We start from the raw sequence: 57,671 nt of genomic DNA on the forward strand, positions 1-57,671 counted from the left end.
TGGTGGATGCGTTGCATCCGGCACTGGAAGCGCTGGAAGACAATCTGCAACAGGCGGCCAAGGCGGCGCGTGCCGGCGCGGATCACACCGCAACCTTGACCAAGGCCAATGCAGGCCGGGCTTCCTACATCAATGCCCAGCAGCTTGAAGGTCATACCGACCCGGGCGCCGAAGCCGTGGCGCGCCTGTTCGAGCACCTGCAAGGTTAGTGGTATGGCCATCGGGCGACCACCGGCTGGAAGGTGAGGCCTCGTCCTGTCAGAAATGCCGGGAATCGCGCTGTTTCGTCCATGAGCGACATGGGAACCAGACCAGTTCTTCCCATCTCGCGCCCGCGCAGTAATGCTGTCATCAAAGCTGTCCCGCTGTAAGCAACGCGGGTGCTGGAACGCGGCCTGTTGCATGCCATGAAGTGATTCGTTGCCCCTTGCAGGCAACGGAAATCACAACCAAAAAGCGAATTCTCCGGTCAGCCGGAAAGCGGCCACCCTCAATTCTCTCCGAAAACAACCTATTATCGGTGCATTTTCACCGTGGCTTATATGCAACAAAACCACGCTGGCCGCGCGTTTTCGGGTGCTGTCGTGATTATTGAGCTCTGAGGGGATTCCCATTCGAACAATATTTTTCTAAACCTGTCAGCAATATTAGCCTTGATTTGGCGTGTATTGTTGCGGGGCGCAACTATTTGGCGATTTAATGTAAGAGCGCATTGCCTTCTAGCAATGGACTTTTTGCGGGGAAATAAATGAAATTTCTATATTGTGCATTTGCTGACGTGTTGAATTTTCATTCAATAAATAAGGCGTCCCGGACGTTGAAGTATTCCATGATGCGCGGCTTGTATACATTTCTCACAATTTTCTCAATTTTCATTGCTTTGTCGGTCGGTCTCGGTGTCCGCGCGGCAGATGCCGCCTGGAACAGTTGTTCCGGTCTGACTGTAACAACCGGCGGGGATCTTACCCTAGATGTCACGGCTGACACTTGTTCGTTGTCCAACACGTTCCCCGGCAGCCAGAACTATATCAATTTCAATGCCGGGTCTGGATCCAGTGTCACAATTGATTTGATCGGAATTGATGATAACACCGGTGAGTTCACTAGTGTTTCGATTGCGCATGATGGCGGCACGCAATTCATTTCAGACGGGTCGTCCTTCGGACAGGCGAACGATTTTAGCAGCACCTATAATTGTTCTTCCGGCTGTGTCGTCTCCGGAAACTATAGTGGGGCGTCCATCGGCGGGCCTTTTTCTGTGACCTACACGCAAAATGGCGGGTCAGGGTCCATCGGTGCGCCATCGGCTCCCGAGATTGCAGTTTCCTCCTCTGTTAGCGGCGCGGTCAGCGACGGTGGCACGGACGCACAGGGCACCCGGACGGCCGGATCGCCGGTCATGGTGACCTATACCGTGACCAATTCCGGCACGAGTGATCTCACTCTGGCCACAGCAACCTCCTCCAGCGCCAACAATGTGACGGTAAATTCCATCGGCGCTCCAGGCAGCACCACAGTCACCAGCGGTGGCGGCACCACCACGTTCCAGGTTCAATACACGCCGACGCTCGCCGGCGCCTTCTCGTTCGGCCTGTCCTTCGTCAATGATGATGGCGACGAAAACCCGTTCAACTTCACTGTTTCAGGCACGGCGACCGGCACCCCCGAAATCGCGGTTTCGTCTTCGATCAGCGGCACTGTCGCCGACGCCGGCACGGACGCACAGGGCACGCAGGTGGCGGGATCACAGGTGACGGTGACCTATACGGTCACCAATTCCGGAACGGATGCCTTGACGCTGGCCACGGCGACGTCCTCCGGCGCCAGCAACGTGACCGTTGATTCCATTGCTGCGCCGGCCTCGACTACAGTTGCGGGTGGCGATGCCACCACCAGCTTTGTGGTGAAATACACGCCGACTCTCGCCGGCGCCTTCTCCTTTGGCCTCTCCTTCGTCAATGACGATGGCGACGAAAACCCGTTCAACTACACGGTATCGGGAACCGCCACCGGCACGCCCGAAATCGCGGTTTCGTCTTCCGAGGGCGGCGCAGTGACTGACGGCGGCACGGACGCACAAGGCACGAAAGTCGCCGGCTCGCCGGTCACCGTGACCTATACGGTGACCAATTCCGGCACGGATGACCTGACCCTGGCGACCGCGACCGCTTCGGGCGCCAGCAATGTCACGGTTGATTCAGTCGCCGCACCGCTCAGCACCACGGTGACCAGCGGTGGCGGCACCACCACGTTCCAGGTGCAGTATACGCCGACGACGGCGGGCGCCTTCTCCTTCGGCCTGTCCTTCGTCAATGACGATGGCGACGAGAACCCGTTCAACTTCACTGTTTCGGGCACGGCATCAGGCGCGCCCGAAATCGCGGTTTCGTCTTCCATCAGCGGCACTGTCGCCGACGCCGGCACGGACGCACAGGGCACGCAGGTGGCGGGATCACAGGTGACGGTGACCTATACGGTGACCAATTCCGGCACCGGTAGCCTGACTCTGGCCACAGCAATCTCTTCCAGCCCCAGCAATGTGACCGTTGATTCCATCGGCGCGCCGGCCTCGACAACAGTTGCGGGCGGCGGTGCCACGACCACCTTTGTGGTGAAATACACGCCCACGCTTGCCGGCGCCTTCTCCTTTGGCCTCTCCTTCGTCAATGACGATGGCGACGAGAACCCGTTCAACTACACGGTATCGGGAACCGCCACCGGCACGCCCGAAATCGCGGTTTCGTCTTCCGTGGGCGGCGCAATGAGTGACGCCGGCACGGATGCGCAAGGCACGCGAGTTGCCGGCTCGCACGTCACCGTGACCTATACGGTGACCAATTCCGGCACGGATGACCTGACCCTGGCGACCGCGACCGCTTCGGGCGCCAGCAATGTGACAGTTGATTCAGTCGCCGCACCGCTCAGCACCACGGTGACCGGTGGCAGCAGCACCACCTTCCAGGTGCGCTACACGCCGACGCTTGCCGGCGCTTTCTCCTTCAGCCTGTCTTTCGTCAATGATGATGGCGACGAGAATCCGTTCAACTTCACTGTTTCGGGCACGGCCACCGGCGCGCCGGAAATTGCGGTTTCGTCCTCCATCGGCGGTGCTGTCAGCGACGGCGGCACCGATGCGCAGGGTGCCCAGACGGCAGGGATACCGGTGACGGTTACCTATACCGTGACCAACAGCGGTACCGATGATCTCACGCTTGCCACCGCGACAGCCTTGAGCCCCAGCAATGTCGTTGTCGGTTCGATCGGCGCGCCGGCCAGCACCACGGTGACCGGCGGCGGCGCCACCACCACCTTCCAGGTGCAATACACGCCGACGCTTGCCGGTGCCTACTCCTTCAATCTGTCCTTTGTGAATGATGATGGCGACGAGAATCCGTTCAATTTCACTGTCTCGGGCACGGCCGGAGGGACGCCTGAAATCGCGGTTTCCTCATCGGTCAGTGGCGCAATTGCGGACAGCGGCAGCGATGCGCAGGGCACGCGGGTGGCCGGCACTCCTGTGACCGTGACCTACACGGTGACCAATTCCGGCACCGGTGACCTGACGCTTGCCACGGCGACTTCGTCGAGCCTGAGCAATGTCACCGTGGGATCGATCGGCGCGCCTGTCAGCACGACAGTAGCAGGCGGCGGTGGAACCACAACCTTCCAGGTGCAGTATACGCCGACCCTCGCCGGGGCTTTTTCCTTCGGCCTGTCGTTTGTCAACAATGACGGCGACGAAAATCCCTTTGACATGACGGTGTCCGGCACGGCTACCGGTACACCTGAAATCGCGGTTTCGTCTTCCATCGGCGGTGTTGTCAGCGATGGCGGCGCCAATGCGCAGGGTGCCCAGATGGCGGGCACACCGGTGACGGTTACCTATACCGTGACCAACAGCGGCACCGACGACCTGACGCTTGCCACGGCGACATCGTCGAGCCTGAGCAATGTCACCGTCAATGCGATTGGCGCGCCGGGAGCTGCAACAGTGACCGGTGGCGGCGGCTCGACCACGTTCCAGGTGCAATACACACCGATCCTGGATGGAGCCTTCTCCTTCGACCTGGCCTTCACCAACAATGATGGCGACGAGAACCCGTTCAATATGACCGTTTCGGGCACTGCCGCCGGCGCACCGGAAATCGCGGTCTCGTCATCGGTCAGCGGCGCTGTTGCAGATGGCGGCACCGATGCCGCCGGATCCGCCTCAGCCGGTGTCCAGAAGACCATCACCTATACCGTGACCAATACAGGCACCAAGCCACTGAACCTGACCGGCACGGCTACGGCAAGTGCTGCCACCAATGTCAATGTGGATGCGATTTCGGCTTATGGAAGCTCGTCCATTGCCGTCTCCGGTTCCACGACTTTCACCGTTGCCTACACGCCGGCGGCAGCGGCGGCGTTTTCCTTCGAGCTGGACATCATCAGCGATGATGCCGATGAAGCCAATTACGACCTTTCCGTCAGCGGCACTGGCGTCTCCCTGCCGGCAGCCATAACGGTGTCCGCCGGCAATGGACAGACGACGGAGGTCAACACCGGCTTCGCAACCGCCCTGTCAGCCAAGGTTGTCGATCATGGCGACAATCCGGTTTCCGGCGTAACGGTCACGTTCACCGCACCGGCCACCGGCGCCGGCCTAGACACCGCATCGCAGACAGCCACGACAAATGCATCCGGCGTCGCGTCTCTCTCGGCAACGGCCAATGCAACAGCCGGCGCCTTCATCGTCAATGCCAGCGCTGCAGGCATCTCCACCACGGCGGATTTCAGCCTGACGCTGGTCAACAATGCGCCGCCGAAGGTTGTCGTGGCGGCGAGCAGTGGTGACGAAATCAAGAACGGCTCCGGCAATACCCTGCTCGGAAACCGGCCGTCCCGCGAGGCTTCCAGCACCAGCTACACCATCCGCAACAACGGCATCGGCCCGCTGGTTGTTGCCAGTCCGACCCTGAATTCCGCGTCCAATATTGGCGGCATGACCCTGGCTTTTTCGAATGTCAGCGCCGTGCTGCGGCAAAACCGGTTCCAGTTTGGCGATCCGGTCCGCTACGCGGCAACCGGCGTCACCGCCTCGGTCACCGGGCCGACATCGGTGACCATTCCAGCCGGCGGATCGGTCGATCTGCTGGTAACCTACACCCCCGCAAGCTCCGGCACATTTTCCTACACGCTGGGCTTCATCACCAATGACAGCGACGAGGTGTCGTTCGAACTGACATCCAGCGGAACGGCCAGCGTCGCTTCGGGCATTCTGGCGGTGTCGGGTTCAGCCCAGTCGGCCGAGGTCAACACCCGGTTCGATGCACCGCTGGTTGCCAAGGTCACGGACACGGCCGGCAATGCCGTTGCCGGGGTGAACGTCACCTTTGCTGCCCCGGCGAGCGGCCCCTCGCTGACCTTCGCGGCGACCGGCAGCAACACCGAGACGGTGACCACCGACACCGACGGCATTGCGACAAGCTCGGTGATGACCGCCAACAGCATCACGCCGGCCTTTGTCAGCACCGGCGTCTACGACACCTATCTGGTATCTGCCAGCGCGACCGGACTGACCGGCACGTCGTTTGAGCTCTTCAACAAGCGCGATTCCGTGGCCGACATCCAGAAGACCCAGGAAGTGATCGCATCCTTTGTCACCAACCGGGCCGACCGGATCGTCGCCGAGCAGCCCGACATCGTCAAACGCCTGATGGGCGGCGCCTTTGCCCAGCAGCGCAACTTCAATGGCTTCTCCGTCGAGGTGACGCCTTACGGCAGCACCGGCCAGTTCGACTTCAGCCTCGGCGCCTTCCGCCACAGGCTGGAGCAGGGCCCGGCCGCGGCCGCAGAAGCCGCCACCGCACTCGGCTATGCCACGGACACCTCCGCCGGCGGCGCCAGCGACACGCTGTTTCCGCTGGCCACAGATGGTGCGCAGGCCAATCAGCCGCAGGGCGCACCCCGTTCCGGCTTCGACGTCTGGGCCTCGGGCACCTATGCGCAGGTTGAAAACAGCGGCAGCGATAGCCTCAATGCCCTGATCTTTGCCGGCGTGGACTACCGCTTCGGCAACCAGGCCCTGGTCGGGGTGATGGGCTCGCTCGATATCACCGAAGAAACCAATGCAACGGCCAACAGCAGCGCCGATGGCGTCGGCTGGATGATCGGCCCCTATGCGGCAATGCGGGTTCACCAGAACCTGTTTGCCGACATGCGCCTGACCTATGGCCAGTCCGCCAACAAGGTCAATGCGCTGGGTCTGTTCGAGGACGACTTCGACACCGAGCGTCTGCTGATGCAGGCCGGTCTGACCGGAGATTTCGATCTCGGCAGGGTGCGGGTCAATCCGTTCGCGCGGCTGACCTATTTCTGGGAAGAGCAGAAGAGCTATGTCGACACGCTCGGCAACACCATCCCGGGCCAGGAATTCGATCTTGGCCGGCTGGAGTTCGGACCGAAGCTGACCATCGCGCTCGAACCGATGGAGGACACCGACATGGCCTTTTCGCTCGGACTGTCGGGCCTCTACGACTTCGACCTTCTGACCGAACAGACAGCCACCAACCCGTCGCTGGTCTCTGCCGACCGCAGGTTCCGCGGACGCGTCGAAGGCGGTGTGGAAGTGCGCACCGGCCAACGCGGTGTCCGTTTTGCCGGCGACCTCTTCTATGACGGCATCGGCGTCCAGAATTACCACGCCTATGGCGGAACCCTGTCCTTCAGTGTTCCCTTCTGATCAGGACGACCTCTCCTGCAACTGGAGAGGCCTTCCACCCGACTGATCACTGATGGCTGCGGACCCCGTCCGGCTTTGTGCCGGCGCCGGTTTTGCAGCCATCGTCATTTATGGGACGTGTAGGAACATTGCGGGCGCCATACGGGCCTGAGGGCAGATGCAACGGGCTCGATCAGGCTTGACGCGTCATCAAAATTGCTTATCCAATCCCGGCTCATGATAAAAAGCCAGATCACGCTCAAGCAGCTCGAAGCCTTTGTCTGTGTCGTGGACATGGGATCTTTCCGCAAGGCCGCCGCGGTCCTTGGAACGACGCAACCCAATATCTCCAACCGCATTTCGACACTTGAAGACAGCATCGGCATCGTCCTGATGCACCGCGATGCCGGTTCGGTGCGCCTGTCGGAGAAAGGCGAGGCGCTGCTGGCTACCGCGCGGCAGGTGTTGTGGAATGCCGAGGCGTTCCTCGAAGTGGCGGAGCGGCAGGATCTGATCGCCGACCGGATGCGGCTCGGTGTCACCGAACTGATCGCCAGCACATGGCTGCATGTCTTCCTGCGCCGGTTTCGCGAGGCCTATCCTTCGGTAGCGGTCGAGCTGGAGGTGGAGCTGTCGACCGGCATCGAGCAGAAGCTGGCGGCAGGCCAGATCGACCTCGCTCTGCAGACCGGCCCTTTCCTGCATGAAAGCACCGATTCCCTGGCGCTCGGCACCTGTCCCTATATCTGGATCGCCCCGCCGGAGCTGATAGCGCGGACCGGACCGAAAACCAGGCTTGCCGAATTGTTGCTGACGCCAGTGCTCATCCACGCCCGGCACACGCTGGCATCGAAAGAACTGCTCAAATTCGCCGAGACGCGCAAGCTTGCCACCGACCGCATCGTGTTCTCGAGCAGTCTTGCCTCCTGCGTCCAGATGGCGGTTGACGGCATGGGAGCCGCGCTTCTGCCGGCAGCCCTGGTGCGCGAACAGATCGAATCCGGGACATTGGTGGTTCTCGATTGTGACTGGCACCCCAAGCCGCTGGAGTTCTTCGCCCGTTTCAACGGCGCCAAGGTCTCCCGTTTCGTCGAAGCGGCGGCGAGGCTGGCTGTGGAAGTGGCGACAGGATCCGGTGGCAGGATCAATTCCATTGATCACCCCTCATAATTTTTCGAATTTGAACCCATCCTGACGGCCTGCGACAGTGGCGCCAAGATGGCCGCTACCCCTGCCGGGCCGGCTGCCGCCAGTCCCTGTTCAGGCTCAGGTGATGTCTGGGACCGCGCGGAGTTTGTGTGCAACCACCAGGTGGAGACAATCCGGATGAAGACAGCTGCAATTCGCCTCGGCGTGGACATCGGTGGCACCTTCACCGATGTGGTTCTTGAAAAAGATGGCGCGCAATATTCGTCCAAGGTTCTCACCACCTATGCCGCGCCCGAAACCGCGATCATCGACGGCATGCATCAGGTCTGCGCCAAGGCCGGCATTGCCCCGGGCGACATCGGCCAGATCATCCACGGCACAACGCTTGCCACCAATGCGCTGATCGAACGGCGCGGCGCCAAAACCGCATTGATCACCACACAAGGCTTTCGCGACGTCATCGAGATGCGCACCGAAAGCCGTTTCGAGCAATATGACCTCAACCTGACCCTGCCCGAGCCGCTGCTGCCGCGGCAGATGCGCTTCACCGTCCATGAACGCGTCAACGCCAGGGGCGAGGTGATGATCCCGCTTGATCGCGCCGAGGTCGAGGCGGTGGTCGACCGCATTGCCGAAGCCGGTTTTGAAAGCGTCGCCATCGGGCTTATCCATTCCTACCTCAACCCCGCCCATGAGCGGATGATCCGCGACGTGGTCAGCGCAAGGCTTCCCGATGTGGCGGTGTCGATTTCCGCCGAAGTCAGCCCGCAGATGCGCGAATATGAGCGCTTCAACACGGTGGTGGCCAACGCCTATATCAAGCCGCTGATGGCATCCTATCTGGGCCGCCTGGAAGAACGGTTGCGCGGCGAAGGCGTCGATTGCCGCATCTTCCTGATGCATTCGGGCGGCGGCATTATCTCGATCCGCAATGCTGCCGAATTCCCGGTGCGGCTGGTTGAAAGCGGCCCTGCGGGCGGCGCCGTCTTTGCCGCCCATATTGCGGCCCGCTATGGGCTCGACAAGGTACTCAGCTTTGACATGGGCGGCACCACGGCCAAGATCTGCCTGATCAAGAACCAGACGCCCAAGACCTCCCGCGTGTTCGAAGTGGCGCGGACCTACCGGTTCAAGAAGGGCTCGGGCATGCCGATTTCGATTCCGGTGATCGACATGGTCGAGATCGGCGCCGGCGGCGGTTCGCTCGCCCATGTCGACAGCATGCACCAGATCCGGGTGGGTCCGGAAAGCGCCGGCTCCGAGCCCGGCCCGGCCTGCTATGGCCGCGACGGCACACGACCGGCGGTCACCGACGCCGATCTGGTTCTGGGCAAGCTCGACCCCGACAATTTCGCTGGCGGCTCGATCACGCTGTTCCCCGACAGCTCGCAATCCGCGCTCGCCAGCCATATCGGCGCGAAGCTGGAAATGGACGCGGTCGAGGCAGCCTTCGGTGTGGCCGAAGTGGTGGACGAGAACATGGCCAATGCGGCGCGGGTGCATGCGGTTGAAAATGGCGAGGACCTGTCCGAATACACCATGATCGCCTTTGGAGGTGCAGCTCCGCTGCATGCCGGGCGGCTGTGCGAGAAATTGGGCGTCGGCCGGCTGATCGTGCCGCCGGGCGCCGGCGTCGGGTCGGCCATCGGATTTCTGCGCGCGCCGTTCAGCTTCGAGGCCAACCGGTCGGTCTACATGAAGCTGTCCGATTTCGATCCGGACCGGATCCGCTCCCTGCTGAGCGAGCTGCGTGACGAGGCCACCGGCTTTGTCCGTACCTGTGACGAGGTCAGCCCGATCCTGGCCGAGTTCAAGGTCTATATGCGCTATTCCGGCCAGGGTTGGGAAATTCCGATCAGCCTGACCGAGGATCAGGCCATGGCGCCGGACGCTGCAACTTTCCTGACGCGGTTCGAGGAGGATTACACCAAATTGTTCGGCCGCACCGTGGCCGGCATGGACGTGGAAATCACCGTCTGGTCGGTCAATGCCACGACGCCGGCCGAACAGGTCGCGCGCGTCGAGATCACCTCCGGCACCATGGCCGCAAGGCTGGGGACCACGCGGCAGGTGTTTGACGCAGCAACAGGCGGCTTTGCCAGCGCGCATGTGGTGGAGAGGAGCGGTCTGGAGGCTGACCATCGCGTGCCGGGACCTGCGGTGATGACCGAGGACGAGACCACCATCATCATTCCGGCAAGCCGGGATGCGATCCGCCAGCCCGATGGCTGCATCGACATCGTCGTGAAAGGCTGAGACTATGGCAAAGCAACATTCCAAGGTTTCCTACCAGGTGATGTGGAACCGGCTGATCTCGGTTGTCGAGGAGCAGGCGCAGGCGCTGGTGCGCACCGCCTTCTCCACCTCGGTGCGTGAGGCGGGAGACTTGTCGGCCGGCGTCTATGACACCGATGGCCGGATGCTGGCGCAGGCGGTCACCGGCACACCGGGCCATGTCAATGCGATGGCCGATGCCGTGGCGCATTTCATCCGCCGCATCGGCCGTGACAACATGTTTGACGGCGATGTCTACATCACCAACGATCCCCGGGAAGGCACCGGCCACCTGCACGACATCACCATGGTCACGCCGTCCTTTCATGGTGGCGCGCTGGTTGGCTTCTTCGCCTGCACCGCCCATATCGTCGATATCGGCGGACGAGGGTTCGGGGCCGATGCGGCCAGCGTCTATGAAGAGGGGCTCTATATCCCGATCATGAAATTTGCCGAACGCGGCGACGTCGACCAGACGCTGGTCCGCATCGTGCGTGGCAATGTGCGCGAGCCCGACCAGCTGATCGGCGACATGTTCGCGCTTGCCACCTGCAACGAGATCGGCCATCGCCGGCTGATCGAGATGATGCAGGAATTCGATCTCGCTGACTTGAGCGGCATCGCCGATTTCATCCTCGAAAACTCGCGCCGCGCTACGCTGAAACGCATTGCTGCCTTGACGCGTACATCGGCCACTGGTGAGATGACGGTGGACGGCTTTGACGTGCCGATCACGCTGAAGGTCAAGGTCACCGTGCACGAGGACCGGATCGTGTCCGATTTCACCGGCTCCTCCGGGCTCGACAAGAAGGGCATCAACTGCCCGCTGGTCTATGCCAAGGCCTATGCCTGCTATGCGCTGAAAGTGGCCATCGCACCGGAGATCCCGAACAACCACGCTTCCCTGGCGCCGTTCGAGATCGAGGCGCCGGAAAACACCATCGTCAACGCGCTGCATCCCGCACCGGTGGCGCTGCGCCATATCGTCGGCCATTTCGTGCCCGACACGGTCTTCAACGCGTTCGACAAGATCGTGCCCGGCCTGGTGCCGGCCGAAGGGGCAGGGTGTCTGTGCAATTTCCAGGTGTCGTTGCGGCCCCGCACCGATGCGCCGGCGCCGTCCCATGCGCGGCGGTCCGAGGTGCTGACCTTTAACTCCGGCGGTTCGGGCGCGCGGCCCGGTTTCGACGGACTCAACGCCACGGCCTTCCCCTCCGGCGTGATGACCATGCCGATCGAGGCCACCGAGCATGCCGGTCCCGTCATCATCTGGCGCAAGGAGTTGCGACCCGACAGCGGTGGCGCGGGCAAGACCCGCGGCGGACTGGGCCAATATATGGAAGTCGGCGCGATGGAAGGCCATGAGTTCGACATTCAGGCCATGTTCGACCGCGGCCAGCACCCGGCGCGCGGCCGCCGCGGCGGCGGCAATGGCGGCGCCACGACCATTGCCCAGGACGATGGCACACCGATGCGGGTCAAGGGCAAGCAATTTGTGCCGCACGGGCGCAAGGTGGTGATGGCATTCCCCGGCGGCGCAGGTTATGGCGATCCTGCAGATCGCGACAAGGCGCTGGTCAGGCGTGACCTTGCCCGTGGTTACATCTCGGCCGAAACCGCTGCGCGCGATTACGGTCTGAGCCAACAGGATATCGAAGCCGTTGCGGCGGCTGTCAGCAAAGGGGAGGCATTGTAATGGCCGGCAAGACGGAAACGCCAAAACACACATCCTATGATGTTATCATCGTCGGCGGCGCCATCATGGGCGCCTCGACTGCCTGGTTCCTCACTGACAACAAGGATTTTGACGGCAAGGTTCTCGTCGTCGAACGCGACACCAGCTATCAGTCCTGCTCCACCGCCCACACCAACAGCTGCATGCGCCAGCAGTTCTCGGCTGAACTCAATGTCCGCATCAGCCAGTTTGCCGCTGATTTCGTCAAGAATCTGCGCGGATATATGGGCGGTGACGAGCGCGTTCCGGAGCTTTCGATCCACTCTTTCGGCTACATGTATCTGGCCGACAATGATGCCTTTGCCAATGTGCTGCGCGAAAACCAGAAGATCCAGCTTGCGGCCGGCGCCGCGACTCAACTGATGACGGCCGAGCAGATCGCGGCTGCCTATCCCTTCTACAATGTCGAGGACATCATTCTCGGCTCGATCAATCTGGTCGACGAAGGCTACTGGGACGGCAGTGCAGTGTTTGACTGGTGGCGCAGGCAGTCGCGGGAGCGCGGCGTGGAATACATCGAGAATGAGGTAGTGGCGATCAACCGCAACGCCGCAGGCACAAGGGTCGAAAGCGTCACGCTGAAATCGGGCGAGGTCATCGCCTGCGAGCAACTGGTCAATGCCTCGGGCCCCCGCGCCGCACGCACGGCGAAGATGGCGGGCATTGAAATGCCGGTCGAGCCGCGCAAGCGTTACACCTGGATTTTCAAGGCCGACAAGCCGCTTGACCGCGACCTGCCGCTGACCATCGATCCTTCAGGCGTGCATGTGCGCGAAAACGGCGGCGGCACCTACCAGTGCGGCGCCCATTCCGAGATTGACCCGGCCGTCGATTATGACGACTTCGCAATGGATTTTGACCTGTGGGAATCCCATGTCTGGCCTATAGTGGCGACGCGCATTCCGCAGTTCGAGGCGATCAAGGTGCAGTCGGAATGGACCGGTCATTATGCCTACAACACCTTCGACCACAACGCGATCACCGGGCCGCATCCGGAACTGCAGAATTTCATTTTCCTCAACGGCTTTTCCGGTCACGGCTTGCAGCAATCGCCGGCCATGGGGCGCGGCACGGCGGAATGGCTTACCTATGGTGAGTATCGCACGCTGGATCTGACACCGTTCAGCTTTGATCGGATCGCGGCGGGCCGCCCTGTCGAGGAAAAGGCGATCATCTGATGCTGCCTGCCTCCAATCCCTTCACCGCGGCCCTGCCGTGGTAATGCAATTGACACTTCCTGAAACTTGCGGAGACTAACCATGAAAAAACTTGTCCTGACCGGTGCCGCCGGCCGCCTCGGCTCCTACCTGCGCGAGCCGCTTTCCAGGCTTTGCGATGAACTCGTCTCCACCGATCTGGCCGAGGATCTCGGCAAGTTGTATCCCGGCGAAAGCTATGTGAAGGCCGATCTGCAGGATCTCGATGCCATGGTTGCGCTGCTTGAAGGCGCCGACATGGTGGTTCACTTCGGTGCTGTCTGCGACGAGGCCCCGTTCGAAACGCTGCTCGGCCCCAACTTCATCGGCGCCTACAATATCTGGGAAGCAGCGCATCGCAACGGTTTGCGCCGGGTGGTCTACGCCTCCTCCATCCATGCTGTCGGCATGCACAAGAAGACCGATTTCATCGGCATCGATGCGCCGCATCGGCCCGACACCTTCTATGGCCTGGCCAAGTGCTTCGCCGAGGATTTGGCGAGCCTGTATTGGGACAAGCGCGGGCTGGAATCGGTCTGCATGCGGATTCTCTCCTGCGCCCAGGTCTCCAACCCCCGCGCGGTCGGAAGCTGGCTCAGCTATGACGATCTCATCCACATGGTCGAACGCGCCATCGACACGCCGATCACCGGCTTTTCCGTCGTCTATGGCGTCTCCAACAATGACCGCGCGCCGGTGGACAACTCCAAGGCGCAGCATCTGGGTTATCGTCCCAAGGACAATGCCGAGCAATTCGCCAAGGAAATCTATGCCGAGGCCGGTCCGCTCGACCCGCAGGATCCGGGCAACACGCATCACGGCGGCCCGTTCGCAGCCGTTGAACTGGGCAACAGCGGCGTCGCCCTGTTGAACCTGAAGGAAGAGGGCAACGCCAAGAGCTGACCCGAAACCCAGCGCCACCGATATGGCTGGCGCTGTCGCAGGGGAGGTCTTGCGGCAACAGGATCGCATCCATGCGCACGAACAGATCGGGGCCCGAAGGCCCCGATCGTCATTCAGTCGTTTCGGCGTTGGCCGAACCTACTGCCAGCTCTTGACCAGTTCGTCGTAGTTGACGGTCATCGGCTGTTCTTTTTCGTTTTCGATCTTCAGCTGTGGCGCGAGATTGCCCTTCGAGACGGCATCCGCATTCCAGTATTCCAGATCGTGCTCTTCAGCCATTTTCGGGCCGATATCGCCCTGCACACCGGCGCGTTCGAGGCGTTCCATCACCTTTTCCTGCTCGGCACACAGCGAGTCCATGGCTTCCTGGGCAGTCTTGGCGCCCGACGATGCGTCACCGATGGCCTGCCACCAGAGCTGTGCCAGCTTCGGATAGTCAGGCACGTTGGTGCCGGTTGGCGACCACTGGACGCGGGCCGGCGAACGGTAGAACTCGACCAGTCCACCGAGTTTCGGTGCGCGTTCGGTGAAGGAGTCGTGGCTGAGCGTCGACTCGCGGATGAAGGTGAGACCGACATGGCTCTTCTTCACATCGACCGTCTTGGAGGTGACGAACTGCGCATAGAGCCATGCGGCCTTGGCGCGATCCTCAGGCGTGGACTTCATCAGCGTCCACGAACCGGCGTCCTGGTAGCCGAGCTTCATGCCTTCCTTCCAGTACACACCGTGCGGTGACGGTGCGAACCGCCATTTTGGCGTGCCGTCCTCATTGACGACCGGCAGGCCTTCCTTGACAAAGTCAGCGGTGAAGGCCGTGTAGGTGAACATCTGCTGGGCAATTTCACCCTGCGACGGGACAGGTCCCGATTCACCAAAGGTCATGCCCTGGGCTGCCGCAGGCGCATATTTTTCCATCCACTCGAGATATTTCTCGATCGAATAGACTGCTGCAGGTCCGTTGGTGTCGCCGCCGCGGGCAACGCAGGAGCCGACTGGTCGCGAGTTCTCGTCGACCTTGATGCCCCATTCATCGACCGGAAGGCCGTTCGGGATGCCCTTGTCGCCATTGCCGGCCATCGACAGCCAGGCGTCGGTGAAGCGCCAGCCGAGGGAAGGGTCCTTCTTGCCGTAGTCCATGTGGCCATAGACCTTCTTGCCGTCGATTTCGCGACCGGTGAAGAATTCGGCGATGTCCTCATAGGCTGACCAGTTCACCGGTACGCCGAGATCATAGCCATATTTTTCCTTGAAGTCGGCCTTGTTCTTCTCGTCGTTGAACCAGTCGTAACGGAAGAAGTACAGGTTGGCGAACTGCTGGGTGGGAAGCTGGTAGAGCTTGCCGTCGGGCGCGGTCGTGAATGAGCGGCCGATAAAGTCCTCCACATCCAGCGTCGGGCTTGTCACCTCGGAGCCCTCATTTGCCATCCAGTCAGTCAGGTTGCGAACCTGCTGGTAGCGCCAGTGGGTGCCGATCAGGTCGGAATCGTTGACATAGGCGTCATAGATGTTCTCGCCCGACTGCATCTGCGTCTGCAGCTTTTCAACCACATCGCCTTCGCCGATCAGGTCGTGGGTAACCTTGATGCCGGTGATTGCGGTAAAGGCCGGCGCCAGCACCTTGGATTCATATTCATGCGTGGTGATGGTTTCCGAAACCACCTTGATGTCCATGCCGGCGAATGGCTGGGCTGCGTCGACGAACCATTGCATCTCGGCTTCCTGGGCAGCCCGGTCGAGCGTCGACATGTCGCCGATTTCCGCATCGAGGAAGCTCGTGGCTTCTTCCATCCCGGCATAGGCGACTCCGGCGCTGAACATGAGCGCCATTGCTGCTGTTGATAACAGTAGATGTTTCCGCATTACAGTTTCCTCCCGACTTGCGAAAACGGAGGCGGCGGTATTGCCGCATCCGGTAGTCAAACCCTAGACAAAGCGGAACACGCCGATGGCGTAGACCACGGACAGGGCAAGAGCCCACCACAGGTTCGGACCGACTAGTCCGAGCCAGGCGAGATTGATGAAGGCCGAACCCAAGAGCGAGACGAACAGACGGTCGCCGCGCGTGGTTTCAAAGCGCAGGATTCCGACCCGCGGCGATCCGCCGGGGACAAAATACTCCCACACCCCCATGCCGATGAGCAGCATGAGAATGACGAGAAAGAAGATCGCCGTCGGTCCGGTCCAGGCCATCCATGACAGATCCATAGCTTGGCCTCCTCAGACCCGGCCCAGGGCAAAGCCCTTGGCGATGTAGTTGCGGACAAACCAGATCACCAGCGCGCCCGGGATGATGGTCAGCACGCCGGCTGCTGCCAGCACGCCCCAGTCGAGCCCCGACGCCGAGACCGTGCGGGTCATGGTGGCGGCAATCGGCTTGGCGTCGGTGACGGTCAGCGTGCGCGCGATCAGCAGTTCGACCCATGAGAACATGAAGCAGAAGAACGCCGCCACGCCGATGCCGCTCGCAATCAGCGGCATGAAGATCTTGACGAAGAATTTCGGGAACGAGTAGCCGTCGATATAGGCGGTCTCGTCGATCTCCTTGGGCACGCCGGACATGAAGCCCTCAAGGATCCACACGGCCAGCGGCACGTTGAACAGGCAATGCGCGATCGCCACCGCGATATGGGTGTCGATCAGGCCGAAGGCGGAATAGAGCTGGAAGAACGGCAGCGCGAACACGGCAGGCGGCGCCATGCGGTTGGTGAGCAGCCAGAAGAACAGGTGCTTGTCGCCCAGGAACCGGTAGCGCGAGAACGCGTAAGCGGCGGGCAGCGCCACCGCCACCGCAATCACCATGTTCATCACCACATAGATGATCGAATTGATGTAGCCGCTATACCAGGACGGGTCGGTGAAGATGACCTTGTAATTGGCAATCGTCGGATCGCGCGGCCAAAGCGAGAAGGCCCCGAGGATTTCGGCATTGGTCTTGAAGCTCATATTGATGAGCCAGTAGATCGGCAACATCAGCAAGAAGATGTAGATCACCGGGACCAGGAAGGAAAAGCGCGCTATCGCATTGGACCGCCGCGTCCGCCGTGCCATGGCGGCGGTGGCGTCGAGACTGGTCTGCGAGGCGGCATTGTCGGACATCGTCATGGTGCGCGCTCCCTCAGCCCTTGGCGTCGTTGGTGATCATCACGGTGTAGAACACCCATGACAGCAGCAGGATGATCAGGAAGTAGATCAGGCTCATCGCCGCGGCCGGGCCGACATCGAACTGACCGATGGCTGTCTTGACCAGGTCGATCGACAGGAAGGTGGTGGCGTTGCCCGGTCCACCGCCGGTGACCACGAAGGGCTCGGTGTAGATCATGAAGGAGTCCATGAATCTCAGCAGCACCGCGATCAGCAGCACCCGGTTCATCTTCGGCAGCTGAATATAGCGGAACACCGACCAGCGCGAGGCGCCGTCGATCTTGGCCGCCTGGTAATAGGCGTCGGGGATCGAGACGAGGCCAGCATAGCACAACAGCACCACCAGGCTGGTCCAGTGCCAGACATCCATGATGATCACCGTTACCCAGGCGTCGAACGGATCGCTGACATAATTATAGTCAAAGCCCATCGCGTTGAGCGTGTAGCCGAGCAGGCCGATATCGACCCGGCCGAACACCTGCCAAATGGTGCCGACCACGTTCCACGGGATCAGCAGCGGCAGCGACATGAACACCAGGCAGAACGGCACGCCGAGTCCTTTTTTCGGCATATTGAGCGCGATGAAGATGCCAAGCGGAACCTCGATCAGCAAGATGATGCCTGAAAACGCCAGGTTGCGCAAAAGCGCGTCATGGAAGCGGGCAGACGCAAGCACATCGGAAAACCAGTCGGTGCCGGCCCAGAAGAACTGGTTGTTGCCGAAAGTGTCCTGCACGGAATAGTTCACAACCGTCATCAGCGGGATCACGGCCGAGAATGCCACCAGGAGCAGCATCGGCAACACCATGAACCAGGCCTTGTTGTTCCAGGTCTTGTCCATCTCAGCCTCCCAGCTTTACGCGCCAGTCGTCGGCGTAAATGTTGATTCCGGCGGGGTCGAAGGTGACATGCGGATCTGCGGGCACGGATAAATCCTCATCCAGCACGATCGCCAGCTCATGTCCCTCGATCATGGCGCGGACGATCTTGTGCCGCCCGATGTCCTCGACCATGCGCACGCTGACGGGCATGCCCTCGGTTCCCAGATGCACGAATTCGGGGCGGATGCCCAGCTCGGTGCGCTTGCCATCGGTCAGGTTAGCTGCACCGGGCAGGGTGATAGACTGCTGGCCCAGTTGCGCCCGGGCGCCATCAAGCGCCACCGGCAGCACATTCATGCCCGGCGAGCCGATGAAATAGCCGACGAAGGTGTGGCTCGGGCGTTCGAACAGTTCCTGCGGCGTGCCGATCTGGACGATCTCGCCGCCATACATCACCACCACCTTGTCGGCAAAGGTCAGCGCCTCCGTCTGGTCATGGGTGACATAGACCATGGTGTGGCCGAAGCGGCGGTGCAAAAGCTTGAGCTGCGAGCGCAGCTGCCATTTCATGTGCGGATCGATCACCGTCAGCGGCTCGTCGAACAGGATGGCGTTGACATCGGCGCGGACAAGGCCGCGGCCTAGCGAGATCTTCTGCTTGAGATCCGCCGTCAGACCGCGCGCCTTGCGGCCCGCGATGTCGACGAGGTCGATCATCTCCAGCACTTCGGCAACGCGGGCCTGAACCTGGGCTTCGGCCATACCGCGATTGCGCAACGGGAAGGCGAGATTGTCGGCGACCGTCATGGTGTCGTAGACGACCGGGAACTGGAACACCTGGGCGATGTTGCGTTCTTCCGGCTGCAGTCCGGTGACGTCCTTGCCGTCAAACAGGATCTTGCCTTCCGACGGTGTCAGCAGGCCTGAAATGATGTTGAGCAGCGTGGTCTTGCCGCAGCCCGAAGGCCCGAGCAGCGCATAGGCGCCGCCATCGTCCCAGGAATGATGCACCTCGCGCAGCGCGTAATCCTCGTCGCTGGACGGGTTGGCCATGTAGGCGTGGCGGATATGGTCGAGATCAATGCGGGCCATGGTCTGTCCTCATGCTCCCGATGTCTGGGCGCGAACGGTGCGCCCGTCGCGGTCGAACACCAGCAGGTGCGCCGTATCGAGATGCACCTCCATCATCTCGCCCGCGTCGATGTCGTGAATGCCCTTGGTCAGCATCACCCAGCGCTGGTCTTCGTGAATGAGATGGACATAGCTTTCCGAGCCGGTGATTTCGGTGACCATCACCTCGGCAGACAGCGGCGTGGTGCCGGCACCGGCTACGGGGGACAGGTTGTGCGACCGGAAACCGAGCGTGCAGGGCCCGTCGGCGAGATGCGAAAGGCCAGGGGGAACCGGGATGTCCTTCACGCCCTGCTTGACGAATCTGTCCTGCGTCTTCTGCATCGGCAGCAGGTTCATTGGCGGATCGGAAAATGTCTGGGCGGTTACCAGGTTGACCGGGTCGCGGAACACATCGACCGTCGGGCCGAACTGGGTGATGCGGCCTTCGCTCAGCGTCGCCGTATCACCGCCCAAAAGCAGCGCTTCGGAGGGTTCGGTGGTGGCGTAAACGAAAATGGCGCCGGATTCGGAGAAGATCTTTGGCAGTTCGGCGCGCAGTTCCTCGCGCAATTTGTAGTCGAGATTGGCGAGCGGCTCGTCGAGCAAAACAAGTCCGGCCTTCTTGACGATGGCGCGCGCCAGTGCGGTGCGCTGCTGCTGGCCGCCCGACAGGTTGAGCGGCGTGCGCTGCAGATAGGGCCCGAGCCTGAGCAGTTCGGCAGCGCGTGCAACCTCGCGCTCGATCGTCGCCTTGTCGGCGCCGGAGATGCGAAGCGGCGAGGCAATGTTTTCATAGACCGTCATCGCCGGGTAATTGATGAACTGCTGGTAGACCATGGCAACATTGCGCTTCTGCACCGCCAGTCCGGTCACATCTTCACCGTCGCTGAGCACGCGTCCGCGGGTCGGGCGGTCGAGGCCGGCCATGATCCGCATCAGGCTGGTCTTGCCCGACAGGGTCGGCCCCAGCAGCACGTTCAGCGAACCGCTTTCCAGCCGCAGCGACACGTCACTGATGTGCGCTTCCCCGTTGGAGATCTTGGAGACATTGTCCAGTTCCAGCATGTAGAAGAAGCCCTCCCAAGCCTCGCCTCCAGAGTGCGGATCGGTCGCGTCAGAACAGCCGCTGCCAATGCTCGCCGCAGATGAAAATCTTCCCTGCGCATCCGATAACGGTGAAGATAAAAGGAACCTTAACCGAATGTCAAACGAAAACAAGTGAAACCAAAACAGGGGATGTATACCGCCTGACGCCCTGGTTCCAGCCGCCGTGCAACAGCACCGCAACCTGCAACTTTAGCATGCGGCATCCGTTGCCCGGGTGCAAGAGCGGCTCGACATCCAAGCTGTGACAGGGCTGGCTGGGCGAAGGCGGAAAGGCGCCCGTGGTTACACCTTGCCTGCCGGTTTGCTGGCGCAGATCGCATAGCGGTGCTGGGTGGCGCGCTCGATGCGCTTGAGAAACGGAAAATTGTTTTTCTGCGCCCTGTGAATGGCGCGCATATCGGTGTCGATGACAATGTTCTCGAAGCCGGCCCGAGCCAGCAGCGCCACCACGGCTTCGGCGCGGGCGCCGCCGGAGAAATAGACCCGTGACAGGATGGAGTTGTGGGTTTCCATCATCGTTGCCGGTTGCGCGTTTCCGCTTGCGCCGGGACGCAAGCGGGCGATGGCGCGGGCAACTGCGTTGGCGAGCCGGGCCGGAAGCCCCGAATTGACGAAATCCCCGTCGACGATCAGCAATTGACCACCTGGCTTGAGCACCCGCAGCCATTCGGCAAACGCCGCCTCGGGATCGACAAGCGTCCAGACCAGATGCCGGTTGGTGATCACATCATAGCTGTTGTCAGGTTCCATGGTCTTTTCGGCGTCGCCCATCAGGAAGCGCAGCGGGCGTTCGCGCAGCCTCGCCTTGGCGCGGGCCCGTGCCAGCATCGGCTCGGCCCAGTCCATGCCGGTCACCTCGAAGCCGAGATCGTCGAGAAGATGCGCCACCACGCCGGTTCCCGAGGCGAGATCGAGCACGCGCCGCTGTTCGCCGGGGCCGAGATGGCGGATGATCAGCTGGTGCCAGGCGGCCCGTTCTGGTTCCGAAAAGATCTCGTGGCCGGGCTGGCTGTCAAAGCTTTCGGCACGCAACGACCAATAGGCCTTGATCTCGTCTCTCAGCCCGTAATTTTGCGACATGCCCGACATATCCACGTTCCGGTCTCCGATTGTGCTTGGAACGCTTCTAAAAGATAAAACTTGACTGGGAAAGTCATAATATCATAATCCACATCCGAGACAAGATTGCTGGAGACAACATGTTTATTTTCAAGAAGGTGGCATTCGCCGCCACGATTTCGCTTGCGCTTTTTTCCGCCGATGTCATGGCCGGCGAGACCGTCACGATCACCGATATCACCGGTCGCGAGGTCGAAGTCAGCGTGCCGGTGGAGCGTGTCATTCTCGGTGAAGGCCGCCAGATCTACTTTGTTGCAGCCCTGGATACCGAGGCGCCATTCAAGCGCGTTGTCGGCTGGCGCGACGATTTCAGAAAGGCCGATCTCGACGGCTACAACGAATATCTCGAGACATTCCCGCAGATGGACGACATTCCGACCTTTGGCGGCATGAAGGACGGCACGTTCAATCTCGAGCAGGCCATCGAGCTCAATCCCGACGTCATCATCATGAACACCGAAGCCAAATCCGCCACCCAGGAAAGCGGCTATATCGAAAAGCTCGCCAAGGTCGGCATCCCGCTGGTCTATATCGATTTCCGTGAAAAGCCGATCGCCCACACCGACCAGTCGATGCGCATCATCGGCAAGCTGCTCGGCAAGGAAGCCCGCGCCGAGGACTTCGTCGAATTCCGCCAGCAGCAGATGGCCAGGGTGACGGATGTGCTCGACAAGGTCGAGAATCTTGAAAAACCGCTGGTCTTCGTCGAACGCGCCGGTGGGTACAGCGATGATTGCTGCATGTCGTTCGGCAACGAGAATTTCGGCAAGATGGTGGAGATGGCCGGCGGCGAAAACATGGCCGGGGACATTATTCCGGGCACCTTCGGCACGGTCAATCCCGAGCAGATCATCGCATCTGATCCGGACCAGATCGTCATCACCGGCGCCAACTGGGAAAACTATGTCCCGAGCGGCAACTGGGTCGGCCTGGGCGCCGGCGCGGACAATGCTGAATCCGAGCGCAAGCTCAAGGTGCTTATGCAGCGCCCGGCCTTCACCGGCGTCAAGGCGGTCAAGGACGGCAATGTGCACGGTATCTGGCACCAGTTCTACAACAGCCCCTACCAGTTCATCGCTGTCCAGCAGCTCGCCAAGTGGCTGCATCCGGACCTGTTCCAGGAACTTGATCCGAGCCAGACATTTGCCGATCTGCACGAGAAGTTTCTGCCGGTCGAATACCGTCCGGGCTATTTCGCCTCGCTCAACCCGGCACAGTGATGCCGATTGTTTCTCCGGCGGTTCTGCCGCCGTAGATTTCTGTTTGAACCGGATTTTCCCATGACCCTGGCCAGCCAGACCCTCCCCGAGATCCGTGGCGGACACCGGTACCGCGCGCTGGCCGCACGGCGGATCCTGCTGATCGCCGGTCTCGTGGCGGCACTTGTCGTCAGTGTGGCCACCGACATGGCGCTCGGCCCGGCCAATTACAGCCTTGGCGAAGTCGTCACCGCCGTGTTGTGGCCTTCCAGCGTCGATATCCAGCTGCAGGTGGTGATCTGGGATATCCGCATGCCGATCGCGATGATGGCGGTCACCGTCGGCGCCTGCCTGTCGCTCGCCGGCGCGCAGATGCAGACCATTCTCGCCAACCCGCTGGCCAGTCCGTTCACCCTGGGAATATCGGCTGCCGCCGGCTTCGGCGCAGCCCTCGGGCTGGTGGCGGGGGTCGCCATTTTCCCGGCCGCGGTTCAGTACATGGTGCCGCTCAATGCCTTTTTCATGGCGATGCTGGCGTCGTTGTTCATCTATGGCGTGTCCACCATGCGCGGCGTCAATGTCGAAACCATCGTGCTGCTTGGCATCGCACTAGTCTTCACCTTCAATGCGCTGTTGGCGCTGCTGCAATATCTGGCCTCAGAACAGGCTCTGGCCGCCGTCATCTTCTGGACCATGGGAAGTCTCACCAAGGCCACCTGGGCCAAGGTCTGGATCACCGGCGGCGTGCTTGTTTTCTGCGCTCCGCTGTTTGCGCGCAATGCCTGGGCGCTGACCGCCTTGCGGCTCGGCGACGACAAGGCGGCCAGCATGGGGGTCAATATTCGCCGGTTGCGGCTCGAAACCTTGCTGCTGGTCAGCCTTCTCGCCGCCATTCCCGTTGCCTTTGTCGGCACGATCGGTTTCATCGGCCTCGTCGGGCCGCATATCGCCCGCATGCTGGTCGGCGAAGACCAGCGCTTCTACCTGCCGGCCTCGGTGATCTGCGGTGCGCTGATGCTCTCGGTCACCTCAGTGGTCAGCAAGATGATCATTCCCGGCGCCATCCTGCCCATCGGTGTGATCACCGCACTGGTTGGCGTGCCGTTCTTCTTCTCGCTGATCTTCACCAATCGGCGGCGGTCATGGTGAACCTGACGCTCAACGGCATTGGCGCCCGCTATGGCAAGCGCGTGGTGCTCTCCGATGTCAATTCCGGCCTGCTTGTCAGCGGAGAGCTGACGGCGGTCATCGGGCCCAATGCGGCCGGCAAGTCGACCCTGTTCAAGCGCGTCGCCGATCTGATCGGAGGCGCCGGTGTGGTCGAGGTCAGCGGCGCGGAGGCCGCCAGCGGCCGTATCTGCTACATGCCGCAGGACACCGGCGTCAACGCGGTGCTGACAGTCTATGAATCGGTGCTGCTGGCCGCCAAGCAGGGCGGCAACTGGCGCGTCTCGGACGAACAGTTGGCCGATATCGACGAGACGCTGGATGCGCTGCGGATCACCGAGCTTGCCTTCCGCCACCTGTCGGAATTATCCGGCGGCCAGCGCCAGCTGGTGTCGATCGCCCAGGCGCTGGTGCGCAAGCCCGGCGTGCTGCTGATGGACGAGCCGACCTCGGCGCTGGACCTGTCGCGGCAGATCGAGGTGCTGGCCCTGATCCGCGACCTCGCGGTGCGCATGGACATGACCGTGCTGATCGCCCTGCATGATCTCAACCATGCGCTGCGCTATTGCGACAACGTCATCGTCATCGCCGATGGAGCCATGGTGGCCAGCGGGCCGGTGGCATCGGTGATCACCGAAGATCTTCTGCGCGAGGTCTATCACGTCGATGCCCGCATCGAGAACTGCTCACGCGGGCTGGCCTATGTCATCGTCGACGGCACCATAGGCATCTGAGCGGCTGCACTCAGAAAGCCTACTTGAACTTCCTGGCGAGCGCACGCATGGCGCCGGCAAACAGCGTGACATCGATACCGACACCGAGGAAATTGGCGCCGGCATCGCGGCAATCGGCGATATAGTCGGGGTCCAGGGTCAACACGCCGGCGATCTTGCCGGCGGCGCGAATGCGTCCGAGCGCATCGAGCACCGCAGCCTTGACGACAGGTTCGGACGGATTGCCGATATATCCCATGTCAGCGGCCAGGTCGGCGGGTCCGATGAACACGCCGTCGACACCGTCGATCTTGAGAATGCCGTCCAGCGCTGCAAGTCCGGCGCGGCTTTCGACCTGCGTGATCAGGCAGATCTGATCGTCGGCGGTGGTCAGATAATCCGGGATGGCGGAAAATTTCGAGGCGCGGGCGAGAGCGGAGCCGACCCCGCGGAAGCCAAGCGGAGGGTAACGGGTGGCGCGGAAGATCTGCTCGGCTTGCGCGGCACTTTCAACCATCGGAATCAGCAGCGTCTGCGCACCGATATCCAGCGCCTGCTTGATCTTTGCCGGATTGTCATCGGGCAGGCGGACCACCGCCGCCGAGCCGCCGGCTTCAAGCACTGCCAGTTGGGTGGCCATCGAGCGGATGTCATTGGGCGCGTGCTCGCCGTCGATCAGCAACCAGTCGAAGCCCGCCGTTGCCGAGATTTCCGCCAGATAGGGCTCCGCCATGCCGAGCCAGCACCCGATCAGGGTTTCACCGGCCTGGAGGCGGCGCTTGAGAGTGTTTTCAGGAGCTGGCATGGGAAATCCTTAGCTGAATGAGACGGAAACCGACCCGAATGCACCGAAATCGGCTTCAAAGGTCGAGCCTGATGGTGCCTCGATCGGGCGGATAAATGAACCGGACAGGACTATGTCACCGGCGGACAGGCCGCCGCCATATTGCGCGAGACGATGAACCAGCCACAGGATACCCGTCACCGGATCATTGAGGACCCCGGCGCCGAGGCCGGTTTCTTCGACAATGCCGTCGCGCTTGACGATGGCGCCGACCCAGCGCAGATCGAACGCGTCAATGGCGTGACGTTCCTTACCCAGGACTATACCCGCATTGGCGGCGTTGTCGGAAATGGTATCGGTGATGATCCGCGCCTTTCCGGTCTCGGGATCTGCTCGCAGGATTCGCGTGTCGAGAATTTCGAGCGACGGGGCGACGTGAACCGTGGCTGCCAGAACATCCTCGCGGGTGACATGTTTGCCGGCAAGGTCGCTCTTCATGATGAAGGCAATCTCGGCCTCGACGCGCGGCTGGATGAAGCGGCCTGCAGGGATCGTTGCACCATCGGCAAACAGCATGTCCTCAAGCAGCACGCCGCTGTCGGGCGTGGTAATGTTGAGTGCCTGCTGCATGGCGCGGCTGGTGAGACCGATCTTCCAGCCGATGACGCCGAGACCGGCAGCGCGCTTCCTGGCTACAAGAGCCGATTGAACCGCATAGGCATCGTCCAGAGTCATGCCGGGATAGGCAAGGCTCAGCAGGCCGCATTGGATGCCGGTCTTCTCGGCCTCGAACAGGCGGCTCGCTGCTTCTGCAATCTGCTCGGGCGTCATTCGTCCACCACTCCGTTGCGCAAGATGCCGATACCGTCGGCCTCGATCTCGATCTCATCGCCGGGAACCAGCCAGACGGGCGGATCGAAGCGGGCGCCGGCGCCGGTCGGCGTTCCGGTGACAATGATGTCGCCCGGAACCAGCGTGGTGAAAGTCGAGATATAGGCGATCTGCCGCGCCACCGGAAACAGCATCCGCCCGGTGCGGTCGTCCTGGCGGGTGTCACCGTTGACGCGGGTCTGCAGATGCACATCGGCAATCTGGCTCGGATCGGTAAATGGCACCAGCCAAGGGCCCATGGCGCCGGAGCCGTCCCAGTTCTTGCCCTGGGTGACGTTGAATTTTGCATGCCGCACCCAGTCACGCAGCGTGCCCTCGTTGCAAAGCGTCAGCCCGGCAATGTGGGACAGGGCCTCTGCTTCCGGAATCCGGCGGCCGCCCTTGCCGATGACGATGGCGATTTCGCCTTCATAATCGAGCTGCGGGGTTTCGGGCGGCCGGGTCAGCGGCGTCTCATGGCCGACAAAGGAGCGCGGGAAACGGATGAACAGGCTCATGTTCGGCGGCGCGTCCTGGCCGTCCTTGTATTCGGCATTGCGGTCGGGGAAATTGACGCCGACGCAGATGATCTTTTCAGGATCGGGCACCGGGATATCCCAGCGGAATGTCCCCTCGGCATGGGTGACGGGCCGGCCGATGGCGGCATCCAGCACGGTTTGAACCGCACCGGCTTCGATGACATTGCGTAAGCTTTTCCACTTCGGAAAATCCGGTGACAACGCGATCATGCCGTTTGACGCGACGACGCCCCAGAATTGCTGATCGGCGGCGGTGAATGTGGCCAGTTTCATCGGCTTCTCCCATAAAGGTCCGGGTTGATCCGGAGGAATTCAGGCGGTCAAGCCAAGTTCACGGCGCAATGATCGGCTGCGCTTTCATATCGCTTTCCACCAGCTCGGCGCCTTCGAATTCGGAGCCCAACTCGAACCAGCTGCGTGGCGCCGGCGCGCCCCAGAGCGTCTGCCGCTGGGGATCCTTGAGGTCCCATTTGATCGGCTCGTGATCGGGGTCGATGGTCTGGTAATCCGAGCAATAGATCTCGGTGCGATGGCCGTCCTTGTCGCGGATATAAAGGAAGAAGGCATTCGAGATCCCGTGACGGCCAGGGCCGCGCTCGACATTGCTGACATAGCCCGTGGTCGACATCAGATCGAGCAGATCGATGATGTTGAGCGGGGTCGGTACCCAGAACGCCGTGTGGTGCAGCCGGGGACCGGTGCCATTGGTAAAGGCGATATCATGAACGCCGCCCTTGCGGTGCATCCATGCAGCCCAGCTGCGGCCGGTTTCTGCGTCTTCGGTATATTCGGTGACGCGAAAACCGATGTCGCCATAGAACTTGATGCTTTCATCGACATTGGAGGAAAACAGGTTGAAGTGGTCGATCCTGAGCGGTTTGACGCCGCGGTAGAGCTTGTATTTCTGGTGCACCGGTTCGAGCCGGTCCATCTTTGCGTAGAACTCAAGTGGAACGCCAAAGGGATCACGGGTGGCCAGCACCCGTCCCATGAACGGTCGTTCGATCCAGGAGGTGGGAAGGCTGCGTGACTTGAACCAGCTTTCAGCCTTGTCGAGATCTTCCTCGCTCCAGACCTTGAAGCCGAGCACACCGACAGACGGCTGTGCCGCCTTTTTCAGGATCATGCAATGGTGGCCGCGTTCTTCCATCGCGCGCAGATAGATCGTCTCGGCATCTTCGTGGGTGACCTGCAGGCCCAGCGTATCGACGTAAAATCCGCGCGACCAGGCGAGATCGGTGACACGCAGCTCGGTATGGCTGAGCCGGACGATGTTGAAGGGCGGGGTCAGATTGTGTGCGGGAATCGGCATGATCTCTCCTCCTCAGGCGCCCAGACGGGCGATCTTGTGCTGGCCCAGGGCAAAGGCCACGTTTTTCTGTTCCATGTAGAATTCGAACGACCATTGACCACCGTCACGGCCGATGCCGCTGGACTTCACACCACCGAACGGTGTGGGCAGGTGGCGGACATTTTCCGAATTCACCCAGATCATGCCGGCCTCGAGCGCATCGGAGAAGCGCAGCGCGCGGGTGACATCATTGGTCCATATGTAGCCGGTCAGGCCATACTGAACGTCATTGGCAATCGCCAGCGCCTCGTCCTCGTCCTTGAACCGGATCGAAGTCAGGAACGGACCAAAGACTTCCTCCTGCGCGATGCGCATCGAGGTATCGGCATGGGTGAACAGCGTTGGCTGAATGAACCAGCCCGCGTCACCGATCCGTTCGCCGCCGGCGGCAAGTGTGGCGCCATCGGTTTTGCCGATGCCGACATATTCGGTGACCTTGTCAAAATGCACCTTGTGGATCAACGGGCCGATTTCGGTGGCAGGATCGAGCGGATGCCCGACCTTGATGTTGTTGACCCGCGCGGCGAGCTTGGCCTCGAATTCGTCGGCGATGGTGTCCTGTACCAGCAACCGGCTTGAGGATGTGCAGCGTTCGCCGTTGAGCGAGTAGATCATGAAGATCGCTGCATCGAGTGCGCGATCGAGATCGGCGTCATCGAAGACGATGACCGGGTTCTTGCCGCCCAGTTCGAAATGAACCCGCTTGAGCGTGTCGGCGCCCTGTTTCATGATCATCGAGCCGGTGCGGCTTTCGCCGACAAAGGCGATGGCCTTGATGTCGGGATGCTCGGTCAATGCCTTGCCGGCGTCTTCGCCAAAGCCGTTGACCAGGTTCCAGACACCGGCGGGCAGGCCTGCCTCATGGGCGATTTCGGCCAGGATGCGCGCGGTCAGCGGGCTGAATTCGGCCGGCTTGTGCACCACCGTGCAGCCTGCGGCGAGCGCCGGTGCGATCTTCCAGGTGGACAGCATGAAAGGCGTGTTCCACGGCGTAATGACACCCACCGGGCCAATGGCGCTGCGGCTGGAGACATTGAGATGGGTCTTGGTCGGCAGAGACTGTCCGTCCCGGGCGCTGGGTGCCAGATCGGCGTAATAGCGGAAATTTTCCGCCCCGCGCAGGGCTGCCTTGGACATGAAACGATAGGCCTGGCCGGTGTCCCAGCATTCGCACAGCGCAATTTCCTCGGCGCGCTCGACGATCAGGTCGGCGATCTTGTGCAGGATCTTTTTGTGGGCTTCACCGCTGAGCGCATTCCATGCCGGGAAGGCGGCTTTTGCGGCCTTTGCCGCGGCGTCGATATCGGTAGCAGAGCCGCGGGCGACGGTGCAGATCAGGCTTTCATCGACCGGAGAACGGGTCTCGAAGGTCTCGGAGACTGCGACGTCTTCACCATTGATCAGATTCAAAATACCCTTGTCGCGATAACGGGCCAGGTGGCTGTCGAGTTTGGCCAGATGCGTGGTTAGATCGCTCATGTGTTGTCTCCGGGAAGATATTTGCGGATCGAGCTGGCCTTGGGGCTCAGTTCGGGGTCGATGTCACGCATCTCGAGTGACAGCATGAAGGAAGATGTGGCCATGACGTCGGCGCAGAACGCTTCCGCCGCGGCGAAGATATGCTTCGTGGCCTGTTTCTTGACCTCGTCCGGCCGTCCGGCACGCAGCCGTACGGAGATGTCGAGGAATGCGTGATCCGGATTGCCGTCGGCGATGACCCAGTGGTCGCAGGCGGTCGCGCGGACCCGGATGCCTGCCTGGACAAAAACACCGGTTTCCATCGCAGCGTCACGAATGACCACCAGAAGATCGGCAATGTTCAGCCTGTCCTCGAGATTGGCGGAATAGTCGACGTGGAAATGCGGCATGCTTCACTCCTCCCAGAATAATTGCTTTGTTAAGTAATAATAGTTGCCTTGTCAACTATTATGTTGCAAGCTCTCCTGGGCCGTCGCGGAGGAAACATGGACAGACCAGATCAGAGGCCGGCAAACGGCTCAAATTTCGGACCGACTTCGCGCTCCCTGCCGATCGCGCTGTTGCGCACCCGCGAGCGGATCATGGTGCCGATCCGGGAAATGCTGCAACAGAGCGGGATCTCTGAACAGCAATGGCGGATTCTCCGCGTTGTCGACGAGGCCGGTGAAATGGAGCAGACCGCGATCGCGCAGGCAGCCTGCCTGCAGCTTCCGAGCCTGACCAGGATCTTGCGCACGATGGATGGCGACGGGCTTGTGGCCCGCAAGACCGATGCGGCCGACCGGCGCCGGACGCTGGTCAGCGTCACTGCGACGGGAAAGGTGCTGATCGCCAGGCATCGCGCACGCAATGCCCAAATCTTTTCGACCATAGAGGCCGAGTTTGGTCGCCAGAAACTCGACCTGCTTCTGGATCTGCTGGACGAGCTTCAGCGCATCGACGTGTGAACGTCGCTCACGCGGCCCCTTTGGTGATCTCGTCAAAAAGCGATGTTTCCTGCAGGGCGGTGCGATAGGCTTCGCCGAGATGGGCGGCGTGGACGTCGATCATCCGTTCCGCTTCCTCGACATTCTTCACACGGCATATCTCCAGCAGCGCAAGGTGCTCCTTCATCGAGCGTTCCAGGTTCTCGTTCATGATCGTGAAGAGATGGGTCCGCAATGCCATCAGCGGGCCGATGGTCCGCTTGTAGGACGAGGCGATGGAATGGTTGCCGCCGCTCATGATGATCGAATTGTGAAAGTCGATGTCACCCCTGGTGTAGCTCAGTGCATCGCCGCGATCGGCGGCTTCGGCCATTTTCTTGCAGGCTGCCGACATGCTCTTGAGCAGCGCCGCGTGGTTGCAGGCGATCGCCTTGCGGACCGAGGCTTTTTCCAGAATGCAGCGATGCTCGCAGATCTCGTCCACGGCCTTGAGATCAGGGGTGAAGACAAAGGAGCCGCGCTTGGGAGAAATCGTCACCAGGCCCTCCATCTGCAGGGCAGCCAGTGCATCGCGGACCGGGGAGCGGCTGATACCGAGCATGTCGGCCAGCCGTTGCTCGGACAGCTTGCAGCCCAGCGGTAACTCGCCGGCGATGATCGCGTCCCGGATCCGGTCCACGGTGACTTCCATCAGGGAGATCGGCTGCTCGATTCGCTTCAAGGGGCTGTTCATGCGGCGAAACTAACATGGTACATGGTGCTTGACAATCTCATCTACCATGTACCATGTTAGTTTGACACAGTGACAGCGCACCACCTGGGAGGGTGGCATTGGTGGGGAGAAAAATGTGAGCGAGGCCAGAAAGATCGCGGAGACAGCCATTGCTGATGTCGTGAATGATCTTCGCGGCATCGTTGGCGCCGCTCATGTTTTCACCGGTGCCAGCGACATGTCCGCCTATCTGACTGACTGGACGAAGCACTATTTCGGTATGGCAATCGCCGTTGTACGGCCTGCCGATGTGCAGCAGGTCTCGGCAATCGTGAAACTGTGCGGCGCGGCCGGCATCGCCATTGTTCCGCAAGGCGGCAACACCGGCCTGGCCGGAGGCGGGGTGCCGTCCGCGGCCCGTCCTTCCATCGTCCTGTCGCTTTCCCGCATGACAACCATCCGCGAACTCCATGAAGCAGGCCGTACTGTCGTGGCTGAGGCCGGTGTGGTGCTCGAAATTCTGAAGGACCATGCGTCCGCCCACGGGCTTCTGTTTCCCCTGAGCTTCGGCGCAAAGGGCAGTTGCACCATTGGCGGCAATCTTGCGACAAATGCCGGCGGATCCAACGTCGTGCGCTACGGCAATACCGGGGAACTCTGCCTCGGCATCGAGGCGGTGTTGCCGGACGGGTCGATCTTCAACGGGCTGACCGGCCTGCGCAAGGACAACACCGGCTATGATCTGAAGGATTTGCTGATAGGTGCAGAGGGTACCCTCGGCATCATCACCGCAGCCGTGTTCAAGCTCTCTCCCCAGCCGCTGACCCAAGTGACGGCCTTTCTCTCGATGGCCTCCGTCGATGCCGCCCTTCATGCCCTCAACCTGATCCAGGACCGGACCGGCCAGTCCGTCGAGGCCTTCGAATATCTGCCGCAACCGGTCTTGAGTGCGATCGGAAAGGCTTTTCCGGCCCTGAAATCGCCGCTGCAAGGCCCGGTGGAAACCGGGGTGCTCCTGGAGGTCGGATCAAGCCGTGTGTCGGACGCGCGAACTGACGAGGCCGGGGCCAACCATCTGACCTCGGAGCTTCTCATCCTGTTTGAAGAACTGATGGAGTCCGGCGACATGATCGATGCCGTGGTCGCCCAGTCGGAACAGCAGCGCGCCGATCTGTGGCACATGCGCGAATCGGTGCTGGAATCGATCATGGCCTATGGGCCGTCCTACCATTTCGACATCTCGCTGCCGCTGGCGCGGATTTCCGGCTTTCTCGAGGCGATGGACGCGTCCGCCGCAGCCCTGGGTTTCGAAACGCTCACCATCGGCCATCTCGGCGACGGCAATCTGCACTATGCGCTGGTGAGCCAGGACCAGGACACCTGGAACGCACTGCCGCTCGAAGAAGCCAAGGCGAGGGCGTTCGACCTGCTCAAGCAGCTCAACGGCTCCTTCAGCGCCGAACACGGAATCGGGCAGAGCAAGCTCGATGTCATGCGCGCGCTGAAAGAACCGGCGCAGCTAGATGCCATGCGCGCAATCAAGCGGGCGCTTGACCCGCAGGACATCATGAATCCGGGCAGGCTCATTCCGACAGCGGAATGACCGCCAGGGCCGCTTCGGCGGCGCAGCGAAACGGGAGGTTGATCATGCACAACTCATATGCCCAGTCCCCTGGGGCAGCGATGACCGGAGTGTTCAGGACAATGCCGGGCCTCGCCCTGGCCGCAGCCATGATGGTGACGGCGGCGCCGTTCCAGGCCTCGGCGCAACCGCTGTTCGATGGCTGTCCGTCAGGCCCGATCCTGGAGCGCTTCACCGATTTCGGACGCAGCGGCAAGATGCCGCCGGATCTGGGCAAATGGCTCAACGATGCTGATGCACAGAAGGTCGAGCCATGGAAACCTTTCGACAATGTCGATTACGTCGGTGTCTGCTGGGTCTCTGCCTGGCTGGTCCACACCGATGAGGGTAGCGTGCTGATCGATACGCTCTATGGCCCTTTCATCGGCCAGTTGATCGACAATCTCAAAGCCACCGGCACGGATTTCGCCGACATCAAATATGTGCTGATGACGCATGGACATTTCGACCATGTCGGGGGCGCGGCTGCGCTCAAGCCGCTGCTGCCCAATGCCAAATTCGTCATGACGCAGGGCGGTTGGGACGAGGCCATCGAATCGGCCAAGAAGTCGGAAGCCACGCCCCGCGCCTGGGAGATGATCGAGCAGGATGTGGTGGTCGAAGATGGCGACACCATCGAGCTTGGCGGCAACAGCTTCAAGGTGATCGAGACGCCGGGCCACACCTGGGGAACGGCATCCTATCTCTATGACGTCACGGATGGCGACCAGACCTATCGCGCCATCACCATCGGCGGCCTCGGCCTCAACGCAATCGACGGTCCGCCCCAGGTGGAAGCCTATATCGAAAGCGTCGACCGGGTGCGCAACATCGTCGAAAGTGGCGATGACCGCGTCGAAGTCCATCTCACCACCCACGGATTTTCCAACGATCTCGATGAAAACCGCCAGAAGCATCTGGCCCGGAAGGCCGGAGAGCCGAACATTTTCGTCGACCCGCAGGCGCTGCTCAATCAGGTCGCGACGCTGCGCGCGGGCGCGGTCGAGCGGCTGGAAATCGAGAAGGCAAAATAGCGCAGGGCCATGGGGGCATTGTGTATGGGCTCAACAATAATTGTTCATTGACATAACAATTATTGTTGGTCACAGTTTGGGATGAGGAGTGCCGCCCGGACGGCCGCCACTTGCGAAAGCGGGGAGGCCTGAATGAGGAATTCGCATCGCGGTTTGCAGCCTGCGGCACCAGCATCGGGGCCGGTTTTTTAGAGGAACAGGTGCTCCCGCCAAAGCTTTCGGCAGGTGCCAGGAAACCGCTTCGGATCGAAACGCCAGGCACTGCACGACAGATCGGGAACGGGGAATCGACCCCGTTCCTTTACGAAAGGGTCCGCGGACCCGAAGGAGGAGTAAGACAATGAGCATGTTGAAAATGTCACGTCGTCGGGTTCTGGGCGGGATGGCTGCGGTCCTTGCTGCCCCGGCTTTCGTCAGGAATGCCAAGGCCGCCGAAGTCACCCTGCGCCTGCACCATTTTCTGCCGCCGGTTGCACCGATGCATTCCAAGTTCTTCGTGCCATGGGCACAGGAAATCATGGATGCGTCCAACGGCGCCATCGAAGTGCAGATATTCCCGGCAATGCAGCTGGGTGGCAAGCCGCCGCAGCTGGCTGACCAGGTCAAGAACGGCATCGTCGATATCGCCTGGGCGCTGCCGACCTATACGCCCGGCCGCTACCCGGTTGCCGAAACCATGGGCTTGCCCTTCATGGTCACCAATGCCGAAAAGACTTCCGTTGCGCTGCACACGCTGATGGATGAGTTCGGCGGCGATGAATATGCCGGCATGAAGAACCTTGCCTATTGGAGCCATGACGGCGGTAAGCTGCACATGCGCGACAAGGCTATCCGCACCGCGGCCGACCTTGAAGGCATGAAGATCCGCAGCCCCAACTCGGCAATGGGCGAACTGCTCGAATCAATGGGCGCCGAGCCGGTGTTCTTCCCGGTCACCGAAATGGTTGTCGGTCTGAGCAACGGCGTCATCGACGGCTGCTGCCTGCCCTATGAAGTGGTGCCGCCGTTCAAGCTGCAGGAACTGACCAAGGTCTCCTGCGAAGCGGCTGCCGGCGCGCGCGGCCTGTATGCCAACACCAACACGTTGCTGATGAATCAGGCCTCATACGAAGGACTGTCAGACGATCTGCGTGGCGTCATCGATGCCAACAGCGGAATCGCCCTGTCCCAGCGCATCGGCAAGACCTTCGACGAGTTCGAAGCGGTCGGCCGCGGAATCGTCGAGAAGAACGGCAACGAGATTGTCGAAATTTCCACCGACGAGATCGCCAAGTGGCAGGAAGCCTCCAAGCCGGTCTATGCCAACTGGCAGAAGACGCTCGATGATGCCGGCCATGATGGTGCGGCGATCATTGCACGCGCCAACGAACTGCTGGACAGCTGAACATGTCCGGTTGGTCCAGTCTCTGGCCGGCGCAGCAGGGGGGATATTCCCCCTGCACACCTGGCTGCTGCGACTCGCGACGCTATCGGGCGCGCTGGGTGGCGCCGTCATCCTCACGGTTGCGCTGATTGTCACGGTGTCGGTTCTCATGCGCAATATCGGCCTGCGCGGTATTTCAGGCGATTTCGAGCTTGTGCAGATGTCTTGCGTCTATGCTGCCGGATTGTTCCTGCCGCTGTGTCAGCTCAACAAGGGCCACGTCATGGTCGACCTCTTCACCAACTGGTTGCCCGGACCGGTTGTCGCGCGGATCGACCAGTTCTGGACGTTTGTCTTCGCCATCGCCTGGGCCTTTCTGTTTGTCTACATGTTTCGCGGCATGGAAGAAATCCGGGCCTATGACGACCGGTCGATGCTTTTGAAAATTCCGATGTGGTGGGGATTCATCCCGTCCATCATCGGGGCAGGATTATCGAGCTTCATTGCTCTGGCTCAAACTTTTTTCTGGCGTGATGTGGTCGCCGGGCCGACTGGACACTGAGCATGGATCCCACACTTCTTTCCGTCATCATGGTCGTGGTTCTGCTCGGCGCCATCGTGCTTCGGGCGCCGATCGGCCTGGCCATGGGCCTCGTCGGCGCGGCCGGCTATGCGGCCCTTTCCAGCACGGCCGGTCTTCAGGCCTATATAGCCTCGGCCTGGCCGGACCGGTTCCTGTCCTATGAACTGGCCATTGTGCCGCTGTTCATTCTGATGGGCAATCTCGCCACCCGCACCGGCATTTCGGCAGCCCTGTTTTCTGCGTCCAATGCCTGGATCGGCCATTTCCGCGGCGGACTGGCCATGGCCTCCGTGGCCGGTTGCGCCATGTTCGGCGCGATTTCCGGATCTTCCATCGCCACCGCCTCGACCATGGCGCGCGTGGCGCTGCCGGAAATGCGCAAGCACAAATATTCGGATGCTTTGGCGTCCGGATGCCTGGCTGCCGGCGGCACGCTGGGGATTCTCATTCCTCCCTCGATCGTGCTGATCATCTATGCGCTGCTGACCGAGCAGAACATCGTGAAACTGTTTCTGGCCGCCACCTTGCCGGGCCTGCTGGCGATCGTCGGCTTCCTGATCACCATCGCCATCTATGTCCGGCTCTATCCCGAGGAAGGCCCGTCGCAAGAGCCGGCCAGCATGCGCACCCGGATCAGGAGTCTGGGCGATGTCTGGCACATTGTCGGCATTTTTGTCGTCGTGCTCGGCGGTATCTATGGCGGATTTTTCACGCCTGCGGAGGGCGCCTCCGTCGGCGTTGTGCTGACGGCACTTGCCGGCTTTGTCGCCCGGCAACTGACGCTCGAGGCGGTGATCACCAGCCTGATCGACACCGCGGCCGCAAGTGCGATGATCTTCGTCATCATCTTCGGCGCCGACCTGTTCAATGTCGCCATGGCGCTGTCGCGGATGCCGACGGCGCTGGCCGACTGGTTCATTGCCGCCGACATCGCACCGATGGTGGTGCTTTTGTGCATCGTTGTCTTCTATCTGGTGATGGGCTGCGTCATGGACAGCCTTTCGATGATTCTGCTGACGGTGCCGGTGTTCTTCCCGACTGTGATGAGCCTTGATTTCGGGTTGATGCCGGAACAGCAGGCAATCTGGTTCGGCATCCTGACGCTGGTGGTCGTCGAGGTCGGCATGATCACGCCGCCGGTCGGCATGAACCTGTTCATCATCTCGGCCATCGCCAAGGATATCCCCACACGCCAAATCTTCCGGGGCACCATTCCCTTTGTCATCGCGGAACTCGTCAGGATCGTGTTGCTGATCTCGTTCCCGTGGCTGAGCTACTGGCTGGTGTCGGTGTGGAATTGAGACTTCGGGCGAAAACGCTGTAAAACCGCGCATGTGTCTGGCGCAAGGAGGAGAAGTGTTGATGACCTATTCACTGACAATCGACGGCAAGGCGGTCGACACGCAAGAGACGTTCGACGTGATCAATCCGGCGACCGGCGACGTTGTCGCGGCCTGCCCGCAGGGCTCGGTCGCGGATATGGACAATGCGGTGGCTGCAGCCAGGCGATCCTTTCCGGCCTGGGCAGCGACGCCGGCTTCGGAGCGTCAGGAGGCGCTGGGCAAGATTGCCGACCTTATTGAAGCCAACCAGCAGGAACTGGCGGCACTGATCACCGCCGAACAGGGCAAGCCGCAGGCTGGCCCCGGCGCGCCTTTCGAGGTTGGCGGCTGCATCGCCTGGACCCGCGTGACGCAAGGGCTTTCGACCGGACCCGAGGTTCTGATCGACAGTGACGAGGAACGGGTGGAGCTGATCCGCGAGCCGGTCGGTGTTGTGGCCTCTATCACGCCCTGGAACTGGCCACTGATGATCGCGGTCTGGCACATCATGCCGGCGCTGAGAGCTGGCTGCACGGTGGTGATGAAACCATCGCCCTATACGCCATTGTCTACCTTGAAGTTGGTGCAATTGATCAACGAGGCGGGTATCCTGCCGGCCGGTGTCCTCAACGTGGTGACCGGTGATGCCGAGGTTGGTGACCGCATCTCCAGCCATCCCGATATCGACAAGATCGCCTTCACCGGCTCGATCGCCACCGGACGCCGGATCATGGAACGGGCAGGCTCGACGCTCAAGCGGCTGACGCTGGAGCTTGGCGGCAATGACGCCGGCATCGTGCTGCCCGGCACCGACATGAGCGGCCGCATGGAAGACCTGTTCTGGGGTTCGTTCATCAATGCCGGCCAGACCTGCTCCTGCCTGAAGCGACTTTATGTGCATGACGAAGACTATGACGCCGTCTGCGAGGGGCTTGCGGAATTCGTAGGCGGGATCAAGGTCGGCAATGGCGCCGAGCCCGATACGCTGATCGGGCCGCTGTCGAACAAGATGCAGTTCGACAAGATTGTCGAGCTGGTCGAAGATGCCCGCGCCAAGGGCGCGCGCATCCTGACCGGTGGCGAGACGCCGAACGGCAAGGGCTATATCTACCCGTTGACCATTATTGCGGACGCGACTGAAGACATGCGCGTCGTTGCCGAAGAGCAATTCGGTCCGATCCTGCCGGTGATCCGCTATACCAATCTCGGTGACGCAATCGCTCAGGCCAATGCGCTGGAAGTAGGCCTCGGAGCATCGGCTTGGGGCAATGACCCGGAAGAAGCAGCCAAGGTTGCGCGCAAGCTGGTTGCGGGCACACGCTGGGTCAACCGGCACGGGGTTCTCAACCCGACGGTTCCCATGGGCGGGGTGAAGCAATCGGGCATCGGCGTCGAATTCGGCGAAGAAGGCTTGCGCGAATACACCACCGTCCAGATTCTCAGCATGGCAAAGTAGGATGATCCAATGACCCGCATGACCACCGGCGAAGTAATGGCCAAGTCGCTCATTGCCAATGGCGTGGATACCGTCTTCGGCATTCCCGGCGCGCATATGTATGATTTCAACGATGCGATCGCGCGCGAAGCCGAAAGCATCCGCTTCATTCATACCCGCCATGAGCAGGGCGCGGGCTACATGGCCTATGGCTACGCGAAATCCACCGGACGGGTGGGCGCCTATACGGTGGTGCCGGGGCCGGGTCTTTTGAATTCCGGTGCAGCGCTCTGCACAGCCTATGGTGCGAACGCGCCGGTGATGTGCCTGACCGGCAACATCATGTCGCATCTGATCGGGCAGGGCCGGGGACAGTTGCACGAATTGCCGGATCACCTAGGAACGCTCAAAGGGCTGACCAAATGGGCCGAGCGGATCAATCATCCGACCGAGGCCGGGGCCGTGATGGGTGAGGGTTTCAAGCAGATGCTGTCGGGCCGTCAGCGGCCTGTCGGTATTGAAGCGCCGTGGGATGTGTTCGGCATGGCGGCGGACGTCGACATGCCCGAGGCCGCGCAGCCAATCGCCGCTCCGCGTCCGGATCCCGAGGCGGTGGAAAAAGCCGCAGCACTGATCCGCGAAGCCAGCAACCCGATGATCATGCTCGGCTCCGGCGCCATTGGTGCGGAAGCCGAAGTTGCTGAACTGGCGCGGCTGCTGCAGGCGCCGGTCACTGCGCATCGCTCGGGCAAGGGCGTGTTGACGGATGATGACCCGCTTGCGCTGCTGCCGCCGGCGGCCTGGCATTACTGGCAGACGTGCGATCTGCTGATCGGCATCGGATCGCGGCTGGAGCTGCAATATTTCCGCTGGCGCTGGATGCCCGAGGGGCTGAAGGTCGTGCGCGTCGATATTGATCCGACCGAGATGGTGCGATTGAAACCCGATGTCGGACTGGTCACGGATTCCGCTGCCGGCGTCCGGGCATTGATTGACGAACTCAAGCGGTTGCCGGAGCGGGCTTCGCGCGAAGCCGAGCTTGGAAAGCTGAAAGAGGATGCCGTAGAGGCGCTGAGCAGCGTTCAGCCGCAGGAAGGCTATCTGCGGGTGATCCGCGATGTGCTGCCGCGCGACGGGTTCTTTGTCGAGGAAGTCTCCCAGGTCGGCTTTACCGCAAGGATGTGCTTCCCGGTCTATGCGGCAAGGCAATATGTCACCTGCGGCTATCAGGACAATCTCGGCTTCGGCTTCAACACCGCGCTGGGCGTGAAAGTCGGCAATCCCGACAAGGCGGTCGTGTCGGTGTCCGGCGACGGCGGCTTCATGTTCGGTGTACAGGAACTTGCGACAGCCAAGCAATTCAACATTGCCGTCGTGGCCATCGTCTTCAACAATTCGGCCTATGGCAATGTCCGCCGCGATCAGCAGACGGTATACGGCAACCGGCTGCTCGGTGCGGATCTGGAAAACCCGGATTTTGTTGCCCTGGCCCAATCCTTTGGCGTCATGGCGATGAAAGCCGACAGCCCGGAAGATCTTCGCGGGAAACTGGCCGAAGCATTGCAGGCCAATGAGCCCGTGGTGATCGAAGTCAGCATTCCGCGCGGATCGGACACCTCGCCCTGGCCGTTCATTCATCCGGCGCCGTTGGCTTGATGGCCTGAGCCCGGATGCGGAAATTGATCTTCACCAGAAGTAGGTAGTTTCGTAATTGTTCATTGACAGAACAATTATAAGTGTTCACTATTTTGGCTGGAGAGAAACGCCATGTCCGTCATCTCGCCCGACGCACGAAGTGCCGCAGTCAGGATCGGTCTGGGTGACGCGGCGGCTCGCAGGGCCGCAGGACAGGCCGGCGACACGGCAATGCAAGGATCAACATGACAAAGTCCAGTGACATGCTGTTGGTGACGACCGATGGACCGGTTGCCACCCTGACCATGAACCGCCCGGCCAAGCGCAATGCCATGTGCGATGAGCTCCTTGCCGCACTCGAAGCCTTCTTCACTGCGCCGACCGAGGGTGTCCGGGCGGTTATTCTGACCGGCACCGCCGGGCATTACTGTTCCGGCCTCGATCTGTCCGAGCATGTCTCGCGCGATGCCGAAGGCACCATGCGCCATTCCCGCAATTGGCACCGGGTGATGGACATCATCCAGTTCTCAGGCCTTCCGGTGGTTTCTGCCATGTTCGGCGCCGTCATCGGCGGCGGGCTGGAACTTGCCACATCAACCCATGTGCGGATTGCCGAGCCTTCAACCATCTTCCAGCTGCCCGAAGGCATGCGCGGCATCTTCGTCGGCGGCGGCGCCACGGTTCGTGTTGGCCGCATCATTGGCTCTGACCGGATGTGCGAGATGATGCTGACCGGGCGCAAGTACAATGCCGAGGAAGGTCTGGCGCTGGGGCTGACGCATTATGCCGTCGGTGACGGCGAGGCGATGGCGCTGGCCCAGAAGCTGGCGACCCGGATTGCCAACAATGCCAGCCTGTCCAACTACATGATGATCCAGGCAATCAGCCGGATTTCCGACATGTCGAAATCGGACGGGCTGTTCGCCGAAAGCCTCTGCGCTGCAGTCTCACAGACCAGCGCGGATGCCGAGGAAGGCCTGAAATCCTTCCTCGAAAAGCGCCGGCCGGTGTTCAGGTAGGGATCAGCAGCAAGGACTTTTTGGGGGCAGGAGCACAGATGACAAAGCGCGCAACGGATCCAGCGGGAAAAGATGAACAACTGGCGCAAACCCGGCTCCGCCAGTTTGTCGGCTATGAGATGAAGATGGCCTATCTGCTGATCCAGCAGGACATGCTGCGGATTCTCAAGCCCACTGGCCTCAGAATCGTGACATTTTCCGCCCTCGGTATCGTTGTCGAGAACCCGGACATTTCACAGACCCAGCTGGCGCAGGCGCTGCAGATCGAGCGATCCGGCGTGGTCGTCATCGTTGACGAACTGGAAAATGCCGACCTGATCTCGCGCAACAAGGTTGAAGGCGACCGTCGCTCCTATGCGCTGCGGGCGACCCTGAAGGGCCGCAACCTGTGGAGCCGCACCGAAAAGCGCGTCCATGAACACGAAGACGGCATCCTGTCTGCCCTGTCCGGGGCGGAACGCGAGACGCTGAAATTGCTGCTCGGCCGCATCATTGAAGACAATCGCAATCGCTGATTGACCGCTTGGGAGGCACGTCATGAAAGACACCACTACGGGGCTGACACTGGTTCCTCATGCCGTCGCGATCGAACGGCGCACGGACGACATGGTGATGACGAGCAGGACCCCGTCTGATCCGGTGGTCTCCAACACCGGAGTCTGGCTCGACAAATGGGCCGACGAGGCTCCATCGCGAATCTATCTTGCCGAACGGTCGGGCGCGGGATGGCGCGAGATGGGCTATGCGGAGGTCCGCGACGCGGTGCGTGCCATTGCCTCGAGCCTGGCGGCGCGCGGCATGGGCGCCTCCACTCCGATTGTCATTATGTCCGGCAACAGCATTGACCACGCGCTGCTCTCGCTCGGCGCGCAATATGCCGGTGTGCCCACCGTGCCGCTGGCCGAGCAATATTCGCTGATAACCGAAGCCCATGAACGGCTTGTCTATGTGCTCGACAAGATCAAGCCGGCCATGGCCTTCGTTGATGATGCAGCGCGCTATGGTGCTGCGATATCGCGCCCCGAACTGCAGGGTGTCGAGATCGTCGCAAGCCGGACCGAGGGCGCGCCGGTCGCGGTCACATCCTTTGCCGAGCTGTTGCGCGGTGATGCCGGCATTGACCTTGCCAGTGTCCACGCGAAGGTCGGTCCCGACACGCTGGCCAAGGTGCTGTTCACCTCCGGCTCCTCGTCCGAGCCGAAGGGTGTTTTGACCACCCAGCACATGATGTGCGCCAACCAGGCGCAGATGAGCAGCGTGCTGCCCTTCCTCAAGGAACGGCCACCGCGGATCATGGACTGGCTGCCGTGGAACCATGTCTTTGGCGGCACCCACAACACGCTGATGATGCTGGCGCATGGCGGCAGCCTCTATATCGACAATGGCAAGCCGACGAATTCCGGTTTCCCGCTCACGGTTCAAAACATCATCGACAGGCCCGGCACACTGTCCTTCAACGTGCCCGTCGGCTTCGGCATGCTGGTCCACGAGATGGAAACCAACCTGGCGCTGCGCAAGGCCTATTTCGGCGAGCTGGATCTGCTGTTTTACGCCGGCGCCTCGCTGCCGCAGGATGTCTGGACCCGGCTTGAGGAAATGGCGATCGAGATCCGCGGCAAGCTTCCCTTGATGATCTCGAGCTGGGGCATGACCGAGACCGCCCCGGCAACGCTGATGGTGCATGAGCCGATCGGCCGCTCCGGCGTGATCGGCGTGCCGCTGCCGGGAACCGAAATCAAGTTGATCCCGGATGACGAGATGCGCTGCGAACTCCGCGTCAAGGGCCCCAATGTCATGACCGGCTATTGGGAAGATGCAGAAAAATCCGCAGCGGCCTTTGACGAGGAAGGTTTTCTGATCACCGGTGACGCCGTGCGTTTCGTCAATCCTGACGACCCTGAGCGCGGGCTGATCTTCGATGGCCGGGTGTCGGAGGATTTCAAGCTTCTGACCGGCACATGGGTGCAGGCCGGAAGGCTGCGGCTCGATGCGCTCGAGCATCTGCGCGGGCTGGTCCAGGACGTGGTCATCTGTGGTCATGACCGCGGCGAGATCGGCCTGTTCATCTTCCCCAAACCGGGCCAGGTGCATGGCGACAATAGGTCTGAAGGCGCGGTGATTGATCCCGAGCTTCAGGCGGCCGTCGAAACCCGGCTGCGGGCCATGTCCAAAACTTCTGCCGGATCGGCCAAACGCATCACCCGTGCCATCATTCTTGCCGATCCGCCAAGCCTGAAAGATTCGGAAATGACGGACAAGGGGTCACTCAACGTCCGCAAGATCATCACCCGCCGTGCCGACCTTCTCGAACGGCTCTACGACAATGAAGATCCGGCTCTGATCCGGGTGTGAGGTAAGCAATGGTAGATTTTTCAAAAGTCCGCGCAATCGACTTCCATACCCATGCGGAAGAATCCTGCGGCTGCCACGCCGATGACGGCTATGACGAGCTGCAGTCGACAATGGCCAAATATTTCGGTGCGCCCTGGCAGCACCCGCCGACCATTCCCGAGACGGCTGCGCATTACCGCGAGATGAACATCGCGGCGGTGATCTTCCCGGTCGATGCCGAGCGCGAAACCGGCTATCGCCGTTACAACAACTACGAGGTCGCCGAGGCCTGCGCCGAGGAAAGCGACATCCTGATCCCCTTCGCCTCGATCGATCCGCACAAGGGCAAGCTTGGGGCCCGTGAGGCGCTCGATCTGGTCAAGAACCACAACATTCAGGGCTTCAAGTTCCACCCGACCATGCAGGGCTTCTACCCCAATGACCGCATGGCCTATGATCTTTACGAGGCGATTGCCGAAACCGGTAAGCCGGCGCTGTTTCACACTGGCCAGACCGGTGTCGGCTCCGGCATGCGCGGCGGCAATGGCATGCGGCTGAAATACTCGAACCCGATGTATATCGACGATCTGGCGGTCGATTTCCCCGACATGCCGATCATCCTCGCGCACCCTTCTTTCCCCTGGCAGGAAGAGGCGTTGTCGGTCGCCACCCACAAGCCCAATGTCTATATCGATCTCTCCGGCTGGTCGCCGAAATATTTCCCGCCGATCCTGGTGCGCTATGCCAACACGCTTTTGAAGAAGAAGATGCTGTTTGGCTCCGACTGGCCGATGATCGCACCGGAAAAATGGCTCAATGCCTTCGACAAGGCCGAGTTCAAGGACGAGGTGCGACCACTGATCCTGAAGGAAAATGCCATGCGGCTGCTGGGCGTTTCCGAAAGCTGACAGCGCCGCGAAACCGATGAATGCTGCGTGAGAACGGACACCTGAATGCTGCCCTTCAAAGCCCCCGTCGATGACATCCTTTTCTCGCTGCTGCGCGTGGCGCGCGCCAGCCGTGTCGAGGGGCTCGATGTCGAGCTGTTGCGGGAGATCATCGGTCACTTCGCAAGCTTTGCCGAAGAAGTCATCGCGCCGCTGGACGAACCCGGCGACAGGCAGGGCTGCCGGCTGGAAAACGGACGGGTGCGCATGCCTTACGGGTTCCGTGAGGCCTATGCGGACTATGCCGCGCAAGGCTGGCCGGGACTGACCCTTGCCGAAACCCATGGCGGCCAGGCGCTTCCCGGCGTGGTTCTGGCCGCAATCTCCGAGATCTTTTCCGGCGCCTGCCATTCCCTGCAGATGGTGACCGGGCTGGTTCCGGGGGCTGCCCGCACGATCGAACGCTTTGGCACTGAGGCGCAGAAGGCGCGTTATCTGCCGGCGCTCGCCTCGGGCGCATGCCTCTCGACCATGTGCCTGACCGAGCCCGGTGCCGGGTCCGATCTGTCGATGGTGCGGACCAGGGCGATTAAGGGTGGCAAAGGCTGGAAACTCAGTGGCGAAAAGATCTTCATCTCGGGTGGCGATCAGGATCTCTCCGACGATATTCTGCATCTGGTTCTGGCCCGCACCGGAGCGCCGGAAGATGGCGTCAAGGGCCTGAGCCTGTTCCTGTGTCCGTCGCAATCAGATGGGGTGCGCAATGCGGTCAGCGTCATCCGGATCGAGGACAAGATGGGGCTGCACGCCTCGCCAACCTGCCAGCTGCTGTACGACAGTGCCGAGGCGGAGCTGCTGGGCGGTGAAGGCGAGGGGCTGCACGCCATGTTCACCATGATGAACCATGCCCGTCTCGATGTTGCCCTGCAGGGTGTTGCCCATGCGTCACGCGCCCATGACATTGCCAGTGCCTATGCGGCAGAACGGCGGCAGGGCCGCAAACCCGATGGCGCACCAGCGGTGCTGAGCGATCATGCCGACATTCGCCGCATGCTCGACACCCAGAGATCGCTTGCGCTCGGCGCCCGCGCAATGTGCCATATCGCGCTGGTCGAGCTGGAACTGGGAGGCCGTCCGCAACTGATCGAGTTCCTGACCCCGCTGTGCAAGGTCTTTGCCACCGAGGCAGGCATGCGATCGGCCGATCTCGGCATCCAGGTTCTGGGCGGCTACGGCTATCTGCACGAGTACCGGGTGGAACAGACTTTCCGCGATGCGCGCATCACCGCCATCTATGAAGGGGCGAACGGCATTCACGAACTCGGGCTGGCGACCCGGGGTCTCAGCGTGCACAAGGGCGCCGGCGCCGATGCCTTTGGAAACCTGATCACCGAACTGGCCGAAGACGCCCCTGATGTCATGGGGCAGCTTGAGGCCTGGCGTGCTCTGCGCGCTCAGGTGGTTGCCAGCGACCAGCCTGCGGAGCTTGCCCACGAGTTTGCCCAGGCAAGTGCGCAGCTGTTTTTTCGCGCGGTCTGGAACCGCATGGCCACCGGCCGGTCAGACTTTGCCGATGCGGCCGAAATGGCCAGGCTTTCCGGTTTCGTGGCCCGCAAGCTCAAGGGGTCGTGGTTTTAGGCCCCGGCCCGTTTCCCGGACCCCAAGCGGGCAGGTTCAGGAACCGGGCCGGCCGGCCGGGGTCAGGCTGGCAAACGGCATGCCCGTGGCCTCTTCGAATTCGGCCTCGTCCCAGAACCCGATCAGGATGCCGCTTTCCGCTGTTTTGCCCTGCCGCAGCAGGACCTCGGCAGTCGCCGTGATGCGTGTGTGATATTGCAACGCCCAGGTCAGCAGCGCCTGCTCCATCTCCGCACGGATCCGTGTGTGGATGGCTGTGTCGGATCCACCCAGATCGATGAGCTCATCCGGGTCGCTTTCGAGGTCGAACAGCACCGGCCGGAACCCTTCGCAACGGACATATTTCCAGCGCCCGTCAAAGATCATCACCGTGCGCGCATTTTCCTGCGCAACCTCCAGCGCGCTGGCCATCTCGAAACTGGAATAGTCATGTTCGCTGATGGCGTAGCGGCGGGAAAACCCTTCGGTCGCATGCAGCAGCGGGGTCAGATCCCGGCCCTCTACGATATGCGGCTTGGACGCGCATCCCATGGCTTGCATGAAGGTGGGCGCAAGGTCGATCATCTCGACCAGCGCATCGGAGACCGTGCCGCGGGTCGTGTCTGCTTCAGGTCGCGGATCCGCAATGATCAGCGGCACTTTTGCCGCCACATCGTGATAGAAATCCTTGTCGCCCATCCAGTGGTCGCCCATGTAGTCGCCATGGTCCGAGGTGAACGCAATGATCGTGTTCTCGCTCAGTCCTTTCTCGTCCATCCAGGCAAGCAGCCGCCCGATATTGTCATCCAGTTGCTTGATCAGTCCCATATAGGCCGGGATCACATGCTCGCGCACATGGTCGCGCGAAAAGCTGCGGCAGACGCGGGCCTGCTGATAGGCGCGCAACAAGGGGTGGTCGGTGTCCCGCTCGCCCTGTGAGCGGATCGGATCGACAATATGCTCGGCGCCATACATGTCGTGATAGGGTGCAGGCACGATATAGGGCCAGTGCGGCTTGATATAACTCAGGTGACACAGCCACGGCTTGTCGCCCTCCATCGCCTCACTCATGAAATCCATCGCCCGGTTGGTCATATAGGCGGTTTCGGAATGTTCTTCGGGCACATTGGCGGGCAGGCGCGAATTCTTCAGCAGCCAGGCCGACATCAGCTCGCCATCGGGATCGATGCCGGAATTGGCGAAATCCTCCCACGGATTATCGGATTTGTAGCCGAGACTGACGAGATAGTCGTCATAGGCCGACCAGTGTTGGCGCGGGCTGTCGGGGTGCAGCCCGTCATCGCGCTCGAACGGTTCAAAGCCGCATTCCGAAACGCGCACGCCGATCTCGCTGGCCGGATCTATGCCGAGCCAGGCCATGCCCTCGCGGTCGGCGATCATATGGGTCTTGCCCACGAGTACTGCCCGGGCACCGGCTTCGCGCAGATGGTCACCAAGTGTCGGCTCCCCGACACGCAGTGGTATGCCGTTCCAGGTCGAGCCGTGGCTGCGCACATAGCGGCCGGTATAGGCCGACATCCGCGAGGGACCGCAGACCGGCGATTGCACATAGGTCTTGGTAAACCGCACGCCGCGCGCTGCCAGGGCATCGATATGCGGGGTGTGCAGATGCGGGTGGCCGTAGCAGCTCAGATAATCGAACCGCAACTGGTCGGCCATGATCCACAAGACATTTGGCGTATCGGTCATTCGGCGGGGTCTCTTTCCAGAATTGTGTCGACGGGGCGGCGCAGCAAATTTTCCAGCCGGTCGAGAAAATCGACAAAGGTGGCAATCTCCGCGTCTGAAAATTCTTCTTTCAAGGCGTCACGCCGCTGTTTCATCACCGGGGCAGCGGTTTCATAGGCAATTCGTCCCGCCTCGGCCAGTGCGACGACAACCTGGCGGCCGTCAATGCTGTCGCGGGTCATGGTGACAAACTGTTTCTTGTGCATCGCCGGCAGGGCCCGGCTCAGTTGCGAATGGTCGGTGCGCTGGATTTCGGCCAGGTCACGGATCGTCATGGGACCCGCTTCATACAGGTCCCACAGCACCCGCCATTCCACCACGGACAGTCCGCCGGCGCGCTGCAACACGCGCTGTCCCTGCAGCCGGGATGCGGCATAGGTGGCGGGCAAACGCGAAAACAGGTTCTGTTGCTCGCGGGCACGCCGCTGCCTGATCCGTTCGGCCTGTCGCTCTGATGGTTGTTTCATTGCTGCTCCCCCACGGGGCCGAGTAGACACCGAAAAAAAATGCGTGACAAGTCATATAATATCTGCAACCTTTCGGATACAGCCCCTGTCACATGGGGCGCGGCACCTTTGGAGGGGTGCTCAACCGGGAGGAACATCATGATAAAAACCGCACTTCTTGGGGCAACCCTTGCACTTGTCCCGCTCACCGTCGCCGCACAGCAGGTGACGCTGACGGCCGAGACATCGAGCGTCGGCTCTTCGCCGCATTATGTCGACACCACACTTGCTGCCGTTCTTGAAAGCGCCGGCGTGGCGACGGTGCAGATCACCGAGGGCGCGACGCTGACCAATTCGGTCCAGGCTGTTGCCGAGGGGCGGCTGGACATGGCCGCTGCACCGATGATCCTGCCGTTTTTGCTATCCCGCGGAATTGGTCCGTTCAGCGGCGTCGGGCCTGAAAAGGGCGCCGAAATGGCCAGCAATATCCGGGTGATCTTCTTTCATGCCGGTTCGCATCAGATTTTCGGCCATTACAACTCTGCAAAGGTCGACGATATCCGCAAGCTCGACGGCCTGCGCATCTGGAACGGCCCACCGCGCGGCGCGGCGCTCACCTCCGGGCGGGCGATGATCCAGCTCCTGGCCGGTCTCAAGGACGGCGAGGGCTATGAGGGTGTCCAGACGGCATGGCCCGACGTGATTTCGTCCGTTACCAGCGGCGGTGTGGATGCCTGGACCTCGCCCGACGGACTTCCCTCCGGCCGGCAGATCCAGATCGCTGCGGCGGGCGGCATAACCCTTTATGACGTGCCGTCGGATCTTCTTGCCAGCGAGCTGGGACAGCAGATCGTCGCGGCTCCCGGGCATGCGCCGTTCTCGATGCCGGTTGAAAAATATCGGGCAGCCTATGCCGGCAACGACATCACAATTGTCACCGATGACGACACGTTCGACAGCTATGCCACCGCCTTTGCCGAAATCGTTCCGGCCGGCATGGATGAACAGCTGGCGTTTGACATCGTCACGGCCTTCCTTGCCGGACAGGAGCGTTTCGAGACCAGTTCACCCATGGGGCCGAACCTGGCTTTGACCTTTGGTGATGTCGACGGTGTCAGCCAGGGGGCCTGTGGCGCCGTGAAGATCAAGATGCACCCCGGCGCCATCCGCGCCTATGAAGCAGCCGGCCACACGATCGCCGACTGCCTGCGTCCCTGATGCTGTGATCCCGGCCTGAAGCATCCTGCTCATTGCATGCGTTTCAGGCCGGGTCCTTTTCTCCATTGACTGGATCCATGCCGTGACAGACGCAAGCTTGCCGCGCCGTTCCGCAGGACAATTGATCGCCATGGCGCTGGCGCTGATCCTTGTGCTGGTCGGCATGGTCAACACCATGCCCGAAATTGCCGGTCTGCAGGACTGGGCGCGCGATGTCACCGGGCAGCCCTATTTCCGCATCTCGGGCTTTCCGACCGAGTATTTCTTCCCGCCTGTTTTTCTGCTGATGATGACCATCGTGGTCCTCGATGCCAGTTTTTACCGGGCCTGGAAAGTGGAAAACCCGCGTCGGGCCTGGCTCGGACTGGCATTGGATCTGGGCTTGTTGCTGGCCGCCTGTCTGGCCGCCTTCGGCTATCTCGTCGAGATCGACAGTGTCTGCCTGATCGACCAGATTACCGGCGAGCGTGCCCGGCTGATTGAAGAGGCGGCATCCCGCTCCGACGTCATTCCCGGCATATCATTCGACGCAGAAGTGCCTGCCTGCCAGACGCGCTTCGGCCTGTGGACTCTGCCGCTGCTGTTTACCATCATCACGCTGTTCTTTCTCTACAATGTCCGGGTCTGGGGCCTGCCGCTCGTCATCGTCGCCAGCACCGTGGTGATTTACACCGTCGGCACGGCCTTGATCTGGATGTTCGACCTCTCCGACAACAATTTCCTGCTGACCAAGCTTGGTGCCGATGGTGGCGATGTCATGGCGGCCGCGACCCAGAAGGCCACCAATGTCTTCATTTCGCCTGACGGGTTCATGGGCCGGTTCATGGACATCGTCGTCAACGAGGTCTTCCCCTATGTGATCCTCGGGGCGCTGTTCGGATCCTCGGCCGGCGGCACATCGCTGATCAAGCTCGCCGTGCGCCTGACCCGCCGCCTGCGCGGCGGCCCGGCCCATGCGGCGATCATTTCCTCGGCGCTTTTCGGCACCATCACCGGTGGTCCCGTGACCAATGTGCTCTCCACCGGGCGGCTGACCATCCCTATGATGCTGCGCAACGGCTTCAGCAAATATTTTGCGGGCGGTGTCGAGGCGGCGGCATCCTCGGGCGGACAGATCATGCCGCCGGTGATGGGGGTGGCCGCCTTTGTGCTGGTGGCGCTGACTTCGGTGCCCTACACCAAGGTGATCACCGCGGCATTTCTGCCTGCGATGGCGTTCTTCTTTTCGATTTTCCTGGCGGTGATGTTCCAGGCCCGGCGCGACAAGGTCGAGGCGATGAATGAGATCCCCGAGGATCTCGTCATGCACCGCCAGGACTGGATCAACCTGATCATCATCTTCGTCCCGATCCTGACCATCCTGTTCCTGCTTCTGGGCAACAAGGACACTGTCGGGCTTGGTCCCCTGGGCTGGATTCTGGGCGCTGAGACCGTGCTGCGGGACGGCGTCCGAGTGGTGACCGAACGCGGCGCAATTTTGCAGACCATCGTCAATGCCACCGGCGATGCGATTTCCGCCGGTTGGTGGGCTGTGGCGGTGCTGGTGCCGCTGCTGTTTCTCGATCCAGCAACACGGGCCAGGCCGTCCAAGGTGCTGGTCTCCCTTGCCGAGGGCGGAATCCTGATCTCTCGGCTGTTTTTGCTGTTGTTTGCGGTGTCGATCATCGCCGCGTTTCTCAATGAGAGCGGCCTGACGGGAGAATTGACCCGGGCAGTCACGACCTGGCTCGAAAACGCCAATATGCTGTACCTGTTCGGCATGCAGATCCCGATTGTCGGCGGGGTTTACCTGATGCTGGCGCTGACCTGCGCCATGCTCTGCGCAATCCTGTTGGGCATGGGCATGCCCACGGTGCCGGCCTATGTCAATGTGGCCCTTCTGCTCGGCCCGTTGCTTGCCAATCTCGGCGTCAGCTTTTTCACCGCGCATATGTTCGTGTTCTATTTTGCCGTGGCCTCGGCCATCACGCCGCCGGTGGCGGTGGCGGCCTTTGCGGCGGCAACGATCACCGGCGGAGAGCCGATGCGCACCGGGCTGGCCGCAGTGCGGGTCGGTATCGTGATGTTCACCATCCCCTTCATCTTTGCCTGGTATCCGGAGATCCTGCTGATCGAAGAGGCGGTGACCATCACCAATGATCAAGGCCAGAAGGTGCTGATTGCCGGATACACCGGCCAGACCGACTGGGTCCAGCTCGGCCTGCTGCTGGGCCGTCTTGTGCTGTCGCTCTATCTGGTCGCCTCGGCCCTGGCGCGCTTCGACAAGAGCAGGATGTCGGCAGCGGAAATGTGGCTCAGGCTGCTGGTCGCCGTGCTGGTGCTGTGGAAAACGCCGCTGATCATGTCGATCGGGCTTGGCGCAGCCGCTGCCCTGCTTGTCTGGCACCATGTCTTGAAACGACCGGTCAGTCAGCCGGTAGACGGGGAGTCCGAACCGCACCGGGTTTGACGATCAGCAGGCGGCCAGAACCGGGCTCGCCTATCCGGCAATCGCCACCTTTCTTCCGGCCCGTCGGCTGATAGCGTCGCCGCGTCAGCTTTCAAGCAGTCCCTTGTAGGCGTCGCGCAGCACGTTTTTCTGCACCTTGCCCATGGTGTTGCGCGGCAATTCGTCGAGCACGACGACCCGCTTCGGCTGCTTGAAGCGCGCGATCTTCGGCTTGATCGAGTCGAGGATCACCGCTTCATCAAGCTCTGCGCCGGGTTTTGGCACCAGCACGGCGACGACGCCTTCGCCGAAATCGGCATGCGGCACGCCGATGACGGCGGATTCCAGCACGCCGTCTTCCTCGTCGAGCAGCAATTCGAGTTCCTTGGGATAGATATTGTAGCCTCCGGAGATGATCAGGTCCTTGGAGCGGCCGACGATCTGCACATAGCCGTCCGCGTCGATAACGCCGACATCGCCGGTGATGAAGAAGCCGTCATCGCGGAATTCTTCCTTGGTCTTCTCCGGCATCTGCCAGTAGCCGGCAAACACGTTGGGGCCCTTGACCTCGATAATGCCGATTTCGCCCTGCGGCAGGGTCTTGCCGCTTTCGGCATCGACAATGCGCAAGTTCACGCCGGGCAGCGGAAAGCCGACTGTGCCGGCGCGGCGCTCGCCGTCATAGGGGTTGGAGGTGTTCATGTTGGTTTCGGTCATGCCGTAGCGCTCGAGGATGCGGTGACCGGTGCGCTCCTCAAACTGCACATGGGTTTCCGCCAAGAGCGGCGCGCTGCCGGAGACGAACAGCCGCATGTGCTTGACCAGGTCACCGGTGAAGGCCGGATCATCCAGCAATCGCGTGTAGAAAGTCGGCACACCCATCAAGGCGGTGGCGCCGGGAATATTGGCAATGATCGCCTCGGCGCTGAAACCGGGCAGGAAGATCAGCGATGCGCCGGCGCTCAGCGCCACATTGGTGGCGACGAACAACCCGTGGGTGTGAAAGATCGGCAGCGCATGCAGCAGCACATCATCGGATGTGAACCGCCAGACCTTCACCAGCGTTTCGGCATTGGACAGCAGATTGGCATGGGTCAGCATGGCGCCCTTGGAGCGCCCGGTGGTGCCGGAGGTATAGAGGATCGCGGCCAGATCATCGGCTGCTCGGTCGACGCTGTCGAAGGCGGTGGGGGCCTTGAGCCCGGCATCGTTGAGCGATCCGGCGCTGGTCTCGTGGTTCTGCCAGACACCCATGGTCTCGAGCCCGATGCCGAGACCGGTTGTCAGCCCCTCATACTCGGTGCGTTTCTTCGGATCGCAGACAAAGATGCGCGGCGTGGCGTTGGAAAGGAAATACTCGATTTCCGCCGGTGTATAGCCGGTGTTGAGCGGCAGGAACACGGCGCCGGCCCGGACCACGGCGAGATAGAGCATGATCGCTTCGATGGATTTCGGCACCTGCACCGCCACCCGGTCGCCGGGCTGGACGCCCAAGTCCACGAGCACATTGGCAAAGCGGCCCGAGACGTCCTCGACATCGCCATAGCTGAACTGGCGGCCATCATCGGGCAAAGTCGCGAAAATGGCATTGCGGGTGTCGTCCGTGGCCAGCTTGTCAGCGAGCAATCCATCAAAGAGAAAATTACGAGCCATTTTTCGGTTTCCTGCCATTGCTGTTTGCGGCCGCTGCATCGGCCAAGGTCCTGACGTCCCTGGAGGTGAACACCGTATGGGACTCGGCGAAGCCCTCGTGGAACTGGCTGATCTTTTTCAGATCATAGAGATAATTGACCATCAGCCCACAGGACTGGCGCACCCCGTTGGCCGACAGGTCGGCGCCGGCGTGAATGTCATGGATCATCGCGCCATTGTTGAGATGGAACCGCGCCACCGGATCGCGCGGGGCGCCGTTGCGGTGCTTCTCGTGAACCAGATAATCGGCCGCTTGCCGGCGCAACCATTGCGACTGTTCGGCAAGCGGGCCCAATTCCCCTGTCTCCATGGCTCGCTCGATGTTCCCGGCAGTGACACTGCCCCCCGGCTGCTCGCTGACGGACTGATGAAGCCAGCGGTTGAAGCCCGGGATCGGCGATAGGGTGACAAAGGTGCTGATGGACTTCACCTCGGTCTGCAGATCCTCGACCACCTGCTTGATCAGCGAATTGCCGAATGACACGCCGCGCAGACCTGCCTGACAGTTGGAGATCGAATAGAACACCGCCGTGTCGGCGTTTTCAGGACTGAGGATCTTGCGGTTTTCCGCCAGAATGGCCTGCACCGAACCGGGAACGCCCTTGACCAGCGCCACTTCGACGAAAATCAGCGGGTCATCGGGCATGGCGTGATGGAAAAAGGCGTAGCAACGCCGGTCGGACGGCTCCACCCGGCGGCGCAGATCATCCCAGTCGTCGATGGCGTGCACGGCCTCGTACTTGATGATCTTTTCCAGGATGTTGGCCGGGCTCTGCCAGTGGATCCGCCGCGGCACCAGGAAACCGCGGTTGAACCAGGAGCTGAACAGATGCTGAAAGTCCAGATCGGTGCGCTCGAAGCTGGGGTGATCCTTGAGCAGCGTGAGCAGGCGGGCCCGCATCTTGACCAGCTCGCCGGTGGCGCCGGGAACCCGGTTGATGCGGCGCAGGAGCTCCTGCCGCTTGGGCTCGGCTGCATCCAGCAGCCCGGCGAAATTCTCGGGCGAGCGGTCGTTCTGGTACGCCGTGGTCAGCGCCTGCAGCCGCTCGGTGTCGATGTCCATCTCTTCGGTGAGATAATCGAAGAAGGCGATTTCCGCTTCCGGTGTGAGCTCGCTGAAACCCGACAGGATCTGCTGGCCCATATTGTGGCCGGAGACCTCGCCCTCGCTGGCAATAAGATCCTTGCACAGCGCGGTGATCGAGCGTCCGTCGCCCTTGATGCGGGCGATGCCCGGCCGCTCGAACAGGGTCGACAGCAGGTCGTAGAAGAAGCCGGACCGGTTCAAAGCGCGACCCCCATGATCAGTTCCGGCAGGAAGGTGACGATCTGCGGGAAGATGCACAGGATGATGATGGCGAGGATCATGCACATCACATAGGGCAGCGAGCCGCGCAGGATGGTGCCGAGCGAAATGTCCGGCGCGATCGAGTTGATCACGTAGAGATTGAGCCCGACCGGCGGGGTGATCAGACCGATCTCCATGTTGATGGTCAGGATCACGGCGAACCAGTAGGGATCAAAGCCCGCGCTGGTGATGATCGGCAGCAGGATCGGCGCGGTCATCAGGATCACCGCGACCGGCGGCAGGAAGAAGCCGGCGATCAGCAGGAAGACATTGATGATCCCCATGAGCACCCAGCGGTTGACCTCAAGATCGGAAATCCAGTTGGCGATGCTCTGGGTGACGAAGGTCGAGGACAGGGTGAAGGCGAACAGTTCGGACGCAGCGATGATCATCATGATCATCACCGATTCCTTGGTCGAATCGCGGAACATCGAGATGAACGGCTTGGCCGAGAACATCTTGTAGACCACGACCACCAGCACCAGGCAGAACAGGGCGCCGACGCCGGCGGCTTCCGATGGCGTGGCAACGCCGCCGTAAAGCACGAACAGGATGCCGGCGACGATGGCCAGGAACGGCAGCACCCGCGGCAGAATCTCGAGCTTCTGTCTGAGCGAATAGTGCCGTGTGACGTCCGAAAGCGTCAGCCCGCTGCGCCAGCAGGAAAACAGCGTCCAGGCCATGAAGATGGCCGTCAGCATCATGCCGGGAAGCACGCCGGCGAGAAACAGCCGGCCAATCGAGGTCTCGGTGGCGATGCCATAGACGATCATGGTGATCGAGGGCGGAATGAGAATGCCGAGCGTGCCGCCCGCGGCGATCGAACCGGCGGAGATCTCATCGGGATAGCCGCGCTTGCGCATTTCCGGAATGCCCATCTTGCCGATGGCAGCACAGGTGGCGGGCGAGGAACCTGACAGCGCCGAAAACAGCGAGCAAGCGCCGAGGTTGGACAGCACCAGCCCGCCCGGCACCCGGTTGAGCCAGCGGTCGAGCGCCTCGTAGAGGTCCTTGCCGGCAGGGGAGTTGGAGACCGCGGCCCCCATCAGGATGAACATCGGGATCGACACCAGCGTGAAGGAATTGAGCCCGGAAAAAAGGTCTCGCCGAGAATGTCGAGCGAACGAAAGCCGTCGATGATGAGCAGGGTGCCGATGGAGACGGCGCCCAGAGCAAAGGCGATGGGCATGCCGATGGCAAACAGCGCAATCAGCACGACGAGAATGAGAAGGCCGATTTCCAGCGGGCTCATGCGGGACGCTCCTCGGTGGCGGTCCAGTTCTTGTAGATCTCGGCGATGTATTGCATGCACAGAATGCCGACGCCCAGGGGCAACGGCAGCAGCGGGATCCACAGCGGCAGAGCCCAGACCGTGTCGGTGGTCCAGCCCTTCGACAGCGCCTCGTAGAAAAAGTGCCAGCCGGACCAGCCGAGCAGCGCGCAAAACGCCAGGCTCAGGATGGCGGCAAGCACATCAAGCAGGCGCTTGCCATTGCCGCCGAGCAGCGTGGGCAAGAGGTCGACCGACACATGGCCCTTGAGCATGAGCACATAGGGTGCGCCGATGAAGGTGGAGGCGATCATGGCGTAGACGACGAACTCGGTCTGCCAGACGGTGGAGGCGCCCAGAAAATAGCGGATGAACACCATCTGCGAGACCACAAGCGTGGACGCGGCAATCAGCAGCATGGACGACAGTCCGCACAGCCGCGACAACGTCTCGACGATCGAAACAAAGCGTTTCATGTCAGGCAATCCTCGGATCGATAAAGGGGCAGGCCGGGCGGGAAAAGGGGAGGCGAACCTCCCCCGATCCGGTGCTTATTCGACGGCGAGCGCGTCGTCGATCAGCTTCTGGCCACCAGGAACCTTCTCGGCAAATTCCTTGTAGGCCGTCTCCTTGGCGATCGCCAGCCAGGCGTCATAATCGTCCTTCGACATCGACACGACTTCGACGCCGGCCTTCTTGAAGGTGTCGACCATCTTGTCGTCGAGGCCGGCTGCTTCCTTGTCGAAATATTCCTCGGCCTTCTTGCCGGCAGCCATCACGGCTTCCTGCTGTTCCGGCGTCAGGCGGTCATAGGTTTCCTTCGAGATCAGCATCGGCTCATACATGAACCACAGCGAGTTTTCGCCCGGTTCTGTCAGGCAGGTGACCTGCTCATAGATGCGGTAGGAAACGAACGATCCCGACGAGGTGTTGGTGGCATCGAGCACGCCGGTCTGCATGCCGGTGTAGATTTCCGAGGACGCCATCGAGGAGATCGAGGCGCCGGCGCCAACCAGCATCTGCTCGAATGCCGGACCCGCAGCGCGGGTGACCTGGCCCTTGATCGACTCGGGCGAAGTGATGCAGTTCTTTTTCGAGGCGAAGGCGCCGCCGAGCCATGCGTCGGCGATGACGATGGCGCCATTGTCTTCGATCAGCTTCTTGATCTCGGTCATGAATGGCGACGAATTGAGCCGCTTGGCGCGGTCATGGTTGCGCACCAGGCCCGGCATCAGGGTGGCCGAGAACTGCGGCACGCGACCGGATGCATAGTCGAGCGGGAACGAGGTGATGTCGAGCTGGCCCTTGGTCAGCGCGCCCCACTGTTCCTTGGCCTTGTAGAGCGACTGGCCCGGATAGACCTGAACATCAAGCCCGACATCGGCAGCCGCCAGTTCCTTGGCGAAAAGCTGAACCATTTCGTCGCGCGCGTCGCCCTTGCCACCGGGAAACTGGTGCGATGCTTTCAGGGTTTCGGCCTGCGCAAGGCCCGTCAAAGCGATGGATGCGGCGAGTACGCCTGCAAACGCAGATAATCCTAGTTTCATGTCTACCTCCCAGAAGAATGTGCTCGAAGAACCTCCTCCGGTTCCGGCAACAATCAAGGGGACCATTTTTGGGATGCAATGTCAAACCGCTTGTATACAAGAATAATGAATTTGCATTTCGGCGC

At 61.4% G+C, this 57,671-nt stretch carries 45 protein-coding genes and 1 pseudogene (1 of these 46 only partly in view); 25 read left to right on the forward strand and 21 right to left on the reverse strand.

All coding sequences use genetic code 11. From position 1 onward, the window contains the following. The 7 genes from OEG82_RS06685 to OEG82_RS06715 all read left to right on the forward strand — a co-directional run. Positions 1-209: the 3' portion of a dihydroxyacetone kinase subunit DhaK gene (locus OEG82_RS06685; protein WP_267611656.1), read on the forward strand. It extends 1,411 nt beyond the left edge of the window; 209 of the gene's 1,620 nt are visible here — the last part of the coding sequence; its start codon lies off the left edge, out of view; its stop codon occupies positions 207-209. 623 nt (positions 210-832) lie between these two features. Further along, positions 833-6,724: a choice-of-anchor D domain-containing protein gene (locus OEG82_RS06690; protein WP_267614885.1), complete on the forward strand. Its 5,892-nt coding sequence runs from the start codon at positions 833-835 to the stop codon at positions 6,722-6,724. Between the two features lie 216 nt (positions 6,725-6,940). Continuing rightward, positions 6,941-7,873, forward strand: a complete 933-nt coding sequence (locus tag OEG82_RS06695) for a LysR family transcriptional regulator (protein WP_267611657.1) — start codon at positions 6,941-6,943, stop codon at positions 7,871-7,873. A 156-nt stretch (positions 7,874-8,029) separates the two neighbouring features. Further along, entirely contained in the window at positions 8,030-10,108 is a 2,079-nt protein-coding gene (locus OEG82_RS06700) for a hydantoinase/oxoprolinase family protein (RefSeq protein ID WP_267611658.1), read from the forward strand. 4 nt (positions 10,109-10,112) lie between these two features. Then, on the forward strand, positions 10,113-11,822 hold the full coding sequence (locus tag OEG82_RS06705; protein WP_267611659.1) for a hydantoinase B/oxoprolinase family protein: 1,710 nt from the start codon (positions 10,113-10,115) through the stop codon (positions 11,820-11,822). Then, on the forward strand, positions 11,822-13,039 hold the full coding sequence (locus OEG82_RS06710) for an NAD(P)/FAD-dependent oxidoreductase (protein ID WP_267611660.1): 1,218 nt from the start codon (positions 11,822-11,824) through the stop codon (positions 13,037-13,039). The genes OEG82_RS06705 and OEG82_RS06710 overlap by 1 nt, the downstream gene beginning before the upstream one ends. Before the next feature lie 81 nt (positions 13,040-13,120). Beyond that, the gene (locus tag OEG82_RS06715) at positions 13,121-13,960 is read left to right on the forward strand and encodes an NAD-dependent epimerase/dehydratase family protein (protein ID WP_267611661.1); all 840 of its coding nucleotides are present in this window, start codon (positions 13,121-13,123) and stop codon (positions 13,958-13,960) included. A 138-nt stretch (positions 13,961-14,098) separates the two neighbouring features. On the opposite strand, the gene OEG82_RS06720 is transcribed toward OEG82_RS06715, so the two are convergent. The 7 genes from OEG82_RS06720 to OEG82_RS06750 all read right to left on the reverse strand — a co-directional run bounded on the left by OEG82_RS06720 (position 14,099) and on the right by OEG82_RS06750 (position 21,231). Further along, the gene (locus OEG82_RS06720) at positions 14,099-15,820 is read right to left on the reverse strand and encodes an ABC transporter substrate-binding protein (RefSeq protein WP_267611662.1); all 1,722 of its coding nucleotides are present in this window, start codon (positions 15,818-15,820) and stop codon (positions 14,099-14,101) included. Between the two features lie 63 nt (positions 15,821-15,883). Continuing rightward, positions 15,884-16,165 (reverse strand): DUF2160 domain-containing protein, encoded by a 282-nt coding sequence (locus OEG82_RS06725; RefSeq protein ID WP_267611663.1) that lies wholly within the window; start codon positions 16,163-16,165, stop codon positions 15,884-15,886. Between the two features lie 12 nt (positions 16,166-16,177). Beyond that, the gene (locus OEG82_RS06730; protein WP_267614886.1) at positions 16,178-17,008 is read right to left on the reverse strand and encodes a carbohydrate ABC transporter permease; all 831 of its coding nucleotides are present in this window, start codon (positions 17,006-17,008) and stop codon (positions 16,178-16,180) included. Positions 17,009-17,075: 67 nt separating this feature from the next. Further along, on the reverse strand, positions 17,076-17,942 hold the full coding sequence (locus tag OEG82_RS06735) for a carbohydrate ABC transporter permease (protein WP_267611664.1): 867 nt from the start codon (positions 17,940-17,942) through the stop codon (positions 17,076-17,078). 1 nt (position 17,943) lies between these two features. Further along, entirely contained in the window at positions 17,944-19,014 is a 1,071-nt protein-coding gene (locus tag OEG82_RS06740) for an ABC transporter ATP-binding protein (protein ID WP_267611665.1), read from the reverse strand. 9 nt (positions 19,015-19,023) lie between these two features. Continuing rightward, complete coding sequence (locus tag OEG82_RS06745; RefSeq protein ID WP_267611666.1) at positions 19,024-20,100, reverse strand: ABC transporter ATP-binding protein; 1,077 nt, start codon at positions 20,098-20,100, stop codon at positions 19,024-19,026. Positions 20,101-20,424: 324 nt separating this feature from the next. Beyond that, the gene (locus OEG82_RS06750; RefSeq protein ID WP_267614887.1) at positions 20,425-21,231 is read right to left on the reverse strand and encodes a class I SAM-dependent methyltransferase; all 807 of its coding nucleotides are present in this window, start codon (positions 21,229-21,231) and stop codon (positions 20,425-20,427) included. 110 nt (positions 21,232-21,341) lie between these two features. Between OEG82_RS06750 and OEG82_RS06755 the strand changes: the two genes are divergently transcribed. Genes OEG82_RS06755 through OEG82_RS06765 form a run of 3 tightly spaced genes read left to right on the forward strand, consistent with a single transcriptional unit; the run spans position 21,342 to position 24,361 of the window. Continuing rightward, positions 21,342-22,481, forward strand: a complete 1,140-nt coding sequence (locus OEG82_RS06755; protein ID WP_267611667.1) for an ABC transporter substrate-binding protein — start codon at positions 21,342-21,344, stop codon at positions 22,479-22,481. Between the two features lie 60 nt (positions 22,482-22,541). Continuing rightward, positions 22,542-23,609, forward strand: a complete 1,068-nt coding sequence (locus OEG82_RS06760; RefSeq protein WP_267611668.1) for a FecCD family ABC transporter permease — start codon at positions 22,542-22,544, stop codon at positions 23,607-23,609. After that, the gene (locus tag OEG82_RS06765) at positions 23,603-24,361 is read left to right on the forward strand and encodes an ABC transporter ATP-binding protein (protein ID WP_267611669.1); all 759 of its coding nucleotides are present in this window, start codon (positions 23,603-23,605) and stop codon (positions 24,359-24,361) included. Before OEG82_RS06760 ends, OEG82_RS06765 begins: the two co-directional genes overlap by 7 nt. A 19-nt stretch (positions 24,362-24,380) precedes the next feature. Here the strand turns inward: OEG82_RS06765 and OEG82_RS06770 are convergent, their stop codons facing one another. The 6 genes from OEG82_RS06770 to OEG82_RS06795 are packed head-to-tail and all read right to left on the reverse strand — an operon-like array spanning position 24,381 to position 29,752. Then, entirely contained in the window at positions 24,381-25,145 is a 765-nt protein-coding gene (locus OEG82_RS06770; protein WP_267611670.1) for an HpcH/HpaI aldolase/citrate lyase family protein, read from the reverse strand. 9 nt (positions 25,146-25,154) lie between these two features. After that, positions 25,155-25,955 (reverse strand): 2-oxo-hept-4-ene-1,7-dioate hydratase, encoded by an 801-nt coding sequence (hpaH, locus tag OEG82_RS06775; protein ID WP_267611671.1) that lies wholly within the window; start codon positions 25,953-25,955, stop codon positions 25,155-25,157. Further along, positions 25,952-26,806 carry a fumarylacetoacetate hydrolase family protein gene (locus OEG82_RS06780; RefSeq protein WP_267611672.1) on the reverse strand — a complete coding sequence of 285 codons (855 nt, stop codon included), beginning with the start codon at positions 26,804-26,806 and terminating at the stop codon, positions 25,952-25,954. The genes hpaH and OEG82_RS06780 overlap by 4 nt, the downstream gene beginning before the upstream one ends. Before the next feature lie 58 nt (positions 26,807-26,864). After that, the gene (gene hpaD / locus OEG82_RS06785) at positions 26,865-27,845 is read right to left on the reverse strand and encodes a 3,4-dihydroxyphenylacetate 2,3-dioxygenase (RefSeq protein ID WP_267611673.1); all 981 of its coding nucleotides are present in this window, start codon (positions 27,843-27,845) and stop codon (positions 26,865-26,867) included. Between the two features lie 12 nt (positions 27,846-27,857). Further along, complete coding sequence (hpaE, locus tag OEG82_RS06790; protein WP_267611674.1) at positions 27,858-29,363, reverse strand: 5-carboxymethyl-2-hydroxymuconate semialdehyde dehydrogenase; 1,506 nt, start codon at positions 29,361-29,363, stop codon at positions 27,858-27,860. Continuing rightward, positions 29,360-29,752: a 5-carboxymethyl-2-hydroxymuconate isomerase gene (locus OEG82_RS06795; RefSeq protein ID WP_267611675.1), complete on the reverse strand. Its 393-nt coding sequence runs from the start codon at positions 29,750-29,752 to the stop codon at positions 29,360-29,362. Before OEG82_RS06795 ends, hpaE begins: the two co-directional genes overlap by 4 nt. 96 nt (positions 29,753-29,848) lie before the next feature. On the opposite strand from OEG82_RS06795, the gene hpaR reads away from it, so the two are divergent. Then, positions 29,849-30,310 (forward strand): homoprotocatechuate degradation operon regulator HpaR, encoded by a 462-nt coding sequence (gene hpaR / locus OEG82_RS06800; protein WP_267611676.1) that lies wholly within the window; start codon positions 29,849-29,851, stop codon positions 30,308-30,310. A gap of 7 nt (positions 30,311-30,317) precedes the next feature. Here hpaR and OEG82_RS06805 read toward each other — a convergent pair whose 3' ends face one another. Further along, positions 30,318-31,010 (reverse strand): GntR family transcriptional regulator, encoded by a 693-nt coding sequence (locus OEG82_RS06805; RefSeq protein ID WP_267611677.1) that lies wholly within the window; start codon positions 31,008-31,010, stop codon positions 30,318-30,320. A 127-nt stretch (positions 31,011-31,137) separates the two neighbouring features. Here OEG82_RS06805 and OEG82_RS06810 point away from each other — a divergent pair, with 127 nt between their 5' ends. From OEG82_RS06810 to OEG82_RS06865, 12 genes are all read left to right on the forward strand, one after another. Continuing rightward, positions 31,138-32,604: an FAD-binding oxidoreductase gene (locus tag OEG82_RS06810; RefSeq protein WP_267611678.1), complete on the forward strand. Its 1,467-nt coding sequence runs from the start codon at positions 31,138-31,140 to the stop codon at positions 32,602-32,604. Between the two features lie 44 nt (positions 32,605-32,648). Beyond that, positions 32,649-33,656, forward strand: coding sequence for an MBL fold metallo-hydrolase (locus OEG82_RS06815; protein ID WP_267611679.1), 1,008 nt, complete (start codon positions 32,649-32,651; stop codon positions 33,654-33,656). A gap of 340 nt (positions 33,657-33,996) precedes the next feature. Further along, complete coding sequence (locus OEG82_RS06820; RefSeq protein ID WP_267611680.1) at positions 33,997-35,040, forward strand: TRAP transporter substrate-binding protein; 1,044 nt, start codon at positions 33,997-33,999, stop codon at positions 35,038-35,040. Then, positions 34,979-35,581 carry a TRAP transporter small permease gene (locus OEG82_RS06825; protein ID WP_267611681.1) on the forward strand — a complete coding sequence of 201 codons (603 nt, stop codon included), beginning with the start codon at positions 34,979-34,981 and terminating at the stop codon, positions 35,579-35,581. Before OEG82_RS06820 ends, OEG82_RS06825 begins: the two co-directional genes overlap by 62 nt. A 2-nt stretch (positions 35,582-35,583) precedes the next feature. Beyond that, positions 35,584-36,903 (forward strand): TRAP transporter large permease, encoded by a 1,320-nt coding sequence (locus tag OEG82_RS06830; protein ID WP_267611682.1) that lies wholly within the window; start codon positions 35,584-35,586, stop codon positions 36,901-36,903. Positions 36,904-36,961: 58 nt separating this feature from the next. Beyond that, the gene (locus OEG82_RS06835) at positions 36,962-38,380 is read left to right on the forward strand and encodes an aldehyde dehydrogenase family protein (RefSeq protein ID WP_267611683.1); all 1,419 of its coding nucleotides are present in this window, start codon (positions 36,962-36,964) and stop codon (positions 38,378-38,380) included. A gap of 9 nt (positions 38,381-38,389) precedes the next feature. Next, entirely contained in the window at positions 38,390-40,015 is a 1,626-nt protein-coding gene (locus OEG82_RS06840) for a thiamine pyrophosphate-dependent enzyme (RefSeq protein ID WP_267611684.1), read from the forward strand. 224 nt (positions 40,016-40,239) lie between these two features. Further along, positions 40,240-41,013 (forward strand): crotonase/enoyl-CoA hydratase family protein, encoded by a 774-nt coding sequence (locus OEG82_RS06845; protein ID WP_267611685.1) that lies wholly within the window; start codon positions 40,240-40,242, stop codon positions 41,011-41,013. Between the two features lie 38 nt (positions 41,014-41,051). Next, on the forward strand, positions 41,052-41,528 hold the full coding sequence (locus OEG82_RS06850) for a MarR family winged helix-turn-helix transcriptional regulator (protein WP_267611686.1): 477 nt from the start codon (positions 41,052-41,054) through the stop codon (positions 41,526-41,528). Positions 41,529-41,550: 22 nt separating this feature from the next. Then, complete coding sequence (locus OEG82_RS06855) at positions 41,551-43,365, forward strand: feruloyl-CoA synthase (RefSeq protein WP_267611687.1); 1,815 nt, start codon at positions 41,551-41,553, stop codon at positions 43,363-43,365. 8 nt (positions 43,366-43,373) lie between these two features. Beyond that, positions 43,374-44,252, forward strand: a complete 879-nt coding sequence (locus OEG82_RS06860) for an amidohydrolase family protein (protein WP_267611688.1) — start codon at positions 43,374-43,376, stop codon at positions 44,250-44,252. A 45-nt stretch (positions 44,253-44,297) separates the two neighbouring features. Further along, complete coding sequence (locus OEG82_RS06865) at positions 44,298-45,869, forward strand: acyl-CoA dehydrogenase family protein (RefSeq protein WP_267611689.1); 1,572 nt, start codon at positions 44,298-44,300, stop codon at positions 45,867-45,869. A 36-nt stretch (positions 45,870-45,905) separates the two neighbouring features. Here the strand turns inward: OEG82_RS06865 and OEG82_RS06870 are convergent, their stop codons facing one another. Then, on the reverse strand, positions 45,906-47,558 hold the full coding sequence (locus OEG82_RS06870) for a sulfatase-like hydrolase/transferase (RefSeq protein WP_267611690.1): 1,653 nt from the start codon (positions 47,556-47,558) through the stop codon (positions 45,906-45,908). Further along, positions 47,555-48,064 (reverse strand): MarR family winged helix-turn-helix transcriptional regulator, encoded by a 510-nt coding sequence (locus OEG82_RS06875; protein WP_267611691.1) that lies wholly within the window; start codon positions 48,062-48,064, stop codon positions 47,555-47,557. The genes OEG82_RS06870 and OEG82_RS06875 overlap by 4 nt, the downstream gene beginning before the upstream one ends. Before the next feature lie 138 nt (positions 48,065-48,202). Here OEG82_RS06875 and OEG82_RS06880 point away from each other — a divergent pair, with 138 nt between their 5' ends. Together OEG82_RS06880 and OEG82_RS06885 are read left to right on the forward strand one after the other, a co-directional pair. Next, positions 48,203-49,261, forward strand: a complete 1,059-nt coding sequence (locus OEG82_RS06880; RefSeq protein ID WP_267611692.1) for a TAXI family TRAP transporter solute-binding subunit — start codon at positions 48,203-48,205, stop codon at positions 49,259-49,261. Between the two features lie 82 nt (positions 49,262-49,343). Continuing rightward, a complete protein-coding gene (locus OEG82_RS06885; RefSeq protein ID WP_267611693.1) occupies positions 49,344-51,710 on the forward strand; it encodes a TRAP transporter permease in 2,367 nt (788 codons plus the stop codon). An 84-nt stretch (positions 51,711-51,794) separates the two neighbouring features. On the opposite strand, the gene OEG82_RS06890 is transcribed toward OEG82_RS06885, so the two are convergent. The 5 genes and pseudogenes from OEG82_RS06890 to dctP form a co-directional block, all read right to left on the reverse strand. After that, positions 51,795-53,342, reverse strand: coding sequence for a malonate--CoA ligase (locus OEG82_RS06890; protein ID WP_267611694.1), 1,548 nt, complete (start codon positions 53,340-53,342; stop codon positions 51,795-51,797). Then, a complete protein-coding gene (locus tag OEG82_RS06895; protein WP_267611695.1) occupies positions 53,332-54,669 on the reverse strand; it encodes a malonyl-CoA decarboxylase in 1,338 nt (445 codons plus the stop codon). Before OEG82_RS06895 ends, OEG82_RS06890 begins: the two co-directional genes overlap by 11 nt. Then, positions 54,666-55,981: pseudogene (locus tag OEG82_RS06900) on the reverse strand (TRAP transporter large permease). The gene OEG82_RS06895 and the pseudogene OEG82_RS06900 overlap by 4 nt, the downstream one beginning before the upstream one ends. Beyond that, positions 55,978-56,475, reverse strand: coding sequence for a TRAP transporter small permease subunit (locus OEG82_RS06905; RefSeq protein ID WP_267611696.1), 498 nt, complete (start codon positions 56,473-56,475; stop codon positions 55,978-55,980). Before OEG82_RS06905 ends, OEG82_RS06900 begins: the two are co-directional and overlap by 4 nt. 75 nt (positions 56,476-56,550) lie before the next feature. Then, positions 56,551-57,546: a TRAP transporter substrate-binding protein DctP gene (gene dctP / locus OEG82_RS06910; RefSeq protein ID WP_267611697.1), complete on the reverse strand. Its 996-nt coding sequence runs from the start codon at positions 57,544-57,546 to the stop codon at positions 56,551-56,553. Positions 57,547-57,671 lie beyond the last annotated feature (125 nt).

Origin of the sequence: Hoeflea ulvae (genome assembly GCF_026619435.1) — a bacterium.
In the GTDB taxonomy this organism is placed as follows: Bacteria; Pseudomonadota; Alphaproteobacteria; order Rhizobiales; family Rhizobiaceae; genus Hoeflea; species Hoeflea ulvae.

What these genes read in the sequence shown, in the direction of transcription:
- OEG82_RS06690 (WP_267614885.1), top strand. Translation starts at nt 833, where the DNA reads ATGCGCGGCTTGTATACATTTCTCACAATTTTCTCAATTTTCATTGCT.
- OEG82_RS06845 (WP_267611685.1), top strand. Translation starts at nt 40,240, where the DNA reads ATGACAAAGTCCAGTGACATGCTGTTGGTGACGACCGATGGACCGGTT.
- OEG82_RS06770 (WP_267611670.1), bottom strand. Translation starts at nt 25,145, where the DNA reads ATGCCAGCTCCTGAAAACACTCTCAAGCGCCGCCTCCAGGCCGGTGAA.
- OEG82_RS06740 (WP_267611665.1), bottom strand. Translation starts at nt 19,014, where the DNA reads ATGGCCCGCATTGATCTCGACCATATCCGCCACGCCTACATGGCCAAC.
- OEG82_RS06730 (WP_267614886.1), bottom strand. Translation starts at nt 17,008, where the DNA reads ATGGCACGGCGGACGCGGCGGTCCAATGCGATAGCGCGCTTTTCCTTC.
- OEG82_RS06850 (WP_267611686.1), top strand. Translation starts at nt 41,052, where the DNA reads ATGACAAAGCGCGCAACGGATCCAGCGGGAAAAGATGAACAACTGGCG.
- OEG82_RS06750 (WP_267614887.1), bottom strand. Translation starts at nt 21,231, where the DNA reads ATGTCGGGCATGTCGCAAAATTACGGGCTGAGAGACGAGATCAAGGCC.
- hpaR (WP_267611676.1), top strand. Translation starts at nt 29,849, where the DNA reads ATGGACAGACCAGATCAGAGGCCGGCAAACGGCTCAAATTTCGGACCG.
- OEG82_RS06840 (WP_267611684.1), top strand. Translation starts at nt 38,390, where the DNA reads ATGACCCGCATGACCACCGGCGAAGTAATGGCCAAGTCGCTCATTGCC.
- OEG82_RS06745 (WP_267611666.1), bottom strand. Translation starts at nt 20,100, where the DNA reads ATGCTGGAACTGGACAATGTCTCCAAGATCTCCAACGGGGAAGCGCAC.
- OEG82_RS06735 (WP_267611664.1), bottom strand. Translation starts at nt 17,942, where the DNA reads ATGGACAAGACCTGGAACAACAAGGCCTGGTTCATGGTGTTGCCGATG.
- OEG82_RS06765 (WP_267611669.1), top strand. Translation starts at nt 23,603, where the DNA reads ATGGTGAACCTGACGCTCAACGGCATTGGCGCCCGCTATGGCAAGCGC.
- OEG82_RS06890 (WP_267611694.1), bottom strand. Translation starts at nt 53,342, where the DNA reads ATGGCTCGTAATTTTCTCTTTGATGGATTGCTCGCTGACAAGCTGGCC.
- hpaD (WP_267611673.1), bottom strand. Translation starts at nt 27,845, where the DNA reads ATGCCGATTCCCGCACACAATCTGACCCCGCCCTTCAACATCGTCCGG.
- OEG82_RS06905 (WP_267611696.1), bottom strand. Translation starts at nt 56,475, where the DNA reads ATGAAACGCTTTGTTTCGATCGTCGAGACGTTGTCGCGGCTGTGCGGA.
- OEG82_RS06700 (WP_267611658.1), top strand. Translation starts at nt 8,030, where the DNA reads ATGAAGACAGCTGCAATTCGCCTCGGCGTGGACATCGGTGGCACCTTC.
- OEG82_RS06715 (WP_267611661.1), top strand. Translation starts at nt 13,121, where the DNA reads ATGAAAAAACTTGTCCTGACCGGTGCCGCCGGCCGCCTCGGCTCCTAC.
- OEG82_RS06865 (WP_267611689.1), top strand. Translation starts at nt 44,298, where the DNA reads ATGCTGCCCTTCAAAGCCCCCGTCGATGACATCCTTTTCTCGCTGCTG.
- OEG82_RS06830 (WP_267611682.1), top strand. Translation starts at nt 35,584, where the DNA reads ATGGATCCCACACTTCTTTCCGTCATCATGGTCGTGGTTCTGCTCGGC.
- OEG82_RS06760 (WP_267611668.1), top strand. Translation starts at nt 22,542, where the DNA reads ATGACCCTGGCCAGCCAGACCCTCCCCGAGATCCGTGGCGGACACCGG.
- OEG82_RS06870 (WP_267611690.1), bottom strand. Translation starts at nt 47,558, where the DNA reads ATGACCGATACGCCAAATGTCTTGTGGATCATGGCCGACCAGTTGCGG.
- OEG82_RS06705 (WP_267611659.1), top strand. Translation starts at nt 10,113, where the DNA reads ATGGCAAAGCAACATTCCAAGGTTTCCTACCAGGTGATGTGGAACCGG.
- hpaH (WP_267611671.1), bottom strand. Translation starts at nt 25,955, where the DNA reads ATGACGCCCGAGCAGATTGCAGAAGCAGCGAGCCGCCTGTTCGAGGCC.
- OEG82_RS06875 (WP_267611691.1), bottom strand. Translation starts at nt 48,064, where the DNA reads ATGAAACAACCATCAGAGCGACAGGCCGAACGGATCAGGCAGCGGCGT.
- hpaE (WP_267611674.1), bottom strand. Translation starts at nt 29,363, where the DNA reads ATGAGCGATCTAACCACGCATCTGGCCAAACTCGACAGCCACCTGGCC.
- OEG82_RS06820 (WP_267611680.1), top strand. Translation starts at nt 33,997, where the DNA reads ATGAGCATGTTGAAAATGTCACGTCGTCGGGTTCTGGGCGGGATGGCT.
- OEG82_RS06795 (WP_267611675.1), bottom strand. Translation starts at nt 29,752, where the DNA reads ATGCCGCATTTCCACGTCGACTATTCCGCCAATCTCGAGGACAGGCTG.
- OEG82_RS06780 (WP_267611672.1), bottom strand. Translation starts at nt 26,806, where the DNA reads ATGAAACTGGCCACATTCACCGCCGCCGATCAGCAATTCTGGGGCGTC.
- OEG82_RS06880 (WP_267611692.1), top strand. Translation starts at nt 48,203, where the DNA reads ATGATAAAAACCGCACTTCTTGGGGCAACCCTTGCACTTGTCCCGCTC.
- OEG82_RS06695 (WP_267611657.1), top strand. Translation starts at nt 6,941, where the DNA reads ATGATAAAAAGCCAGATCACGCTCAAGCAGCTCGAAGCCTTTGTCTGT.
- dctP (WP_267611697.1), bottom strand. Translation starts at nt 57,546, where the DNA reads ATGAAACTAGGATTATCTGCGTTTGCAGGCGTACTCGCCGCATCCATC.
- OEG82_RS06710 (WP_267611660.1), top strand. Translation starts at nt 11,822, where the DNA reads ATGGCCGGCAAGACGGAAACGCCAAAACACACATCCTATGATGTTATC.
- OEG82_RS06755 (WP_267611667.1), top strand. Translation starts at nt 21,342, where the DNA reads ATGTTTATTTTCAAGAAGGTGGCATTCGCCGCCACGATTTCGCTTGCG.
- OEG82_RS06855 (WP_267611687.1), top strand. Translation starts at nt 41,551, where the DNA reads ATGAAAGACACCACTACGGGGCTGACACTGGTTCCTCATGCCGTCGCG.
- OEG82_RS06825 (WP_267611681.1), top strand. Translation starts at nt 34,979, where the DNA reads ATGATGCCGGCCATGATGGTGCGGCGATCATTGCACGCGCCAACGAAC.
- OEG82_RS06725 (WP_267611663.1), bottom strand. Translation starts at nt 16,165, where the DNA reads ATGGATCTGTCATGGATGGCCTGGACCGGACCGACGGCGATCTTCTTT.
- OEG82_RS06720 (WP_267611662.1), bottom strand. Translation starts at nt 15,820, where the DNA reads ATGCGGAAACATCTACTGTTATCAACAGCAGCAATGGCGCTCATGTTC.
- OEG82_RS06860 (WP_267611688.1), top strand. Translation starts at nt 43,374, where the DNA reads ATGGTAGATTTTTCAAAAGTCCGCGCAATCGACTTCCATACCCATGCG.
- OEG82_RS06815 (WP_267611679.1), top strand. Translation starts at nt 32,649, where the DNA reads ATGCACAACTCATATGCCCAGTCCCCTGGGGCAGCGATGACCGGAGTG.